Origin of the sequence: Mycolicibacterium vaccae NBRC 14118 = CIP 105934 (assembly GCF_001552715.1) — a bacterium.
Taxonomy (GTDB): Bacteria; Actinomycetota; Actinomycetes; order Mycobacteriales; family Mycobacteriaceae; genus Mycobacterium; species Mycobacterium vaccae.
Genome location: NZ_BCRS01000026.1, coordinates 1 through 45,072 on the forward strand (window position 1 = coordinate 1; position 45,072 = coordinate 45,072).

Sequence of the window (45,072 nt, forward strand, 5' to 3'; positions counted from 1 at the left end):
GCCGCCGCCGCCGTACCAGCCGTACGCGTTGTTCATATCCGCACCCGTGCTGAACACGCCTTCGGCGCCGCGCAGCAGCACGACGGTCAGGTCGTCGTCTTCGGCCACCTGGTCGAGATAGCGGGCCAACTGCTCCCGCATGGCGGCGTCATAGGAGTTTCGCCGGGCCGGATTGTTCAGTGTGATGGTCGCGATCCGCTTGTCGCGGTCGACGTCGAAGAGCACGCGGTCATCGGCGGCGGTGGTCATGTCCAGTCCTGTCCGTTCGAAATCAGTCTTGCCTCAATGGTTCTGCTCGACGCTGCGGCCAGCGTGTCGCGTCGGGCCGCCGCCAGGTGCTGCCCGGCCAGGCGCACCGCACGCGGCGAATCACCCTCGGCGATGGCCTCGAGCAACCGGTTGTGGTCGCGCAGCGCGGCCCGCATGGTGGGCGGTCGCATCGGATCCGCGGGGCTGCACTCGTCGCTCCACACCGCAGACTCGTGCGCCGACCAGATCACCTCGAGCGCGCCGATCACCAGGATCATGGGCTCGTTGCCGCACCGCCGCACGATGGCCTCGTGAAACCTGCGGGCGTTCGGCACATAATGCGACGACGTGTCGAACTGCTCGACCTGAAGATCGACCGCGGCCTGCAGGTACGGCACCACCTCGGTCATCCGGTCCTCACGGGCCGCACACATGCCCGCACAGATCGGCTCGAGATGCAGCAGTGCCTCGCTGACGTCGGCCGGGGTGGCCGCGCGGGTCTGCAGCACCATGCCGATCATCTGCGCGGTGCGTTCGGCGGACGGCAGATGCACCACCGCTCCCCCGACATTGCCCCGGCGCACCGAGATCAGCCCGTCCGATTCCAGGATGTGCATCGCCTCGCGCACCGCCGGCGGGCTCACCCCGAATTGGGCGAACAAGGCTTCCTGCGACGGCAGCACATCACCCTCGGTGAGGCGACCGGTCAGGATGTCGTCGCGCAGCCGGGACGCCACGAGTTCGGCAACCCGTGGCTGGCGGATGCGCGGCGCTGGCAGCTGAGACGACACTGTTCCCGAGACAGCCTTTCCTTGCTAAGTTGTACAGGATAGTAATCGAAGCACTAACTGTATGGCTATCTGTATAGCCGCTCGAAAGGTGGGACGGTGCCGGAGGAAGGCGCGGTGCGACAGACCCGCAACGATTCCGTCCTGCGGATCACCCTGGACCGTCCGGCACGGCGGAATTCGTTGAGCCATAAGATGATCGACGAACTCGTCGGCATTCTGACCGCTGCCGCCTCCGACGATGCGGTGCGCGCGATCCATCTGACCGGCAGCGGCGGGGACTTCTGCGCCGGCGCGGACTGGGTGACCACCAACAACAGCGACCGCAAGCCGCGGCCGGGCAACCTGGTCCGACGCATCCCCCATGCGGCGAACCGCGTCGTGGAACTGCTCGCCACCGTCCAGCTGCCGGTGGTCTGCACGGTGCGCGGCTGGGCCGTCGGGCTCGGCGCCAACCTGGCACTGGCCGCTGATTTCACCCTCGCCACCCCTGACGCGACCCTGTGGGAGCCGTTCGTCGACCGCGGCTTCAGCCCGGACTCCGGCTCGACCTGGTTGCTCCCCCGCCTCGCGGGGGTGGCGCGCGCCAAACGCATGCTGCTGCTCGGCGAGAAGGTGACCGGCGCCGACGCGGCCGACTGGGGGCTGATCCATCAGAGTGTGCCGGACGCCGAGATCGATTCGGCAGCCGACGAATTGGCGACACGCCTGGCTGCGGGACCGACCGTCGCGATCGGTCTGGCCAAACAGGCCATCCACTTCGGACTGCACGCGACCCTGCCCCAGTCGATGGCTCACGAACTATCCAGCTTGGAACTGTCCTGCAGGACCGCTGATTTCAAGGAGGGTCTGGCGGCGTTCCGGGCCCGTCGCGCCCCCGACTTCGAAGGCAGATGAGGAAAGAAGGCACGTGAGCTCCCCCAGCTACGACACGATCGGCTATGAGGTCGACGGTCACAAGGCCACCATCACCTTGAACCGGCCAGAGGCGCTCAACGCGTTGTCGCCGCACATGATCACCGAATTGCGCGCCGCTTATGACGAAGCCGAGAACGACGACGACATCTGGCTGATGATCGTCACCGGCACCGGACGGGCATTCTGCACCGGCGCCGACGTCAAGGAGATCCCCGACGACGGCAAGGTCCTCTACGAACGGCCCTACCTGTCGACCTACGACCAGTGGGAGGCGCCCCAGGAAGGCACTCCGCCGTTCCGCAGGATGGCCAAGCCCATCCTTGCCGCGATCAACGGGATCTGTTGCGGCGCCGGGCTCGACTGGGTGACCACCGGGGACATCGTGATCGCCTCCGACAAGGCCACCTTTTTCGATCCGCACGTCAGCATCGGTCTGGTCGCCGCCCGTGAGATGGTGCGGCTGGCGCGGGTGCTGCCCCGGTCGGTGGCACTGCGCATGGCGTTGACCGGCAAGCACGAACGGATGAGCGCCGACCGGGCGTACGAGCTCGGCATGATCACCGAGGTGGTTCCGCACGACAACCTGCTGGCGCGCGCCCACGAGATCGCCGACATCGTGAACTCCAACGCCCCGCTGGCGGTGCGCGGCACCCGGCTGGCCATTCACAAGACCCTGGATCTGCCCCTGCTGGAGGGCGAGATCCTCGCCGAGACGTTCCGCGAGCGGGTGGTGCGCACCGAGGACGCCCAGGAAGGCCCGCGCGCGTTCGTCGAGAAGCGCACCCCGGACTGGCAGTGCCGATGATGTTCGACACCATCCTGCTCGACCTCGACCACGACATCCGCGTCGCGACGGTGACCTTGAACCGGCCCGAGGCGCTGAACTCCTTCAACCGCACCATGTGTGAGGAGATGCGCACGGTCTGGCAGATCATCAAGGCCGACGAGGACATCAACGCCGTCGTCCTGCGCGCCGCCGGCGAACGGGCCTTCAGCGCGGGACTGGACGTGAAATCGCGGTACGGCCAACCCGATATCGTGTGGAACCACGAAGATCCCGGTGAACTGCTCAGCCCGAAGTGGCAGAAGATGTGGAAACCCGTGGTATGCGCGGTCCAGGGGATGTGCACCGCCGGCGCCCTGTACTTCGTCAACGAGGCCGACATCGTGATCTGCGCGCAGGGCGCGACGTTCTTCGACTCCCATGTCAGCGCGGGACTGGTCTCGGCACTCGAACCGGTCGGGTTGATGCGTCGTGTCGGCCTGGGCGACACACTGCGAATGGCGTTGATGGGTAACGACGAACGCGTCAGCGCCCAGACCGCGCTACAGATCGGACTGGTCACCGAAGTGGTCGCCGAGGCCGAGCTGTGGGACCGGGCACGCGAGATCGCCGCGACTGTCGCCACCAAACCCCCCACCGCCACCCAGGGCACGGTCAAAGCCATCTGGGAGTCACTCGACAAGCCGTACCGGGCCGCGATGGACCAGGGCCTGATCTACACCCGGCTCGGCAACCCGATCGCCAAAGACGAACTCGCGCAGCGCCCCATTCCGAAGACTCCGCCCCGGATCCGGTGATGACCGGCCCACTCTCACAGCGCATCGCTGACGTCTTCGACCTCGACCCTGCCGCGCCCGCACTGCAATTCGAAGGTGAGTGGTTCACCTGGGGACAGCTGGCGACGTCGGCGCGGCAGGTCGGTGCGGCCGGGGGCACCGGCCGGGTCGGCATCATGCTGCGCAACGAGCCGGCCCATGTCGCCGCGTTGCTCGGCGTGCTGGTCGCCGGCGGCACCGTCGTGGTCATCAACCCGGCTCGCGGCGACGAGCGCACCCGCGCCGACATCGCCGCGCTGCAGCTGCCGGTGCTCGTGGGCCTGGCCGACGACCTCGACGCGCTGGCGGCGCAGACCACCGCGACCACCGTGGCGATCAGCGATCTGCACAGGCCGCCGGTGATCACCCCCGGCACGACCGGCACCGATGCCGGCCGGCCGGGCGTGGCGGTGTGGATGCTGACCAGCGGCACCACCGGACCACCCAAACGGGTCGACCTCACCTACGACATGCTCGCGCGCAGCGTGATCGGAGGCGACCCGGAAAAGTCAGCTCCACCGACGGAGTTGCGCCGCGCACCGGCGATCGTCAACTCACCGCTGGTGCACGTGGGCGGGGTGTACCGCATTCTGTTGTGCGTCGTGGAAGCACGACGGTTCGTGCTGCTCCGCCGTTTCGATCTCGACCAGTGGGCCCGGGCGGTGCGTGAACACCGGCCACGCGCGGTGTCGCTGGTGCCCACCGCACTGCGCATGGTGCTGCACTCCGACCTGACCCGCGACGACCTCGCGGGCGTCGTGGCGGTGACGTCGGGGACGGCGCCGCTGTCGGCCGACGACGCCGACGCGTTCACCGAGAAGTTCGGCATCCCGGTGCTGACCTCCTACGCCGCGACGGAGTTCGGCGGCGGGGCGGCCGGCTGGACCCTGGCTGACCACCGCAGACACTGGCACGCGAAGCGGGGCAGCGTGGGCCGCGCCAACCCCGGCGCGCAGCTGCGGGTGGTCGACGATGCCGGACAGCCGCTGGGACCGGACACACCCGGTCTGTTGGAGGTCAAGCCGTCCCAGCTCGGCCCGGGCACCGACTGGATCCGCACCACCGACCTGGCCCGCATCGACGCCGACGGCTTCCTGTGGATCCTCGGCCGCGCCGACCAAGCGATCATCCGAGGGGGTTTCAAGGTGCTGCCCGACGACGTGCGGGCCGCGCTGGAGAGCCACCCCGCGGTGGCCGGGGCCGCCGTGATCGGCGCGCCCGATCCCCGCCTCGGACAGACACCGGTCGCTGTGGTGGAGTTACGCGCCGACGCCGATCCCGGCGAGATCATCGAGTTCCTCGGTTCCCGCCTGGCGCGCTATGAGATCCCGACCGAAATCGTGGTCGTCGACGCGATCCCGCGCACGCCCTCCGGAAAGCCGGACCTGCCCGCGGTCCGCTCGCTCCTCGCACAGGTATGACCGCTCCCACCGTCGTCGACGTGCTGCGCGAGCAGCGCTGCCTCGGTGACAAGCCCCTCCTGGTCTGCGACGACGACCGGCTCACCTACGGCGGCGCCGACGTCCGTTCGTCGCATCTGGCCCGTCGCCTGGTCGACCTCGGCGCGGGCAAGGGCACCCACGTCGGCGTGTTCTACCCCAATGGCAGCGAGTTCGTGGTCGCGATGCTGGCCGCCGCCCGGATCGGAGCGGTCGTCGTGCCGTTCTCGACGTTCGTCAGCACCTCCGAACTGCGCGACCAACTTCGGGCCGCCGCGGTGTCGATCCTGTTGACGGCCCGCCGGTTCCGTGACCACGACTATCCGGCACGGATCGCCGCCGCACTGGAGATCACCGTGTCGGACCTCGACGGCACCGCTGCCTTGTTCGTCACCGCGGCGCCTGTCCTTCGCCGCGTGATCGTCGGGTCCGACCTCGCCGCGCCGGACACCGACGAGCGTCGGCTCACACTTGTCGAGGACGACGTCGACGCCGGCGACCGGCTGGCGATCATCTACACCTCCGGATCCACCGGCCCACCCAAGGGCGCTGTCCACACCCACGGCGGGTTGGTCACGCACCAGCGCAACCTCAACGCCATCCGGGGCCTGCACGCCGGCGACGTGTTGTTCTGCAACTCGCCGTTCTTCTGGATCGGTGGCTTCGCGTTCGGGTTGTTGGCGACGGTGATCGCCGGTGCCACGCTGGTCTGCTCGACCGCCGAGGACGCCGGGTCCACCCTCGACCTGATCGACGCCGAGAAGCCCACCGTGACCAATGGTTTCGCGGCAGCGGTGGCTCACCTCGCCGAGCATCCGAGCTATCCGCGGCGCGTCTTCACCGCGACACGGGGCAACCTCTACCCGATCATGGCCGCACACACCCGACCGGTCGATCCGGCGCTGCGGCACGGCATGCTCGGCATGACCGAGGCCGGCAGCGTGGTCCTGCTCAGCGGCGACGAAACCGATCAACCCGAGCATCGCCGCGGCTCGTTCGGGACACCCGCACCCGGCTTCGAGACGCGCATCGTCGACCCCGACACCGCCGCGCCGGTCGAGGTCGGCCAGATCGGTGAGCTGTGGTTACGCGGGCCGCCTCTGATGGTGCAGTACCACGGGCGCAGCCGCGAGGACTGTTTCGACGCCGACGGCTGGTTCCGTACCGGCGATCTGGTCCGGAGCGACGAGGACGGGTTCGTGTACTTCGTCGCCAGGGCGGGCGCGATGATCAAGACCGCAGGCGCCAACGTCACCCCCGGTGAGGTCGAGGCCGCGCTCACCCGTGTCCTGATCGCGGCGGGCCACCCGGGCGCTGTACACGTCGTCGGGCTGCCTGATCCGCGGCGCGGTGAAATCGTTGCCGCCCTAATGGCTTTCGCCGCCGTCCCGGAGCTGGACGTCGATGCGGTGCGTTCGGCGCTGCGTCAGGAACTCTCGTCCTACAAGATTCCGCGGCGGTTCAAGGTCTGCCGCCGCGACGAAGTCCCACTGATGTCCAGCGGCAAGCCCGACCTGCCCGCGTTGAAGGCGCTCTTCGATGACTGACACGGTCGACGCCGCGCTGCGCCGGCAGGCACGGCACCGCGGCGACACCGCCGCGGTCGTGGACCCCGGCAACCGGGTGACATTCGGCGAACTCGAGCTGTCCACCCGCGCGGTCGTGGCGGGCCTGCTGCAGGCCGGGGTGCACCGGGGCGCCCGGGTCGGGCTGTTGATGCCCAACGGAGTCGACTGGATCCGGCTCGCGTTCGCCGCCACCCGTCTGGGTGCCGTGCTGGTGCCGCTGAGCACGCTGCTCGCCCCGCGCGAACTGCTGGCACAGCTGCGTACCGCGTCGGTGCAGCACCTGATCACCGTCGACGAGTTCCGCGGTCACCGCTACCGGCAGACCGTGGACGCGCTCCGGACGCAGCTCCCGGCGCTGCGCAGTGTGTGGCCCGCAGAGCAGGCGCTGTCTCTGCCCGGGGCCGCGGTCGGCGACGCCGTCGTGGACGCGGTGACCGCCGATGTGCGGCCCGGTGCGGACCTGGTGATCATGTTCACGTCCGGCAGCCGCGGCGCACCGAAAGGCGTGCTGCACAGCCACGGCAGCGCGCTGGGCGCCGTCCGCTCGGGGCTGGCCGCGCGGTGCGTCACCGCCGAGTCCCGGCTCTATCTGCCCATGCCGCTGTTCTGGGTCGGCGGGTTCGGCGCCGGTGCGCTCACGGCGCTGGTCAGCGGCGCCACGCTGGTGACAGAACCGATCCCGACGCCGGAGTCGACGCTGCGGCTGGTGCAGCGCGAGCGGGTCACGTTGTTCCGCGGATGGCCCAGTCAGGCCGAGGCACTGGCCGCTCGGCTGGATGCGGTGGGCGCCGACCTGTCGGCACTGCGGCCCGGAAGCCTGGAGGCGCTGTTGCCCGAGCACCTCCGCAGCCCGAAAGGCGCCCGCGCCAACCTGTTCGGCATGACCGAGTCGTTCGGGCCGTACTGCGGGTTCGCCGCGGACACCGACATGCCGCGCTCGGCGTGGGGCAGTTGCGGAAAACCGTTCCCGGGCATGGAGGTGCGCATCACCGACCCGGACACGGGGGCACCGGTGGCGACCGGCGATGTCGGAGAGATCCAGATCCGCGGACCCCACGTGCTGCGCGGCATCCTGGGCCGGGCCCGCCACGAGGTGTTCACCGCCGACCAGTTCTATCCGACCGGCGATCTGGGACACCTCGACGACGACGGGTTCCTGTTCTACCACGGCAGATCCGACGACATGTTCAAGGTCAGCGGTGCCACGGTCTACCCCGGCGAGGTCGAGGACGCCCTCCGCTGCATCGCCGGCGTGGAGGCCGTCGCCGTCACCGACGTCCCAGGGCCACAGGGACCACAGGTGGGTGCCATGATCGCCGGTGACGTCGGGATCGCAGAGCTGCGGTCGGCGGCGCGGGAGCTGCTGAGCAGCTTCAAGGTCCCCACGGTCTGGGCGGTCGTCGCCGACATCGACGACCTCCCGCGCGGCGCGACCGGGAAGGTGGACGTCGCCGCGCTGCGTGCCAGACTCATGGAGACGGGAAGGTCAGACGATCCCGCGGTCCCGTAGCCCGGTGACCTCGGCGGCGCCGTAGCCGATCTCGGCCAGCACGGCATCGGTGTGCTCTCCGAGCAGCGGCGGCCGGGTCCGGATCTCCCCGGGGGTGGCGGACATGCGGAACGGCGTCTCGATGATCGGGACGTCCTTGGCCGTGCCGGGAAACGGCACCCGCTGCAGGTACCCCATCGCCTGCACGTGCGGATCGTCGAGCACCTCTTGAGTGGAAAGCATCGGCGCCGCGGGCAGTTTCGCTGCCTCAAGCTCGGCGAGCGCATCGGCTTTGGTCCGCTCGGCACACCAGGCGGCCATGATGGCGTTGAGTTCGTCACCGTGTTTCCAGCGCGCATCGTCGTCGGCGAACCGCGGATCGTCGAACAGGTCCGGTCGCCCGACGAGTCGGCACCACCGTTTGAACATCGGCTGTCCGGCGACCTGCAGCAGCACCCAGTCGTCGTCGCTGGTGCGGTACAGATCGCAGGGCGCCACCGACGCGCCCTGGTTACCCATGCGCGGTTTGTCGACGCCCAGCAGGTCACGCTCGATCAGGAAGGCGTTGGACAGCATCATCGCCGTCGGCAACAACGCGCCTTCGACGTGCTGACCCTGGCCGGTCCGCTCACGGTGATACAGCGCCATCATCACCCCGATGGTCAGCGTCAGTGCAGTGCCGAAATCCGCGTACGGCACCATGGTTCGGATCGGCTGCTCGGGCAGACCCTGGCGGGACACCGCACCCGACATCACCTGCCCCGCGCCGTCGAAACCGATCCGTTCGCTGTACGGACCGCCCTCGCCGAAAGCCGTCGCGCTGGCCAGGATGATGTCCGGTTTGATCGCCCGCAGCGTCTCGTAGTCCAGACCGTTGGCCCGCATTCCCGCCGCGGGCATGTTCGCCACCACGATGTCCGCGCGCTCGACGAGCCTGCGGCTGACCTCTTGGCCCTCGGCGGTCGAGGTGTCCAGCGTCAGCGACCGCTTGTTGCGGTTGCACTGCAGGAAGGTCCCGCCCTCGCCGCTGTCGGTCACCGACTGGACCCAGCGGTCCTCCCCGCCCTCGCGCTTCTCGACGCGCACGACGTCCGCACCCATGTCGGCCAGCAGCGCCGCGCACCACGGCGCGGCGATGAACCGGCCGTAGTCGAGCACGCGGACTCCGTCGAGGACCCCCATGCCGTACCTCCCTCTATCGCGAGCAGACCCAAACTCGCACGGTTCAGCGCCAAAGCGTGCGAGTTTGGGTCTGCTCGCGGATCATCCGATCACGCCCCGCCCGGCCAGATGGTCGATCAGGGGCCCGGCGGCGGCGCACAGGTGCTCCGACATCGCCTCGCGGGCGGCGTCACCGTCGCGCTTGCGCAACGCATCGAGAAGCACCCGGTGGTCGCGCATCGAATGCTCGGGCCAGCCTTCGACGGTGGGATAGACCGATTCCAGCGCGAACCGGGTGATCTGGCCCATCAGCTGTGCCAGCTTCGGTGAGCCGGCCGCGACGTTCACCCCGCGGTGGAACGCGTGGTTGAGGCGCACCGCGGCTTCGTGATCGTCGGCGTGGTAGGCCGCTTCGAGCTGGCCCTGCACCCGGTCGAGCTCCGCGAGCTGCTCGTCGGTGATGAGTTCGGCGGCGCGGCTGGCCAATACGCCGCCGATGTGCGCCTGCACATCGGCGACGTCGGCGATGTCCCGCTTGGTGATCGGCAGCACGACGAATCCCCGGCGCGGCTGCTGGGCCAGCAGACCCTCGGCACGCAACCCGAACAGCGCCTCCCGCACCGGGGTGACGCTGATACCCAGTTCGGCGGCCAGCTGTTCGAGCCGGATGTAGCTGCCCGCCGGATAGGTGCCTTCGAAGATGCGCCGCCGCACGAACCGCGCCACGTCTTCGGCCAGCTGCGGCCTGGCCGCGAAATCGGGGATGCTCACCGGTCTAGACCCGGTAGTCGGCCAGCAGCCGCTTGCTGATGATGTTCTTCTGGATCTCGCTGGTGCCCTCACCGATCAGCAGGAACGGCGCGTCGCGCATCAGGCGCTCGATCTCGTATTCCTTGGAGTAGCCGTAGCCGCCGTGGATGCGGAAGCTCTGCTGGGTGACCTCGGCGCACACCTCACTGGCGAAGTACTTCGCCATACCCGCGGCCACGTCGTTGCGCTCGCCGGAGTCCTTGAGCCGGGCGGCGTTGACCATCATCAGGTGGGCGGCCTCGACTTTGGTCGCCATCTCGGCCAATTGGAACGCGATGGCCTGGTGATCGGCGATGGGCTTGCCGAACGTGCTGCGCTGCTGGGCGTAGCGTACGGCGAGCTCGAACGCGCGGATGCCGACACCGCAGGCACGCGCGGAGACGTTGACCCGGCCCACCTCGACACCGTCCATCATCTGGAAGAACCCCTGACCGGGCGCCTCACCGAGGATGTCGGTCGCCTGCGCGCGGTACCCGTCGAAGATCAGCTCGGTGGTGTCGATGCCCTTGTACCCCAGCTTGTCGAGCTTGCCGGGGATGGTCAGCCCGGGCACGACTTCGCCGAAACCCGAGGGCTTCTCGACCAGGAACGCGGTCAGGTTGCGGTGCGGCTTGTCGGCGCCCTCATCGGTGCGCACGAGCGTGGCCACCAGAGTGGAACTGCCACCGTTGGTCAGCCACATCTTCTGCCCGTCGATGGTGTAGGTGCCGTCGCCGTTGTCCTTGGCCCTGGTGCGGATCGCCGCCACGTCACTGCCGAGCTCGGGTTCGGACATCGAGAACGCACCGCGGGTCTCGCCGGTGGCCATCTTCGGCAGGTAGTAGCTCTTCTGCGCGTCGGTGCCGTGCTGGCGGATCATGTACGCGACGATGAAATGGGTGTTGATCACCCCGGACACGCTCATCCAGCCGCGCGCCAGTTCCTCCACGCACAGGGCGTAGGTCAGCAGCGACTCCCCCAGCCCGCCGTACTCCTCGGGGATCATCAGGCCGAACAGGCCCATCTCGCGCATGGCGTCGACGATCGCCTGCGGGTAGGTGTCGGCGTGCTCGAGTTCCTGCGCAGTGGGGATGACTTCCTTGTCGACGAACTGCCTTACCGTCGAGACGATCTCGGTCTGGAACTCGGTCAGGCCGAGTGTCTGGGCGAGTTTGGTCATTGCGCCACCCTTTCGAAGACGGCGGCCAGTCCCTGGCCGCCACCGATGCACATCGTCTCCAGGCCGTAACGACCGTCCCGGCGGTCCAGCTCGCGCGCCAGCGTGGCCAGCATCCGGCCGCCGGTGGCGCCCACCGGATGGCCGAGCGAGATTCCCGAACCGTGCACGTTCGTGCGCTCCAGATCCGCTGCGGTGAACTTCCATTCCCGCATGCAGGCCAGCGCCTGGGCGGCGAAGGCCTCGTTGAGCTCGATCAGATCCATGTCGGCCAGGCTGAGGCCGGCTTTGGCCAGCGCAACCTCGGTGGCCGGAACGGGGCCGATGCCCATCACGTGGGGAGCGACCCCGGCGACGCCCCACGACACCATCCGCACGAGTGGCCGCAGTCCAAGGGCGACGGCCTTCTCGCGGGTGGTCACCAGGCACATCGACGCGGCGTCGTTCTGGCCGCTGGAGTTCCCGGCGGTCACCGTGGCATCCGGATCCGACTTGCCGAGAACCGGTTTGAGCTTGGCCAGCGACTCCACCGAGGTGTCGGCGCGCGGATGCTCGTCGGTGTCGATCACCTCGTCGCCGGACCGGCTGGTGACCGTCACCGGGATGATCGTCTCGGCCAGCAGGCCGTCCTTCTGCGCCGCGACGGCACGCTGATGGGATCGCACCGCCAACTCGTCCTGCTCTTCGCGGGGAATCCCGTACTCGCGACGCAGGTTCTCGGCGGTCTCCAGCATGCCTCCCGGCACCGGGTAGTTCTTACCGCCGGCCGTGGTGCGGCCGCGGGCCAGTGCGTCGTGCACGGTGATGCCGGTGCGCGCCCCGCCCCAGCGCATGTCGGTCGAGTGGAACACCACGTTGCTCATCGACTCGGCACCGCCGGCCACGACGAGATCGTTGTTGCCGCTTGCCACCTGCATGACCGCCTGGATCACGGCCTGCAGCCCGGAGCCGCAGCGGCGGTCGATCTGCATGCCCGGCACCGTCACCGGCAGGCCCGCGTCCAGCGCGATGACCCGACCGATCGCGGGTGCCTCCATGCTCGGGTAGCAGTGCCCGACGATGACGTCCTCGACGGCCTCGGGTGCCACCCCGGTGCGCGCGAGCAGGCCCTGGAGCGCGGCCACCCCGAGTTCGACGGCGGTCAGCGACGTGAACATCCCGTTGTAGCGCCCGATCGGCGTGCGCACGGGTTCACAGATGACGACCTCGCGCATCACAGATGCCGTCCGCCCGTGACCTCCAGGACGGTGCCGGTCATGTACGACGACAGTTTCGAGGCCAGGAACAGCGCGACGTCGGCGACCTCTTCCGGCTCGCCGGCGCGTCCCAGCGGCACCTCGGCCACCTTCGAGTCCCAGATGCGTTGCGGCATGGCCTCGGTCATCGCCGAACGGATGAGCCCCGGCTGGATGGCGTTGACCCGCACCCCGAGGTAGGCGAGCTCCTTCGACGCGGCCTTGGTCATGCCGACGATGCCGGCCTTGGCCGCCGAGTAGTTCGTCTGCCCGATCATGCCGACCTTGCCCGAGATCGACGACATGTTCACGATCGCGCCGCTCTTCTGCTCCCGCATCACCGCAGCGGCCGCCCGCAGACCGTTCCAGGTGCCCTTCAGGTGAACGGCGATCACCTGGTCGAACTGATCCTCGGTCATCTTGCGCATCGTCGCGTCGCGCGTGATGCCCGCGTTGTTGACCATGATGTCGAGCGCGCCGAAGCCGTCGACCGCGGCCGCGACCAGCGCGTCCACCTCGGCCGAATCGGTGACGTCACAACGGACGGCGCGGGCCACGTCCTGGCCGCCGAGTTTATCGGCGGCGGCCCGGGTGGCGTCGATGTTCACGTCGCCGAGCACGACTCGCGCGCCCTGGTCGACGAACCGTTGCGCGATGGCGAAACCCAGCCCCTGCGCCCCGCCGGTGATCACCGCGATTTGACCTGTCAGCAACGACACCTGTTCACCCGTCCTCACGCACGTAGGGAGATCCGACCGGATCATTCAGCGCATCATATTTCATATACGATATTGGCCGATCGGGCCCCCACGCTTCGTGCGGCACCGCCGCGAACCCCATCCAGGAGCATCTGACGATGACCACATCCGAAGTCGGCGACGACGACTTCCAGCAGATCCTGGCGCAGACCCGCCAGTTCGTCCGCACCGCGGTGGTACCGCGTGAGCAGGAGATCCTCACCGAGGACCGGGTGCCCGACGATCTGCGCGAGACCGCGAAATCCATGGGGCTGTTCGGCTATGCGATCCCCCAGGAGTGGGGCGGCCTCGGGCTGGATCTGAGCCAGGACGTCGAGCTCGCCATGGAACTGGGCTACACCTCGCTGGCGCTGCGGTCGATGTTCGGGACGAACAACGGCATCGCCGGCCAGGTACTGGTCGGGTACGGCACCGACGAGCAGAAGTCGACGTGGCTGGAACGGATCGCCTCCGGTGACGTCGTCGCGTCGTTCGCGCTCACCGAACCGGGAGCCGGCTCCAACCCGTCCGGCCTGCGCACCAAGGCCGTGCGCTCCGGAGATGACTGGATCCTCAACGGCGAGAAGCGATTCATCACCAACGCCCCGAATGCGGACCTGTTCGTCACGTTCGCCAGGAGCAGGCCCGCCGACGACAAGGGCGCCGGGATCGCGGTCTTCCTCGTGCCCGCCGGCACTCCCGGCGTGGCGGTCGGCGCCAAGGACAAGAAGATGGGCCAGGAAGGTGCCTGGACCGCCGACGTCAGCTTCACCGACGTGCGGGTGCCGGACACCGCGCTGGTCGGCGGCAGTGAGGACATCGGCTACCGCGCGGCGATGACGTCGCTGGCGCGCGGCCGGGTGCACATCGCCGCGCTGGCCGTGGGAGCGGCGCAGCGCGCACTCGACGAGTCGGTGGCCTACGCGGCGACCGCGACCCAGGGCGGCACCCCTATCGGCGAATTCCAGTTGGTGCAGGCGATGCTCGCCGACCAGCAGACGGGGGTGATGGCCGGTCGCGCGCTGGTGCGCGACACGGCACGACAGTGGGTCACCGGCCAGGACCGCAGACTCGCGCCGTCGGCGGCCAAGCTGTTCTGCACCGAGATGGCCGGCAAGGTCGCCGATCTCGCGGTGCAGATCCACGGCGGCAGCGGCTACATGCGCGAGGTGCCCGTCGAGCGGATCTACCGCGACGTGCGCCTGCTGCGACTCTACGAGGGCACCAGCGAGATCCAGCGGCTGATCATCGGCGGCGGACTCGTGAAAGCAGCCCAGAAGGAGACCGCGCGATGAGCGGCAGACTGGAGGGACGCGTCGCGTTCATCACCGGCGCGGCCCGCGGACAGGGCCGCGCACATGCGGTGCGGATGGCCCGAGAAGGCGCCGACATCATCGCGGTCGACATCGCAGGGCCGCTACCGCCCTGCGTCCCTTACGATCACGCGACCCCCGAAGACCTGGCCGAGACCGTCGGCCTCGTCGAGGCGACCGGGCGGCGCATCCTGGCGACCGCGGTCGACACCCGGGACGGCGAAGCCCTGCGGTCCGCCGTCGAGAAGGGCGTCGCCGAACTGGGCCGGCTAGACGTGATCGTGGCCAACGCCGGCGTGACCGCACCACAGGCGTGGGACCAGATCAGCGCCGAGGACTTCCGCGACGTGATGGACATCAACGTGACCGGCACATGGAACACCGTGATGGCCGGCGCGCAGGCGATCATCGACGGCGGCCGCGGCGGATCGATCATCCTGATCAGCTCCGCGGCCGGGATCAAGTTGCAGCCGTTCATGATTCACTACACCGCCAGCAAGCACGCGGTGACCGGGATGGCCCGCGCGTTCGCCGCCGAACTGGGCAAGCACTCGATCCGGGTCAACAGTGTGCACCCGGGCCCCGTGCTCACCGACATGGGCACCGGCGACATGGTCACCGCACTGGGCAAGGCGATGGAGACCAATCCCCAGCTGTCGAACATGATGACGCCGTTCCTGCCCACCTGGGCCGTGCAGCCGGAGGACATCGCCGACGCGGTGTGCTGGCTGGCCGGCGACGAGTCGAAATTCATCACCGCGAGCGCGATCTCAGTCGACCAGGGCTCCACGCACTACTGAGAACGTCCTGGCCAGGAATGCGGTCTGGTCGGCGACGGTCTTGTCGAACCAGTCGTTGCCGGGCCAGACGTCGAAATGGTCGCACGGGTAGTGGTGCACCTGCGCCCTGCCGGCTTCGGCCGTCGCCGCGACCGCCGAAGCCGGGACGTACTGGTCGAAGTCGGCGATCTGTACCAGCAGCGGGACGCGCAGCTTCTTGGCTGCCGCGGTGGTGCGCACCCCGACCACCTCCAGGCCGACGGCACAGTCGATCTCGTTGCGCCACGTCGGGCCGGCCAGCGCGGTGTAACTCTCGTAGGCGCCGTCGAGCGCGAGCGCGCCGGGCTCACCGACCGGGGACACCAGCGGCATCAGGGTGGGCGCACCGCCCCGGCGTACGGCCAGTCGGCTCTTGACCCCGGTGAGCGTCCAGCGCAGCGACGTCACGAGATCCCGCGACGTCGCGGCGGCACGGCTGACCGCCAGGCCGCTCGTCAGCGGCGTCAACGCGATGACCGCACCGATGTCGTCGCGTTCGGCGGCCACCCGGATCACGTGTCCGCCGGAGAACGAGGCTCCCCACAGCGCGATCCGGGTGGGATCGACCCCCTCGAGGGTCTTGGCGGCCGAGACGGCCGCGTGGTAGTCGTCGATCTGCCGGGTGACCGAAAGAGATTGGCGGGGAACGCCGCCCGATGCGCCGAAGCCCCGGTAGTCGAACGCGAACACGTCGATGCCCGCCGCGGCGAAGTGTCGGGCGAACGGTTCGAGCCCGGAGTCCTTCGTGCCACCGAACCCGTGCGCCATCACCACGACCGGTCGTAGGTCACCGTCGGCCGCGAAGTGCCATGCGCTGCAGGCGTCGGCGCCGCTGGGGAAGCTGATCTCAGATCGGGTCACCGGGCCACCGCCGCGCCGCGCCGCGCACGTGTCATACCGGCCGGGATCTCCCGCTTGAGCAGATCGTGTTCGTAGACGAAGTAGTCGACCTGCTGGGTGTGCCGCGGCCGGTCGGTGCAGTGGCCTGCGTGCAAATGCTGATCGGCGTCGATGGTCCGCTCCATCTCGTCTACCGGCGGCAGCGCGTAGCGTCCGACCGCATAGGCGGCCAGCAGCCGCGCCTGGCACTCGACGAACGGGAACAGCGTGGGGACCGCCTGCGCGAAGCCCATGAAAACGAGGTCCTCGAAGCCCGGCTTGAACATCCGCTTGTAGAGCCGGATGTAGTTGTCCGGAGCACTGACGAACTCGGGATCGAAGAACGGGAACGTGATGTTGTAGCCGGTCGCGTAGATGATGACGTCGAAGTCGGCGCGGGTGCCGTCGACGAAATGGACGGTGTGCCCGTCGAGGCGTGCGACGTTGGGCTTCGGTGTCACGTCGCCCGAGCCGAGCCGCAACGGTAGTTCCACCGACTGCGTCGGATGAGCCTCGAACAACTTGTGGTCGGCCGGCGGCAACCCGTACATCGTCGGGTCGGTGCCCAGCATCGGGGCCACGAGCTGGACGGCCTTGCGCTGCCACGACAACGGGAGATAGGGCGAGGTGCGCCAGAACGTGTCTCCCGGGCGCCCCGCGATGTACTTGGGCACGATCCACGCCGAGGATCTGGTGGACAACGTCACCTCGTTGCGCAGCGCTTTCGATGACAACTCGACGGTGATGTCGGCGGCACTGTTGCCGATTCCGACCACCAGGATCCGCTTGCCCGTGAGCTCCAGCGGCGTGCCGGGATCGATGTAGGAGTGCGAGTGGATCGACTCACCGTCGAAGGTGCCGGGGAACTCGGCCAGCCGCGGATCCCAGTGGTGGCCGTTGGCGACCACGAGCAGGTCGAAACCACGCTCGGCCCCGGCCTGGTCCCGGATCCGCCAGCCACCGTCGCCGTCCCGGGCCGCGTGCACCACCCCGTTGCCGAACTCGATGTTCTCGAGCAGCCCGAACGCCTCGGCGTACGCGTCGAGATACGCCTTCACCTGAGTGTGGTGCGGAAACGACGGATAGTGCTCAGGCATCGGGAAGTCCTTGAAGGACAGCCGGTCCTTGGAGGTGTCGATGTGCAGGGACCGGTAGGCGCTGCTGTGGCCGTTCGGATTGCCGAACGCCCAGTTGCCACCGATGCGGTCGCTGGTCTCGAACGTCGTGTAGTCGACCCCGTAGTCCTTGAGCATCTTGCCTGCGGTCAATCCGCTGATCCCCGCACCGATCACCGCAACCCTGGGGTGTGTCTGGTCCACGTCGCTCCTTCGCGCCACCTGGCAATCTAGGAACGTTTTTGACGAACGTCAATGGTTTCTGACACCCGTCGGGGACGTGGACCCGCGCCGTCAGCCGATGAAGCGCACGATCGACTCGGCGACCGCGGCCGGCTTGTCCGAACCCTCGATCTCCACCGTTGTGCTCACTGTCGCCTGCACCGCGTTCTCCAGCCGGTTCACCGCGGTGATCTCCGCGCGGGCGCGCAGCTTCGCGCCGACCCTGACCGGGGTGATGAAACGGACCTTGTTGTAGCCGTAGTTGATCGCCATCGCGACGTTGTCGACCGAGTACAGCTGGTGGGTGAAGTGCGGCAGCAGCGACAGCGTCAGTAGCCCGTGGGCGATCGTGCCGCCGAACGGGCCCGCGGCGGCCCGCTCGGGATCGACGTGAATCCACTGGTGGTCATCGGTGGCGTCAGCGAACAAGTTAACCCGGTCCTGGGTGATCTCCAGCCACTCGGTCGGCCCGAGCTGGGTGCCCTCGGCAGCGACGAACTCGGCGAGATCTTTGAACTTCTTCACGTTGTCTCCTTTGACCAGGGCGCCGCCGGCAACGACATCCGGTTGTGCCGCATGCGAGTTTGCAGCATTCACAGTGCCACAACCGGCCCGCCACGCCTTGAGTGAGATCGATAGCGACGCCTGAGACCCCTCCTCCGGCGAAGCCACGCCAGCCATTGCACATCATCCGCTCAGCAAATAATTTGCGTTTGCAATGTCATTTCTCGCCGCTCCGATGTCACCGGCCCGTAACTTCGCGGGAATGTGCACCGGCCCGCGCGCCGGCACCGCCGGCGACAGTTAGCTGCGGGATCGCTGGAAACTGACTGCCGCGCAGACTGAACAGTTTGCGCGGCGGCGGCTGTTCACCACGGCGGAATTGTCACGGTGACGCCACCGGGAGGCTCCCGAATTTCTGTTGCCTGAGCGTGGTCGCGGGTATCCGCTATCACGGTTTTTGATGTCCACAATTCGAAAAGGAGAAAATATTCTCCGGCTAGCTAGAAATGGAGTGACCGGCAGCGACATACTTAGTGTCGCCCTATAACGAGTGGCACCGGATCCGAAAGTTGGCAGCCGGTGCCATCGCTTTTCTAAGTTGCCAACGCCCTCGAAAGGAATGACTGTGTCAATTGCTTCGCTCGAATCCCTGCGTGTCGACGATTTCGAACTCACGGGTAACCACAGCTGGTGGGACGCCGATGCGGAATGCACTCTGGTTATGTCGCAGCCGAACCTCGACCCCGACCTGTGGATGAAGTATCTCAGAGGCGCTGAACGCAGCTACCGCAAGCACGGGGTCGAGATGGCGCTCGACGTCGACGAGATCAGCGACGGACACGACACCGCGGTGTTCTGGGCAGCGCTCGACACGTCAGGACAGGTGATCGGCGGCGTGCGCGCCAAGGGCCCGCTCACCGGTGCCGACGACTCGCACGCGGTCGTCGAGTGGGACGGCCAGCCGGGGCTGGCCGCGGTGCGCAAGATGATCGACGACCGCGCGCCGTTCGGCATCCTGGAGATGAAATCGGCGTTCGTGACCGACGATCCGAGCCGCACCAAGGGGGTGACCCGCGCGCTGGCCCGCACTGGCTTCCATGCGATGGCGGCGATGGACCTCCAGTTCTGCATGGCCACCTCGGCGCCGCACGTGCTCGACAAGTGGCGATCCTCGGGCGGGGTGGTCGCGGCCATTCCCGCCACCCCCTACCCGGACCCGCGCTACCGCACCAAGATGATGTGGTGGGACCGCCGGACGTTCATCCAGCATGCCGAGCCCGCCCAGGTGTCGAAGATCTTCAGCGAGATCATGGCGATGGAACGCTCGCGAGTCGTTGCCGGGCAAATTGACGAGCTGCGTGATAATGCGTTGTGAGCTTCGAGCACTCTCGTGCGCATCCAGATGACGCCGCCGGCGCTACGGTCCTCGATCCTGCTGATCCGACCGACCGGGAAACGTTGCGCTCCCTGCGCGAGGACCCGGCGATCACCTTCGTCGACCGAAGCACCGAACAGGCCAAGACGCTGGCCGGGCTACTGCCGGCGCCGCCACCCGAATTGACCGACGAGCCGCGGCGCTGGGCGTACTACCCGTGGCGACGCACCGTCGTCGGCGTCCTCGGTCCGCGCGGCTACGCGCGGGTGCGCTCGGACCGCAACCGCAACCTGATCACCGCGCAGGAACAGGAGGTGCTCGGCGCACTGCGCATCGGGGTGGTCGGCCTCAGCGTCGGCCACGCGGTGGCGCATACGTTGGCGATGCAGGGCATGTGCGGCGAGGTGCGCCTGGCCGACTTCGACGAACTGGAGTTGTCGAACCTGAACCGGGTGCCGGCGACGGTGTTCGACATCGGCGAGAACAAGGCGCACATCGCTGCGCGCAGGATCGCCGAGGTCGATCCGTACATCACCGTGCGAGTGGTGGAATCGGGCCTTACCCCGGACACGATCACCGAGTTCCTCGACGGGCTCGACATCGTGGTCGAGGAATGCGACTCGCTCGACGTCAAAGCGCTCGTCCGCGAGGCGGCGCGGCGACGACGGCAGCCGGTGCTGATGGCCACCAGCGACCGCGGCCTGATCGACGTCGAGAGGTTCGATCTCGAACCCGACCGGCCGATCTTCCACGGCCTGCTCGGTGACGTCGACGCCGCGATGCTCGCCGGTCTGGACAGCAGAGAGAAAATCCCGCACGTGCTGCGGCTCGTCGACGGGGCCAACCTGTCCGCGCGCGGCGCCGCGTCTCTGGTCGAGGTCGGGCAGAGCCTGTCGACATGGCCGCAACTGGTCGGCGACGTGCTCGTCGGCGCCGCGGCGGTTGCCGAGGCGATTCGCAGAATCGGTCTGGGCGAACCACTTTCGTCGGGGCGGGTGCGGATCGACACAGCTGCGGCGCTGGACGGTCTGACCGACCCGTTGCATCTGCCTTCGCCGCCGCAGGAGGAACCGGCGCCGCCCGGGGCCGAACCCGACGCCGATGTCCGGGACGCGGTTCACGCAGTGGCTTTGGCGGCCAACCACGCGCCGTCGGGCGGCAATGTGCAGCCCTGGAGCATCGAGACGGCGCGGGACGCGGTAACCATCCGGCTCGACCCGCAGTACCAGTCCACGATCGACGTCGGCCTGCGCGGCAGCGCGGTGGCGGTCGGCGCGGCGGCGTTCAACGCGCGGGTCGCCGCGGCCGCCCATCAGAGGCTCGGTGCGGTGACGTTCCGGGAGGACGGGCCCGCGCCGCTGACCGCTGTGATCGAACTCACCGAGGGCACCGATGACGCGCTCGCCGCGCTGTATCCGGCGCTGTCGGCGCGCGAGACCAACCGCAGACACGGCACGCCTTCGGCGCTCGACGCTACGGTGATGGACGCGCTGCGCACGGCAGCCGAGCGGGAGGGGTCCCGGCTCAAACTGATCGCCGACCGGGACGTGCTGAGCGGGATCGCCGCGCTGCTGGCCGATACGGACCGCATTCGCTATCTGACGCCACGCCTGCACACCGACATGGCCTCGGAGCTGCGTTGGCCGGGAGACGATTTGCCCGATTTCGGGATCGACGTACGAAGCCTGGAGCTGGGCGCCGCCGAACTGGGGACGCTCGACATCCTGCGCAGACCCGATGTCATGGCGCTGCTCAACGCGTGGGACGCGGGAGCGGTGCTGGGCGCCGACACCCGGGCCCGCATCGCGGGCTGCTCCGCACTCGCTCTGGTGATGACCGACGACCCGTCGCTGACCGGCTATGCGCGGGGCGGTTCGGCGTCCGAGGCCGTCTGGATCGCCGCACAGCAGCACGGCCTGGCGGTGCAGCCGATCTCCCCCGTCTTCCTCTACGCCCGGCATCGCGACGAACTCGACGAGCTCTCACCGCGTTTCGCGACCGAGCTCGGCGATCTGCAATCCCGGTTCCGGCACCTGACAGCCGAGCAACCCGGCGAGGTGACCGCCCTGATCCTGCGACTCACCTCCGCCCCACCGGCGTCGGTGCGCAGTAGACGGCGTCCCGTCACTTTTGCTGACGCCCCCGTATTCTGACTGCACGATGCCTGAAAGCGACACGCTCCGCAGTCTCGACCTGGTGGTCACCTCGGTGGCCACCAAGTTGATGGCGGCCAACGCCGCGACCTCGGTCGAGGTGAGTCAGCGGGTACTGGCAGAACTCGTCGCCTACTTGGGCGTCGACGTCAGCTTCCTGCGCTACAACGACCACAAGATCCGCGCGTCCCGACTCGTCACAGAATGGCCCGTGCGGCCCGGCGTGCCCGATCCCGACCCGCTCGCGCTGGTGTATTTCGCCGACGCCGACCCGGTCTTCGCGCACTCCGAGCACGGCAAGAAGCCGATGGTGTTCCGCCCCGAGCCGGCCACCGACGACTATCAGAAGCGCATCGAGGAGACCCGGGCGGTGCCGGCGACCTCGATGGCCGCCGCTCCCCTGGTCTCCGGGGAGCTGACCACCGGCGTCCTCGGGTTCATCAAGTTCGGCGACCGGGAGTGGACCGCCGAGGAACTCAACGGACTCGAAGCGATCGCGTCGCTGTTCGCCCAGGTGCAGGCGCGGGTCCAGGCCGAGGAACAACTGCGCTATCTGGCCGAGCACGACGACCTGACGGGGCTGTGCAACCGCCGTGCCCTGCTGGCCCATCTCGACGAACGACTGGCCGCCGGGGAGCCCGGGCCGGTCTCGGCGCTGTTCTTCGACCTCGACCGCCTCAAAGCGATCAACGACTACCTCGGGCACACCGCAGGCGATTGGTTCATCCGGGTACTCGCCGAGCGGCTGCGCCGGGGTGCGGACTGCCCCAATCTGATCGCCCGACTCGGCGGTGACGAGTTCGTCCTCGTCCCCGCCGAACCGATGGCCGTCGAGGAGGCCGAGGCACTGGCGCACCGCCTGCGGACGACGCTGTGCGAACGGGTCTCCATCGACGGCGAGTTGCTGACCCGCACGGTCAGCATCGGTGTGGCCCAAGGCATACCGGGTCGTGACACCACCTCGGATCTGCTCCGCCGCGCCGACCAGGCCGTGCTGGGCGCGAAGAGTTCCGGGGGCAACAAGATCGTCACCTTCACCGACGACATGTCGTTGCAGAACGAATTCGACAACGACATCGAACTGCACCTGCAGGGCGTCATCGAGAACGGCGCCCTGGTGCTGCACTATCTCCCTGAGGTCGACATGCGGACCGGCGAGATCCTGGCGTGCGAGGCCCTGGTCCGCTGGCAGCACCCGACCCGCGGGCTGCTGTCCCCCGAGTCGTTCATCGGTGTGGCCGAATCCATCAACCTGGCAGGCGAATTGGGCCGCTGGGTGATGCGAGCCGCGTGCGCCGACTTCGCCGCCTGGCGTTCGCGGGGCATCGGCGCCGACGCGGTGATGCGCATCAACGTCTCCCCGGTGCAGCTGGTCACCGACGGATTCGTCGACGCGGTCGCGGCCATCGTCGAGGAGTTCGGCCTCGAAAAGGGGTCGATCTGCCTGGAGATCACCGAGAGCGTCGTCGTGCAGGACATCGAGACCACCCGCGTCACCCTCAACGGTCTCCAGGAGGCCGGCGTGCGCATCGCCATCGACGACTTCGGCACCGGGTACAGCGCGCTGTCGCATCTGAAGTCACTGCCCGTCGACACCCTCAAGATCGACAAGAGCTTCGTGCGCGAACTCGGATCCGATCCGGGCGATCTGGCGATCGTCCGGGCGATCATCGCGCTGGCCGAGGCCTTCGGTCTGGAGCTGGTGGCCGAGGGCGTCGAAACCGAGGTCGCGGCGTTGACGCTGCTCCGGCACGGGTGTCACCGGGCGCAGGGATTCCTGCTGTCCCGCCCGATCCCCGGCGCCGCGATGGAAGAGCTGCTCGCCAAAGGACGGATTCCGGTCAGCTTCGCCAAGTCGTGACCGTCGCCGCCGAAGGCGACGGGATCGATTGCGCCACTGCCGGGTCCGCCGTCAGCATCTCCAACCGCCCGAATCGACTCGCGTCCTTGCCCACCAGGGCGACCCGCAACGGTGTGCCGTTTGCCAGCGCAGGCCAGGGTGCGCCCCGCCCGGCGGTGTCGTCGCAGACGAGCACGCCGTGGCGGGCCCGGACCGTCAGCGGGCCCTCGTCGGTGGCGAAGACCGCACCGGTCACCCGCCCCTCGTCGAACACCAGCCGATCCAGCCGCCGGACCGGACACGGCGAGAGGCCGCGGTCATCGGCCTCCGCGGTCAGCCAGCGGTGCACCGAACCGGCGGGATCGTCGGGATCGGGTGACATCACGCCGATTTCGGTGATCTCGAACTGTTCCCCGCCCTCGGCGCACATCGTCGTCGACGTCCAGTCGGTGACCTGCGTGTAGAGGTAACCGGTCGGCGACGGGATGCAGACTGCCGCCCACTCCCGTAACCGCCATCCCTCGAACGGCGGCACGCTGCGCCCGCGGATGGGCGCGGTCTCGGGCATCAGACGCACCGGCAGGTCGGGACCGGGCCGGCTGAGGGTGGTCAGGTCGAGGTCCTCGGTCAGCGCCCAGAAGTACTCGCTGGTCGCCTCGTCGCGCTCGTCCTCGTCCTCGTCGGCACCGTCCTCGTCGGCACCGGCGAAATAGCGCCGGAGCCCGTGCAGTCCGCCGGCCAGGTCCGGTCCGGCGGCCTCGGCGAGAAAGACGTCACCGTCGTGTTCCACCGCCGAAATAGCTGTCGCCAAGCCGGCCGAACCGGTGCCGGTGACCACCACGTCGACTTCGTCGTCCCATTCGGGCTCACAGAACAAGGTTATTCGCCTCTTATTTGCCGTGGCCGAGAGAAAGTCGGCCCGGTGAAAGGCTATGGCATCGAGAATATGGACGCCAAACCGATCCGGCGGCGTCGGTTGCCACAGCTGTGATGGTTTCGGAGGGGATTTGCCATCACGAACTGTGGCAACGAGTAAATAGCTACCACCGCGACGGCCGTCACCTGTGCGTTCGCTGGAACAACGCCTGTCGAGACGGGTGATCGGGAGCACACCGGGGCCGGCAGACGGCGCCAGGACACCCCCGCTCCCACCCTACTTAACTAACTAGGTTTACTCTGTCTCTGACGCTCAGCGGAAAGGAGACAGCGATGGACCTCCAGTGGTCGGCGGCCGACCTGGCATTCCGTGACGAGGTGCGGGCCTTCCTCGACGAGAAGCTCACCCCGGAGCTGCGCCGAGCCGGACGCCTGATGACCAGCGTGTACGCGGATCACGACGCGAGCATGCAGTGGCAGCAGATCCTGCACGAGCGCGGTTGGGCCGCACCGGCATGGCCTGTCGCCCATGGCGGATGTGACTGGAGCCTGACCCAGCACTACATCTTCAGTCGTGAATCCACACTCGCCGGCGCCCCGTCGCTGTCACCGATGGGTATCCGGATGGTCGCGCACGCGATCATCAAGTTCGGCACCGACGAGCAAAAGAACTACTTCTTGCCGCGCATTCTTACCGGCGAGGTCTTCTTCTGTCAGGGCTATTCGGAGCCGGAGGCGGGTTCGGACCTGGCGGCGTTGTCGATGACCGCACGCGATGACGGCGACGATCTGGTCTGCACCGGCAGCAAGATCTGGACCACGCATGCCAGGGAAGCCAACTGGATGTTCGCTTTGGTGCGCACCACCCGTTCGGACAAGAAGCAGCGCGGGATCACCTTCGTGCTGATCGACATGTCCACGCCCGGCGTCGAGATCAGGCCGCTGGTGATGACCTCCGGCGAAGAGGTGCAGAACCAGGTGTTCTTCGACGAGGTGCGGGTGCCCAAGGGCAACGTCATCGGAGAGATCGACGACGGTTGGACCGTGGCCAAGTACCTGCTGGAGTTCGAACGCGGCGGCGGTGCCACCGCGCCGGCGCTGCAGGTGATGGTCGAGGAGATCAGCACCGCGGCCGCCGACCAGCCCGGTCCGTCCGGTGGCCGGCTGATCGACGACCCGGCCTTCGCGCGCAAGCTCGCCGAGGTCGGCATCCGCACCGAGGTGTTGGAGATCCTGGAGTATCAGGTGCTCGCCGTGGTCGCCGAAGGGGGCAACCCGGGCGCGAAATCCTCGATGCTCAAGGTACTCAGTACCGAGTTGAGCCAGGCGATCACCGAGCTCGCGATGGAGGCCGCCGGCCCGCGCGGCCGGGCTTACCAGCCGCACGCCACCTGCCCCGGCGGACCCATCGCCGAATTCGAGCCGCCGGCAGGCGGTTACCTCAGCGGAGAGCCGTGGCAGGCGGTGGCACCGCTGCGCTACTTCAACGACCGGGCCGGCTCGATCTATGCCGGCAGCAACGAGATTCAGCGCAACATCCTCGCCAAGGCTGCATTGGGGCTGTAAATGGACTTCACACTGACCGACGAACAAGAACTGCTGCGCGGCGGCCTCACCCGTTTCCTCGCCACCCGCTACGACCTGGAGAAGAGCCGCACCGCAGCCAAGACCGGTCCAGGCTGGCAGCCGGAGATCTGGCGGGCCTTCGCCGAGGAGCTCGGGATCCTCGGTGCCGCACTACCGGAGGAGGCCGGCGGCATCGGCGGCGGTCCGGTGGAGATGATGCTCATCGCCGAGGCACTCGGACACGCACTGGTCATCGAGCCCTACGTGGACACCGCCGTCGTCGCGGCCGGACTGCTGCACCGCGCCGGTGGCGACACCGCGACGGCGCTGGTGGAGAAGATCGTCGCCGGCGATGCCGTCGTCTCCCTCGCGGCCACCGAACCGACCTCCGGTGAGCACTGGCGAGACGTCAGCACGACGGCCCGCCGCGACGGTGACGACTGGCTGCTGTCCGGTGCCAAGATCGTCTCGACGGCCACCCCGTTGGCCGGTCACGTGCTGGTCACCGCGAGAACCGCGGGTGAGCGCGCCGACACCGACGGCATCTCGCTGTTTCTGGTCGAGATCGATTCGGCAGCAGCGGGTATCGAGTTGCACAGCTACCGGACGATCGACGACCGGCGTGCGGCTGACATCGTCTTCGACGACCTGCGGCTACCGTCGGCGGCACTGCTGGGACACGAGGGAGGCGCGTGGCCCTCGATCGCGCGTGCCCGTGACGAAGGCGCCGCCGCGATCTGCGCGGAGGCGGTGGGCTGCATGCGGAAGGCGCTGGCCGACACCGTCGAATACTGCAAGCAACGCCAGCAGTTCGGTCAGCCCATCGGCAGCTTCCAGGTGCTCCAGCACCGCATGGTGGACATGTACATGGAGGTCGAACAGGCTGCGGCCGCAGCTTTGTTGGCGACGCTGAAGCTCGACGGCGACGCCGACGACCGGGCCAGGGCCGTATCGGCGGCCAAGGCCACCGTCGGCCGGGCCGCCCGGTTCGTCGGGCAGCAGGCGGTGCAGCTGCACGGCGGAATGGGCATGACCGAGGAGTTGGCGATCGGCCACTACTTCAAGCGGCTGACCGCGCTGCAGTTCGAGTTCGGGTCCACCGACCACCACCTCACGCGCTACGCCGAGCTGACGAGGCGGTAGGACGCGCCGGGCTTTCGGCGCGGCGGCGGACGCCGAGCAGCATCCTGCGCTCCATCACGAAGTGCACGACGTCGTAGAGGACGTTGCCTGCGTAGCCGCCGTTGCCGCGCGCCAGCAACCGGGTGCCGGAGCCCTCCGGGAGAAGGTGGAAAGACCAACTGCCGGAGGCTTTTTCGCCTTCCTGCACACGCCGGTAGTCGTCGGGTGACATCAACACCAGAGACGACCCCGGTTCGAGGGCGGCGACGACCTGCCTGCCGCGGTCACCGCCCCGCCGGGCCAGCCACACCGTGTCCCCGACCCGCAGCGACTGCCATTCGGGGTGGATCACCGAGGCGTTGTGGATGTCGGCGCCGACGGCCCGTTCCAGCGCGCTGTAACTGTAGAAGCCACCGCGGTCCTCACCGATCTGCGCGAGCCAGGGCCACACGGCCTCCGGTGCCGCCGCGATGCTGACGGCCCTGGTGGTGCGTGGACCACCGGCGACCAGATCGTCGCCGGGCAGCCCGGCCACCGACTCCTCGTGTGTCGCACCCCAGGTGTACATCCACCGACGCATCCGGCCGCGGTAACCGACGACCAGTGCCGCGGACAGCGCGGCCGCCGGCCACCACCGGGAAGGCCGCGGGCTCACGAGGTGCGGGCGACGATCACCGGGCCGCGCGCCGCCTGCGCGACCTGAGAGGCCACCGAGCCGAGCAGCATGCCGGCGAAGCCGCCGCGGCCGTGGCTTCCCACCACCAGCAGCTGGGCGTTGGCCGCCTCTTCCAGTAGCCGGCGGGCCGGCTGGTCGCGGCACACCACCCGACGCACGACGACGTCGGGATAGCGCTCCCGCCATCCGGCCAACCGCTCGGCCAGCAGCAAATCCTCCTCCGGTTGCACCTCCGCCCAGTCGGAACCGGGCAGCTCGTACCCCGCGTCACTCCAGGTGTGCACGGCGACCAGCTCGACCCCGCGGCGCGATGCCTCGTCGAACGCGATCGCGGTGGCACGCTCGGAGGCCGGCGAACCGTCCACGCCGACGACCACCGGGGCCTGCGCCGGATGCGGAATCAGCGGATCCGTGTCGTGAATCACCGCAACGGGACAACGGGCGTGCTGCACGAGCCCGGTACTGACCGATCCGAGGAGCCGGCGTTCCCACTTGCCCTTGCCGCGACTGCCCACCACCAGCATGTCGGCGCCCCTGGCCAGGTCGACGAGCGTGGCCACCGGTTGTCCGGACAGCACCACCTCGTCGACCTCGACGGGGTCGGCGGCGGTGGCCGCCTCGGCGACCGCACGGGCGTCGGCCAGTATTCGGCGCGCCTCCTCCCGCTCGTCCTCCAGGTACGACATCGGCAGGGGGGCCTGGATCCACGACTGCATCGCCGCACCGGGCAGGACGTGCGCGAGCGTCAGCGGAACCCGGCGCATGGCCGCGTCGCGGGCGGCCCAGTCGACCGCGACCCTGGACTCCGCCGAACCGTCGACCGCGACCACGATGCCGTTGGGTGCTGCGCTGGTGGACATATGTGCTCCTCACCTGTGGCCGACGGCACCGGTGCCGTCGGACACCACGACGGTATCGCCACGGCGGCGTTCGGCGTAAGTGGCAGGCCGTCACCACCCGGTGGGACCAAAGTCCCTCGCGTCGGCGCTCAGCTCACCGCCGTCGGGACGTCGGCGATGTCGACCAGCTGCACGCGGGGGCGCTGCGGCACCCGGTCGGCCATGAACCAGCGGAAGGCGAGATTCCCGCGCGGATAGTCGAGAGTGGTCAGCGCGTTGGGGTGACCGGTCATCCCGCGGGACACCACCACGGTCACCGTACCGTCGCTGTTGGGCACCGCAGTGGCGCCGTTGACGGAACTGCGCGCGTCGGCCACGCCCGGCACCGCCATGAACTGATTCCAGACCACCAGGTTCCAGAACCTGCAGTCCGGGGGCAGATGGGTGATCACCAGCGCCTCGTTCTCGGCGAGGTCGAAACTGCCGTAGGAATAGCAGGCGTCGCGTGCCGACCAGCCGAAGTTGGCATCGGGCACCTGGTACGGATCGGCGAAATCATTTGCCGCCATTGCGGTCTGATGACCCAGGCGGTGCTCGTCGGCGTTCCTGACACCCACCGTCAGCGGCAGGATCGCGAACATCGTGCGAAGCCAGGCCGCCCCGGCCCGCAGCGCCGCGGCCGTCTCGGCCTCGCCGTGGCGGAACGGGGCGGGCGGCTCGAGAGCCTCGATCTGCCACGTTGCCGGTCTGCCCACCAGAGGATCGGCCTGGTAGTCGCGCGTCATCAGCACCGCGGCGTCGGGCTCGGGGCCGAATTCGAAGCTGAAGTTGCCCGCGTCGTCGATGTCGAGATCGTCGTCGCGCACCAGCGCCACGATGCGGTCCGACCACGCCCCCGGCGCCGGTTCGTTGTACGCGGTGACCGAGAAGTACACGCTGTCACCGCGATTCCCGCTGATCCGGTATCTGCGGGCGGGATCGACCGGGCACATGTAGTAGATGGCATCGGTGTTGTCCCCGCCCCAGCGCCGGTCGGGCCGCCACGGCGAGTTCAGCTCGATCCACCGCGGTCGGCCGGGATCGGCGAACAGGTAGGTGTCGAAGGCGACCCCGAGGGTGGTGGCCAGCATCCGGTAGCCGTCGGCGACGTGGCGATCGTCGGTGACGGCCTTCGGGCCGGTCATGAACGAGTCGTCGAGGCTGCGCAGGGTGTCGAGCAGCTCGCGCCACGCCGTGGTGGCCTCGTGGGCGTCCGGGGTCATGCACCGATTCCTTTCGTGATCAGAGTCGCGGTCTGCTCGGTCCAGTCGGCGTCGATGTCGGCGCCCCGGGTGAGCAACGCCAACAACGTCATTCCGGCCACGGCTTCGGCGAGTTGGGTCGCGGTGACGTCTGCGCGCACCTCGCCGCGGTCCGCCGCGGATCGCAGGAACTCACTGAGATCGCCGACCAGCACGTCGGCGAACCGCTCCAGCAGGGCGGCGTGCAATGTCGGATCCGAGGCCATCTCCCCCACCAGGCCGGGCAACGCCGCCCGGGCCGCCGGTGCGCTGAACATCGCCAGCGTCGTGGCCAGCATCTCGCGCACATCGCCGTGCAGAGACCCGGTCGCGGGAATTCCGGTGGACGCATCGAGGGGGAAGACCGCCTCGTGCACGAGATGGGCCTTGCCGCGCCAGCGCCGGTAGATGGCCGGCTTACTGGTGCCCGCGCGCGCGGCGATCGCGTCGAGCGACAGTTCCGCATAGGACGATTCGCTGATCAAATCGACCGTCGCGCGCAGGACCGCTTCGTCGATGCCGCGATCCCGGGGCCGTCCAACCTCTGTCGTCATTACGATACTCACAGTAACATATTGAGCTGTGACCGACACCACAGACGATCTCGTCCATCTCGACGACCTCGCCGAGCCGCGCTATACCCCTGCGGCACAACAGCTTCGCGACATGATGGCGACACTGGCGGCGGACTGCCCGCTGGATCCGGAGATCCTGCACGCCCGGGCCCGGGAGGCCACCGGATTGACCGACTTCGGCCCGGACGACTACCGCGAACGTCTGGACCGCTATGTCGCCGAACTGCGCGAGATCGACATGCACGGTCCGGGCATCGTGAACTTCCACGCCCAGCTCGTGCAGTGGCTCAAGAACCGGTTGCTGCTGACCGATCTTCTGGCCCGGCATCCGCAGATCGCCGAGATCGAACTGGCGCCACCGGTGGTCATCGCCGGGCTACCCCGGTCGGGCACTACTCATCTGCACAACATGCTGGCCTCGGCGCCGACCTTCCGCAGCCTGCCCTACTGGGAGAGCGTGGAGCCGTTTCCGCTGCCCGCCGAGGCGGGTGTCGAGCCCGATCCGCGGATCGCCCGGATGGAGGTGGCGGTGCAGACCATGGACCTGCTGATGCCGCACTTCGCGCTGATGCACGAAATGACCCCGGATCATGCACACGAGGAGATCCAGCTACTGGCCAACGACTTTTCGACGATGCTGATGGACACCCTCGCCCACGTGCCACGCTGGACGGAGTACTTCTGGAGCAGCGATCAGACGTCGTCGTACGAATACCTGGTCACCCAGCTCAAGGCCCTGCAGTTCCTGCGCGGTGGGCGCCGGTGGGTGCTCAAGTCACCGCAACACCTGGGTCAGCTGCGCGCGCTCGACGCCGTGATGCCCGGAGTCGTCGTGGTGTTCACGCACCGTGACCCGGTACCGGTCGCGTTGTCGATGATCGCGATGGTGACCTACTCCGAACGGATGCACCGCGACCGGGTCGAGGTGGAGACGGTGGCCCGCGCATGGGTCGACCGGCTGGACCGGTTGCTGTCCACCTGCCTGCGCGACCGTGACGTCATTCCGGCCGCCCGCTCGGTCGACATCGCCTTCGACGACTTCATGGCCGACGAGATGGCCACCGCCGCCACGGTGTACCGCGTTGCGGCAGAACCGTTCACCGAAGACGCCAGCTCGTCGATCGACCGCTATCTGACGGCTCACCGCCGCGGGCGGCACGGCCGGGTGCACACCTCACCACAGATGTTCGGCCTGGATCCCGACGAGCTCAGCGAACGGTTCGCCGGCTACCGCGCGAGATTCCTCGCCTGAGACCGGAAATCATTGGCCGCAAACCACTTTCGGCCTGGCCGCTCGGGGCCGGTCACTTCCGCTGCAGCCGCACCACCAGGGGTCGGTGATCCGAGAGCGGCACCTGCGGGGTCTCGCATGCCGCGGCCGTCAGCCCGGGGTCGTCGGTCAGGACGTGATCGAGCTGGCGGATGGGCCGGTCAGCCGGGAACGTCGGCGCCGACGCCAGCTGCCGCAGACCCGTCCAGCGGCTTGCCGCGCGCTCGGACATGTTGAGGTCACCGGTGACGATCCGCGGCCAGGGCAGGCCGCGCACGTCGCGGGTCAGCCGGCGCAGTTGGACGCGGTTCCATCCGGGGACGAACGACAGATGGGTGTTGACCACGGTCAGGTTGCCCAGCGGGGTGTCGAACTGGCCGATCACGGCCGCGCGGGGTTCCTCGTGGATGATCTGTACCTGGCGCGGTGCGTTGAGATACATCGGGAACCGGAACGGAATCCGCGGCAGCCGCACGACCTGCCAGCTCAGGGCCGGATAGCGCGACAACAACGCGACTCCGTACGCCGCGGTGCCGGGCTGCTCCTCACCCGTGGCCGCCATCCACGTCGCCCCCGGGGTGCCCGCGATCGCCGCGACGAAGCGGTGGCTCTGCGCGCCCATGGCCTCGGCGGCCAGTGCTGTCAGGTCGGCGTGGCCCGACCGCGCCTGGATCGAATCCACCTCTTGCAGCGCCAGGATGTCGGCGTCGAGTCCGGCCACACATTCGGTGAAGCGATCCAGATCCACACCGTCACCGGGAGTACGGCCGTGCAGGATGTTGAACGTCACCAACTTCATGGGTACCCCACTACCCACCCTGCAACGGAAACCAACGGCGGTGTCAGATGTCCCACCATGAGCTGCGTGAGTCGCTGCGCCGGGCCGCGTCGGCGCTGAAGGCCGAGGGCCCGCCGTTCGCGCTGGCCGGCAGCTACGCGCTGTGGGTGCACGGTGGTCCCGAACCGACCCACGATGTCGATTTCGTGGTCGCCGAGGGCGACGCCGAGGCGGCGGCGGCCACGCTGTCCAAGGCCGGCTTCGACATCCGCCGGCCGCCCGAGGACTGGTTGTTCAAGGCCGCCCTCGGGGTGGACGAGCCTGCGCTGGTCGACGTCCTGCACCGGATCAACCGGGTGCCGGTGAACCGGGAGATGATCGACGGGGCCCAGATACGCGAGGTGCTCGCGCTGGCCGTGCCCGTCCTGTCCCCGACGGAAGTGGTGACCCAGAAGCTGCGGGCCCTGCACGAGCACCACTGCGACTTCTCCCGCCTGATCCCGGCGGTGCGCGCGGTGCGTGAGCAACTCGACTGGCCGCAACTGCGCCGCAGTACGTCGGAGAACCCGTTCGCGATTGCCTTCCTGTCGCTGTGCGAGGCTCTGGGAATCGCCATCGACTGATTGAAGTCGTTGCGCCCGTGAGGCTTCCGGAGATTCTGCAGCCGACGAACGGCCGGGCGAAGTCGCGGATATCACGCTCGACCTGGTAGGTTACCCGTGCTCTCAGTCAGGTAACACCTCCGCCGGCTACGCCCGGAGCGGGGGTGGCGAGAGCCAGAAAGGACAGCGTGGACGAAGTTCTGGCCCGGGCCGCCATCTTCCAGGGAGTGGACCCGAGCGCGGTGGCGGCATTGTGCAGCCAGCTCCAGGAGGTCTCTTTTCCGCGAGGCCACCGGGTCTTCAACGAGGGTGAGCTCGGCGACCGGCTCTACATCATCACGGCGGGAACGGTGAAGGTCGGTTGCGCCACCCCCGACGGCCGCGAGAGTCTGCTGACGCTGATGGGGCCTGCCGACATGTTCGGCGAGCTCGCCATTTTCGACCCGGGCCCGAGGACATCGTCGGTCACCACCCTGACCGCCGTGCAGGCGGTCACCATGGACCGTGACGCGTTACGGGTGTGGATCGCCGAACGCCCGGAGATCGCCGACCAGCTGCTGCGCGTCCTGGCCCGCCGACTGCGGCGCACCAACGATGCGTTGTGCGACCTGATCTTCACCGACGTCCCGGGCCGCGTCGCCAAGCAGCTGCTGGACCTCGCCCGCCGCTTCGGCACCCAGCAGGACGGCGCGCTGCGCGTCGAGCACGGGCTCACCCAGGAGGAGATCGCCCAACTGGCCGGCTCATCACGGGAGACGATCAACAAGGCGCTGTCGGATTTCGCGCAGCGCGGCTGGATCGAGCAGCGGGGCAAGACGACCATCATCCGCGATCCCGCCCGGCTGGCCCGACGGGCTCAGCGCTGACACCGCCCGAAGTGATTTGGGCCACGTCGACGGCACGTGGCACCCACGGCGGACAGCCGGTTGGATAACCTTCGCGTCGGTCAGGCAGCCCCCGCGTTGCCCGCGACGCGATCCGTCCGCCACGCTTCAAAGTTCTTTGCGTGCGGGCGGATAGCGGCATTTCAGTTAATTTTTTTCGGATAACTGCGATGCAGGGTAGGGCTTGTTACTTAGGTTAGGCACAGCTAATCTTCAGGTAGCCTTCCCGGCTGATCCCCCTCACATTTTTCAGGAGTCACTGTGCAACTGGCCCGCCGTGCCGAACCGGCTCATCGCTACTGGCCTGAGCTGTCCGCGTCCTCGCCCCGTCCGACCAAGTTGCTGGGTGCAGCTGTGGCAATCGCCGGAGCCTCGGTGATCGCCATCAATCCGGTGGCACCCACCCTCCCGGTCGTGCAGGAGCGCGCCGTCGAACTCTCCGGCTGGATCGATCCGATCGGCGTCGTCGGCGACACGATCACCACGACCGTGCGCAACCTCGGCACCCAGGGTGCAGGCATCCTGACCGAGGGTCTGCCCGCCGCGTGGGAGATCATCACCGCGTCCTCGCTGTACAGCGAGATCGCCACCGCGGTCTTCAATCCGTTCCCGGGATTCGAGCAGTTCTTCGGCAACCTCGCCGGGTACGCCACCACGATCGGCACCGGCCTGAAGGAATCGGCGGCCGGATCCGCCGAGCACTACGGCAAGCTGCCGGAAGCACTGCAGACTGCGTGGGACTTCGTCCTGCAGGGGCAGTTCACCAAGGCGTTCGCCACGATCACCAGCTGGAACATCTTCGGTCTCGGTGAACTGGGCTGGCCGCTGGAGCCGATCTTCAAGATCCCGGGCGAGATCGCCCGCGACTTCGGCCTGAAGTCGGTGGCCGCGGTGCTCGACGTGCTGCTGGTCGCCAACAACGCGACGACCGGCTACGCGTACTCGCTGCTCAGCCCCCCGATCACCGCGGTCTACCAGCTGACCGACATCCTGAACGTCGTCTCCGCCTCGATCTACGACGGCGACTGGGTGACGGCGATCAGCGAGGTGATCAACGCCCCCGCCAAGGTGCTGAACGCGTTCCTGAACGGATACCAGCCGAGCGTGGCAGCCGACTGGGAGTTCTTCCCGGGCGTGTTCAGCAAGGACGGTCCCATCGATGCGTTCTTCGTGCAGCTGCCCAAGGCGATCGCCGCGGCGCTGGCCGGGGTGAAAGCAGGTGACGAGGCCACCGAGACCGGCACGGCGGCAGACGAATTGAGCCTGGTGTCGTCGCCGACTCTGGCCGGTAAGGACAGCCTGGTCACCCTGCCCGTCAGCACCGGCACCGACGAGGACGCCGCCGCGGTGCCCGACGAGGACGGCGGCACCACCGACCCCGCCGAGCCGACCCCCACCGACACGGCCGCACCGGTCGACGGCGAGGAGGCATCCGAGGACGAGACCGTCGCCGACCCGGCCGAGGACGCCACCGAGGAGGAGTCCGACGGTGTCACCGAAGACGACGCCACCGAAGACGACGCCACCGAAGACGAGGCGACCGACGACGACGTGACCGACGAGGACACGACCGACGACGACACCGAGGAGTCGACCGACTCGACTGACTCGGCCGATGACGACGCGACCGACAGCAAGGACGCCGCCGATTCGTCGGATGCCGGCGACAGCGGCAAGTCGGACAGCGGCAAGTCGGACAGCGGCGAGTAACAAGATCCAGGCAACGGAACGGCCCCCTCGGCACGAGGGGGCCGTTTCCGTCAGCCGAGCCGCTCGGCGTCAGCCGAGCCGCTCGGCGTCAGCCGAGCCGCTCGGCGAGACCGGGCTGTTCGCGCAGGGCGATGGTCAGCTGCACGCGCGACCGGACGTCGAGCTTGCGGAAGACCGATCGCAGATGTGTGTTCACGGTGTTCGGTGAGACACCCAGTTCCGAGGCAGCCGAACGATTCGTGTGCCCCGCACCGATCAGAGCCACGACACGCATCTCGGTCGGGGTCAGCGCAGCCCATCCGGTGCTCGGCCGGGATACAGCCGAGGTGATCCGGACGTCGCTGACGCCGTGCCTGCGCAGAAGACCTGCCACAGAACGGCTTCCCGACACCGCACCGACCCGCCGATAGATCTCCGCCGCTTCCGTCAGCGCGCGCACACCATCCTCGGGCCGCGCCTGTACCAGTTGCAGCGATCCGAGATCCCGGAGCGCGTCGGCGAGCAGCATGGGGCGAGGGGAATCGCGCAATACCTGCACCGCCCCGGCGACGGTGCCGACGTCGCCGTCCAGCAGGCCCCGAACCTGCGCAGCGGCGCCCTGCAGGCTCGCCACTCCTGGGTTGCGTTGCGCGGCAAGCTCAGCGATTCGAGCCGCCCGCGCTGCGAACACGGGGTCGCCTGCGCTGAGTCCGATTCCGGCCAGGATCCGCATCCACGGCGGCGACCACGGCCACGGATCCCGAAACTCCCCCGCCGCATCGAGCAGAGGCACCAGCAATGTCAGGGCGCCGTCGTGGTCACCGGTGGCAGCCTTGAGCCATCCCTGCATCAGGCGCAGCCGCGGCGACCGCTGTCTCCGGGTCCGCCCAGTGTCACCGGCGGGGTCCAACAGCTCTGCGGCCCTGCCGGTTTCGCCTCGGTGGACGGACACCGCGGCCAGCACCGTGCGTGCGTTGAGCCGGTAGGCATGGTTGCCTGTCTCGTCGGCCAGACGCAACAACGTCCGCGCGCCCGCCTCGGCGGCGTCGAACTGGGCGAGGCTGAGGTCCTGCCACATCTGCGCGTAGAGCATGGAAGGCAGTTGGCGGTCAACGTCATCGGCCGCGTCGCGGATCTTGGCCAGCATCGCCTCGGCCTCGTCGAACCGGTCCAGGTGCTGCAGCGTGCGGATCTCCTCGGCCAGGTAGGCATCATCGGACACCTGTCGCAGCTCGGTGAACCTCTCCAGCGCCAGCCGGTGCCGCCCCTCGTTGCGTGCCGCCTCGATCGAGGCCACCACCGCCAGCCGCTGGGCTTCGATGTCACCGAGTCGCTTCGCCTCGCCCAGTGCCCGGCGCGCCATGACCTCGACATCGGCACCGGCCTGCCTGCGGGAGGCCGCCAGCGCCTGAGCGGACGCCAGTCGCGCCCGGAGCGCCTGGGACACGTCGCCGAGCGTCAGCGCCGCGGTCGCGCGCCGTTCCATCTCCACGCAGTCACCGGCGCACCACAGCGCCCGGCAGGCCAGCAGTTCGAGGCCGGCGACGATCTCCGGCTCGACCGCCCGGGCGCGCAGCCGGTTCACCAGCGTCAGCGCCTCGCCCTCGCGCTGGGCACGCAACAGCGCCCCGACGGTGTGCTCGCCGGTCAGAAACCACAGCGGATGACCCTCCGACGTCAGCGCAAACGCGTGCGCGGCGATCTCGGCGGCCTGGTCGGGCAGCGACTCGCTGTCGCGTGCGGCCTGATCCAGCGCCAGGATGGCCTCCCGGTCGCCGCGAACGGCGCTGGCACGGAAATGGCCTGCCGCCGACAGCACAGAGCCGCCGCCGCCGACGAGGTGAAGGGCGCAGGCCCGGTGCAGGGACCGCCGGTCCTCCGATGTGATGTCGGCATAGACCGCAGCCCGGAACAGGTCGTGCGGGAAGTACACCTCGTGACCATCGCCGGCCAGCAGTCCGTGATCCTCGGCTTCCCTTGCCAGCGCTGCGATCTGGGCCTCCGACGTGTCCCCCAGTATCGTGGCGGCATCCGCCGCGCTCAGCGGCCGCCCCCAGACCGCGGCCAGCTGCACCAGCGCCGCGGCGCCACCGGTGAGCTGACGCAACCGGTCCCGTACGCGCAGGCCGAGTTCGGCATAGAGATCCGTAGCCTCCTGCTGTCGGCCGGCCCGGCGCGTGAGACCCTCGATCACCTGCACCGCCCAGAACGGATTCCCTCCGGTCTCGTCGAGCAGCGCGAGCAGACGCGCGGAGGGGCGGTGGTTCAACCGGTCCGCCGCCAGTTCCGCGAGATCGACGGCGCTCAACGGCCCGAGCGCGATCCGGGTGAGATGGGTGACGTCGTCGGCGCCGTCGACTATGTCCTCCAGCGCCCGTCCGACTCCGCGGCGGCCCGCCACCACCCACACGACCGGCGATCCGGACAGACGCGCGGCCAGCGCGCGCAGCGCGAACCGGGTCAACCGGTCGGCCCACTGCACGTCGTCGACGGAGATCAGCACGGGCGAGTGTTCGGCCAGTTCCTCCAGCAGCGCCCCGACGCGGTCGATCAGCCACAGCGGCTTGTCGTACAGCGCGGCCAGACTCTCGAAGGCCTCGCCGCTGAACAGCGGTTGCGGCCCAGACCGCAGCGCTACCAGAAGCGGTGCGCCGGAGGCGATCTGATCGCCCTCATCGGCCTTGCCGCCGCCCACCCGGAATCCTGCCCGCGCGGCCTGCTCGGCGATCTCGCGCAGCAGGGCGGACTTGCCGATGCCCGGTTCGCCGCTGATGACCAGCACGGCGCCCTGCCCCGTCCGGTTCGTGTGGCGCAGCGCGGTGAGTGCGCGGGACATCGCCTCGCCGCGTCCCCGGAGCACGATCCGCGTCATCTGCTCGTCCGTTCTTCTCAGCCGGATCGAGACCGCCGCGTGGCGGGTCGACGCAGTAGCCAACGCAGAGGCACGTGCGGATATTCGCATTGTGACCTGAGTCACACCCAGCGCTACTGTGAACGCGTGAGACCCGGTGCCCGGTACTCACGCTCAGGTGCGCCCCGACCGGCGGTATGCCGGCCCGCGCGCCGATTCCGCGCCGCTCCACTGAGCGACACCCCCGTCGATCTGCGAGCAGTCCGATCACACGCTGATCGGAAAATTTCACGTGTTCGTGCGATGGGCGGCGGGCGCGGACGGTGGTTGAGTCATGCCGGCGTGACATTACTCACCGGTAAGTTCCCGCCGCTGTCAGCCTCACCTCAGCCAGGAGTTCCCCATGCCCTCAGCCGTTCGCCACCCCCTCACCGCGGGCGCCGCCTTCCTCGGCGCCGGCGCGATCGCCGCGTCCACCCTGGTCGCCGTGCCCGACATGCCCGTGACATCCCTGCACCCGCCGGCCGCGTACTCGGCCGCGGTGAACTTGCTGGCATCCGGCGACGCGCTCGCCGCCTACCAGGGTCTTTTCCAGGGCGTCACGGCCAATATCGGCACGTTGGTCGACAACGCCGATCCCGGCGCGCTGCTGCGCCAGTTCCTGCTCAACCAGCTCGACAGCCTCGCCACCCTGGCCGGCGGCCTCGGCGACACAGCCTCCGGCATCGCAGGCGCGGTGTTCACCGAGGTGCCGCAGTTGGTGCAGACGGCGATCAATCAGCTTGCCGCAGGCCAGATCTCGGACGCCGTCGGCAGTCTGATCAAGGTGCCGCTGGCCGTGGTGCTTCCGGTGGGCGAGCTGCTGCCCGCGCTGCAGGAGGTGCTGACCAAGCCGCTGCGGAATCTCGCGAACATCATCGACTCGTTCACCGTGGACCCGCTGGCCACCACGCTGCTGCTCAGCGGTTTCATCGCACCGCTGATCAGCACTCCCGGGGCGATCGCGGCCGCGGTGCAGGATGTCTTCGACGCGTTCGGCAAGTCCCCGGCGGCGGTACTGGACGCGCTGATCAAGGCACCGGCCACGATCATCGACGGCTTCCTCAACGGCGGGTACGGCCCCGACCTGGGTCCATTGGTCCAGCCGGGCGTGACCGTGAAGGCCGGCGGTCTGCTGAGCTCGCCGGGGTTGGTGCTACAGCCCGACGGCACCCTCTTGCTCACCACCGGCGGCCCGCTGTCCACACTGCAGCAGCTGATCAAGCAGATCACCGCCGCGATCACCCCCACAGCCCCGACGCCGGCCGCGGCGGCGGTGTCGACGGCAGCGGTGACCACCGTGCCGGACGGCGCGCAAACCGTCACCCTGACCACCGGCGACACACCGGCTCCGGCAACCGGACCCGCGACGGAGTCGGCACCAGGCCCCGCAGAGTCCGACGATGCACAGGGCGCCGCCGAGGGTTCGGCACCCGTGGGATCCGAGGTCGCGGACGGGCCGACCGGCAGTCCGGCGCAGACTCCGGTGTCTGCCGACGACGAAGCAGCCGCCGAAGAAACCGAAGCCGCCGACGAGACAGATGTCGACGACACGGATGCCGCCGAAACCGATGCGGACGCGACCGAAACGAATGCAGGAGAACAGGAGTCAGCGGACAACGACGGCGACCAGGGTCCGACCGGTCACGATTCGACCGCGGGATCGAGCGCGGGATCGAGCGCCGGGGCGCATGCGAGCTCCCCGGCGGATTCGGGATCGGACTCGGCGTCGACCAAGAGTGACGCCGGCGCATCGAAGACCGACACAGCCGCCTGAGTGGCCCGGGGGCGCCGTCTCTTCAGCAGGCGGCGCCCCCACGGGCGTTTTCGGCGCCGGTTCGCGGGTAAGCCCCCGCCATGTCGAGATCCATGACCCATGAGCCATCGGTCCTCCCGCAGAAACCCAGCATCGCGCCGGCCCTGCTTCTCGGGCTCGGTCTGGGCGGCTTCATCGACGGCATCGTGTTGCACGAGATTCTGCAGTGGCATCACATGGTCAGCCACGTGGACGAGTACCCGACGGACACCCTGGCGGGACTCGAAGTCAACGTCCTCGCCGACGGCTTCTTCCACGTCGGGACCTGGATCCTGGTGTGGGTGGGCACGCTGCTCACCGTGGTGGCCTGGCGTAAGGGCCGGCTGGCGCCCACGTGGTCCTTCCACTTCGGGCTCCTACTGGCAGGGTGGGGCATCTTCAACGTCGTCGAGGGGCTGATCAACCATCAGATTCTCGGCATCCATCACGTGCGCGACGACCTCGGCGCCCCACTGTCCTGGGACATCGGGTTCCTGATCTTCGGCGCGCTCCTCATCGCCGGAGGCTGGGCCCTCTACCGGCGGGGCGCCCGCACACTGGACGCGCAGACCGCCGGCGCCGAGGGAGTGCAGCAGTGACCGGGCCTGACGAAGGCACCTTTGACGTGGTGGTCGGCGGCGTTCACGACCGTGACGAACAGACGATCTCTCGTGACACCACGCTCGCCGAGGCCGAGGCGGACTTCGAGGAGCACGCCAGGCTGGTGCCCACGCAGCACCGCTACGTGCAGGTGCGGCACAGCGGCGAGGACGGCGCGATTGTCAAGACCTATCCGGCCACCGGCTAGAGGTGCCGCTGGGGCCTCGATTTTCAGTCGTCCGTGGTCCGCCGTCGCGAGGTTCACGTTGCAGTGAGGGACCGGACGACCAACGGTGGGCAGCGACAGGCGTTCCTGCAGAGGGTGGTTCATCCGCCGTGTCCGTGCCGTCGGCCGTAACGCTGTGCCCCGCGATGGCTGTCTCGGTCGTACCTGAGCCGGACGTGCGCGTTGCGTCAACGCTGTGGCGAGAAACGACGCTCGGCCGCTCCGGCGCGTCAAACGAATCCCGGCCAAGGTGCCGAGGTTCGGGCGGCTGCGAGGTGGGCTCCACACGTTCGGAGCCGATGACCGGCGGTGAAGCACCGCCGACTGCGGTGTCCTTACTCGGGACGTCGTCCGCTGCCAGGGACTCGCCCGGCTGCGGCACTCCGGTCGACTCCGGCCCTCCTTCTGCCGCAGAAGCCATGGCGTCCAGCCCAGTTCGCAGAGAGGTGCCTTCCGCCTCATCGCGCGCCGATTCACTCCGTGGCGGATCGGACTTCCCGAGCCCGACGCCCGACACCACAGGTTCGGCGCCGGCGGTTCGCTCCATTCCCGTCCCGACATCGTCAGCGCGGGTTGCCGGACGGGGCGGCTCGGGAATCTTCAGCAGTGGCGGCAGGCCTACGACAGCCAGGGCGTTGTTGATGCCCTGACCGACGGCGTTCACCAGATCGACGATCAGCTTGGCCGGGTCGACTTTCGGAATCAGCCGCGCAACAGTGGGTTCCCACGGCGGAATGCTGCGGTCATAGCCCAGTTCCACGAGCACCCGGAAGAACGGCTCGACCACGTCGATCAGTGGCTCGGGCACGCCGAGTGTGCGCAGCGGACCGAACAACGGGAGATCAGGATTGTCGAACACGTAGTAGCTCGTATCCCCGAATGTGCCGCGGTAGGCGGGCGACGTCGTGGGGTCCTTGGCGGGCAGGCTGACGTCGAAGGAGTACATGTGGACGTAGACGAGGCCCAGTATCGCGTTCAGGTCGGCGAGCAGATTGAGCGGATACAGCGGAAATCGGTGAACCCGTCGTACTGCCGCGCGATTTCGACTGTGTCGAACGGGGTGTCGGTCGCCGCGGGGCCGTTGAGGAGAAGATCGAGGATCGGAATGTGGACGCCGGCGAACCGGGACGCCAGCCCGCCGTTCGGCAGATTGGGGTCACCGCTGAGCACGAAGTCGATGTCGGGGACGGAGCCTTCGGTCCCCGCCGGGTACTGCTCAGCGAGCCGGCGCTTCACCACGTTCGCGACCCCGGCGCCCTGTGAGATGCCGTAGATCACCCGGTGGTCATTCTCGTTCGCCGCTACCGCCGCCTCCAGGCTGTCCGCACCCTTCTGTAGCGATCGATTGGCGGTCAGATCGAAGAGCCCCGTGAGCTTCCACCATGGCTCGTCCGGCCATGCAGGCCCACCGAGACCGAAGAGCCTCGGGTCCCCGAGCGCGAGCCCAAGGAGACGGAATATCCCGGTGATGGGCCAGAACTCCTCGGGCGTGGTCACCGGGACGTAGTCGATGTCCCCCGGGTGGGTCGGGGCGATGTACTGGTTCTTGACGATGTCGATGGTGATGTCGTCGGGCGTCGGGCACGTGGTGCCGCACACGATCAGTGCGGTGGTGTCGGCGGACAGGTTCATCGCGGGGGTCTCGCTCTGTACCGGTGTCAGCGTGCCGGCGGTCAGCACGAGGCCGGCGGTCGCCATTGCCACCGTCACCCGACTTGTGACCGGACGAAGCCTGCGTGCCCCTGTGGTGGACAACAGCGTGCGGCGCCCACCGGATTTCGTTCCATTTCTCATCACAGCCCCCCGTGCCATCCCGTGGAGCCAGCCCCACATCTGGTCAACGGATCATCACTCATCGGCGGGCGAGACCGCTCAGTAGTGCGATACTGAGACGTCGTCCGATGAGCGAGCGGCACATCTGCGGCCTTGGAAGCTTGTCACCATGGTGTTCGAGGCTGCTGATCGGTTCGCTCATCAGCGTTGCCCCGCTGCCGACGGAAAAATGTCAGAAAATACGCCTGCATCACCGCGAACATGAACGCCGTGCTGATGCCGAACAGCAGGACGCCGTTCACCGCCTCCAGCGTGCTGATCAAACGCAACCGCTCCGGCAACACCAGACCGGGTACGTCGAGCGAGACCATGGTGCTCAGGGAATAGACCGAGGCGTCCGTGAAAGAGTCGAACGCGCCGAGCCATCGGTATGCAGACGCCCAGAGCACACCCTCCAGACCGTGTAGAACCGCGAGCGTCAATGCCACGAGTCCGATGCTGCTGCTCACGATCGAAATCGCCCGCCTCGAACCGAACGTGCGCATCCCGAATCGGCGCCTGATCCGCGCTTCCATATGGAATGCCATGACGACTACCCCGACCGTGTGGATCGCGATCGTCAGCACGATGAGCGACAAACCCACGATCCAACTCGCCAGGTCCACGCTCCCCTCCATCAGCTGACGTCAGAACAATTGTGTGGCAAGCACTTGCAGATGACGGCGATCACTTCTCGGCAGGTACGGCCACCGGGTGAGTCGCCGTGCGAAACCTCCGGAACATCCGGGTCAGCGGTCGGCGTGACATCACCCTGCCCCATCGAATCACCACGCTATTTACAGCGGTCCAGAAAGTCGACCGCAGGTTTTCTGATGGCCTCCAGTTCGGCCCGCACTTGTGGGTTGGCGTCCATGTACTCCTGCATCCGGGTGCGCATCTCTTCCTTGGACTGGCCCTTGAGAGTAGCGAAGAAATCGTTGACAGGCGGATGGGTGAAGAGATAGACCGAGACCGAGGCAGCGACCCCCGCTCTTACCCCTGCCCAATCCGCGGGCGAACAATTCGGCGGGGCGGGCGGAGGGGGCGCCGGCGGCTGAGCAGCGGCTACGGACCCGCCCAGGACCGTTGCACAGACCAGCATCGCAGAGCTGACGGTTCCGAACGCTATCCGGCGCCCAAACCGGTTTAACCGCAATGTCATCGCCGATCCTCCTTCAGTGAACGAGTGGATTGCCATCACCCGAAACCGGTGGGCTGCACCGAGACAGCGGTATCGCGTCATCGACGCGATACGGAGAGCCGACGGGTCATTCACGAGATGGGGACGCCGAAGCGCGACTGACGCGGACATCGAGATCGCTGGGACAGCGCCGCCTGGGCTGATCCCGGCCTCATGTAGCACTGAAGTCATCGCACGGCTACTTCCGCGATTCAGAGGTGGCGAGGCTCCGCGCACCCTATGGGTTCACGATAGGTCGACCGACCTCAGCGTGCGGGCATATTCGTCATTGCAGATCTATTTGAATAGTCACACAAGGGATTTCGCGACACCGTCATCGTCGCCTCTGCTGCCCTGCCTGCCGGAGGCCGCGTTTCGGCTTCTGCGCCGATTCGGACACTCTGGGCAGCGCTGGCTCCTTAGAATCTCTTCGAGGCTAGCGAGAGAAGACGTCCATGAAGCCTTGGGTACAACGCGTCGCCGTGTCCGCCGTCGTTCTGACAACATTGCCACTGATCGAACTGTCCGCGTCACCCGTCGCCCGCGCTCAGCCACCACCGCCACCGTGTCCGCCGGGCATGTACTGGAACTTCACCACGCTGATTTGTGAGTATCCGCCGCCGCCTCCGTTGTACGTCGATCCGTGGTTGCCCGTCTATGTCCCAGACCTTGTCGATGTAGATCTCGATCTAGATATCCCGGTCCCCGGACCTCCAGGGCCGCCTGGAGTCGGGGGTCCGGGACCGCCTGGCGTCGGGGCCCCTGGACGACCGGGAGCCGGGCCTCCGAGACCGGGCGCCGGACGGCCCGGACCCGCACCGCGGCCTCCCGCGCCCAGGCGCGGCGGTGGTGGACGACGTCGCTGACATCGCTTCCCCGCGAAGCGTTCTGGCGCCCGTGCGAGCCTGATCGGCAGCGAGTCAGCGTGCCTCCAGCGGCAGCCGCTCACGAATTCTCTTGTGCGAGAGACAGAACATCGCTTCCTGTGGCCGTCGCCGATGTCCTCAGTCTGGGATGCCCACATCTGTCGGTGGTCGAATGTAT

39 protein-coding genes and 1 pseudogene are annotated in these 45,072 nt (G+C 68.3%); 20 read left to right on the forward strand and 20 right to left on the reverse strand.

All coding sequences use genetic code 11. The features are described from left to right. Positions 1–249: enoyl-CoA hydratase/isomerase family protein (locus tag MVA01S_RS07520; protein WP_169801745.1), on the reverse strand; the 249-nt coding region annotated here is incomplete at its 3' end. After that, positions 246–1,028 (reverse strand): FadR/GntR family transcriptional regulator, encoded by a 783-nt coding sequence (locus MVA01S_RS07525; protein WP_040540215.1) that lies wholly within the window; start codon positions 1,026–1,028, stop codon positions 246–248. The genes MVA01S_RS07525 and MVA01S_RS07520, both read right to left, overlap by 4 nt. A gap of 108 nt (positions 1,029–1,136) precedes the next feature. Here MVA01S_RS07525 and MVA01S_RS07530 point away from each other — a divergent pair, with 108 nt between their 5' ends. The 6 genes from MVA01S_RS07530 to MVA01S_RS07555 are packed head-to-tail and all read left to right on the forward strand — an operon-like array spanning position 1,137 to position 8,071. Beyond that, entirely contained in the window at positions 1,137–1,934 is a 798-nt protein-coding gene (locus MVA01S_RS07530; protein WP_086006010.1) for an enoyl-CoA hydratase/isomerase family protein, read from the forward strand. Between the two features lie 13 nt (positions 1,935–1,947). After that, on the forward strand, positions 1,948–2,760 hold the full coding sequence (locus MVA01S_RS07535; RefSeq protein WP_003928818.1) for an enoyl-CoA hydratase/isomerase family protein: 813 nt from the start codon (positions 1,948–1,950) through the stop codon (positions 2,758–2,760). After that, positions 2,757–3,536 (forward strand): enoyl-CoA hydratase/isomerase family protein, encoded by a 780-nt coding sequence (locus tag MVA01S_RS07540; protein ID WP_003928819.1) that lies wholly within the window; start codon positions 2,757–2,759, stop codon positions 3,534–3,536. Before MVA01S_RS07535 ends, MVA01S_RS07540 begins: the two co-directional genes overlap by 4 nt. Then, positions 3,536–4,975 (forward strand): class I adenylate-forming enzyme family protein, encoded by a 1,440-nt coding sequence (locus MVA01S_RS07545; RefSeq protein ID WP_003928820.1) that lies wholly within the window; start codon positions 3,536–3,538, stop codon positions 4,973–4,975. The genes MVA01S_RS07540 and MVA01S_RS07545 overlap by 1 nt, the downstream gene beginning before the upstream one ends. Beyond that, entirely contained in the window at positions 4,972–6,540 is a 1,569-nt protein-coding gene (locus tag MVA01S_RS07550; RefSeq protein WP_003928821.1) for a class I adenylate-forming enzyme family protein, read from the forward strand. The genes MVA01S_RS07545 and MVA01S_RS07550 overlap by 4 nt, the downstream gene beginning before the upstream one ends. Then, positions 6,533–8,071 carry a class I adenylate-forming enzyme family protein gene (locus MVA01S_RS07555; protein ID WP_003928822.1) on the forward strand — a complete coding sequence of 513 codons (1,539 nt, stop codon included), beginning with the start codon at positions 6,533–6,535 and terminating at the stop codon, positions 8,069–8,071. Before MVA01S_RS07550 ends, MVA01S_RS07555 begins: the two co-directional genes overlap by 8 nt. Here the strand turns inward: MVA01S_RS07555 and MVA01S_RS07560 are convergent. From MVA01S_RS07560 to fabG, 5 genes are all read right to left on the reverse strand, one after another. Further along, entirely contained in the window at positions 8,048–9,232 is a 1,185-nt protein-coding gene (locus MVA01S_RS07560; RefSeq protein ID WP_003928823.1) for a CaiB/BaiF CoA transferase family protein, read from the reverse strand. The genes MVA01S_RS07555 and MVA01S_RS07560 overlap by 24 nt on opposite strands. Positions 9,233–9,313: 81 nt before the next feature. Beyond that, entirely contained in the window at positions 9,314–9,982 is a 669-nt protein-coding gene (locus MVA01S_RS07565) for a GntR family transcriptional regulator (RefSeq protein WP_003928824.1), read from the reverse strand. Positions 9,983–9,986: 4 nt separating this feature from the next. After that, a complete protein-coding gene (locus MVA01S_RS07570) occupies positions 9,987–11,180 on the reverse strand; it encodes an acyl-CoA dehydrogenase family protein (protein ID WP_003928825.1) in 1,194 nt (397 codons plus the stop codon). Beyond that, positions 11,177–12,391 carry an acetyl-CoA C-acetyltransferase gene (locus tag MVA01S_RS07575; protein WP_003928826.1) on the reverse strand — a complete coding sequence of 405 codons (1,215 nt, stop codon included), beginning with the start codon at positions 12,389–12,391 and terminating at the stop codon, positions 11,177–11,179. Before MVA01S_RS07575 ends, MVA01S_RS07570 begins: the two co-directional genes overlap by 4 nt. Continuing rightward, positions 12,391–13,131 (reverse strand): 3-oxoacyl-ACP reductase FabG, encoded by a 741-nt coding sequence (fabG, locus tag MVA01S_RS07580; protein ID WP_003928827.1) that lies wholly within the window; start codon positions 13,129–13,131, stop codon positions 12,391–12,393. The genes MVA01S_RS07575 and fabG overlap by 1 nt, the downstream gene beginning before the upstream one ends. Before the next feature lie 137 nt (positions 13,132–13,268). Between fabG and MVA01S_RS07585 the strand changes: the two genes are divergently transcribed. Together MVA01S_RS07585 and MVA01S_RS07590 are read left to right on the forward strand one after the other, a co-directional pair. Further along, complete coding sequence (locus MVA01S_RS07585) at positions 13,269–14,444, forward strand: acyl-CoA dehydrogenase family protein (RefSeq protein ID WP_003928828.1); 1,176 nt, start codon at positions 13,269–13,271, stop codon at positions 14,442–14,444. Continuing rightward, positions 14,441–15,262 (forward strand): mycofactocin-coupled SDR family oxidoreductase, encoded by an 822-nt coding sequence (locus MVA01S_RS07590; RefSeq protein WP_003928829.1) that lies wholly within the window; start codon positions 14,441–14,443, stop codon positions 15,260–15,262. The genes MVA01S_RS07585 and MVA01S_RS07590 overlap by 4 nt, the downstream gene beginning before the upstream one ends. On the opposite strand, the gene MVA01S_RS07595 is transcribed toward MVA01S_RS07590, so the two are convergent. The 3 genes from MVA01S_RS07595 to MVA01S_RS07605 all read right to left on the reverse strand — a co-directional run bounded on the left by MVA01S_RS07595 (position 15,233) and on the right by MVA01S_RS07605 (position 18,021). Beyond that, positions 15,233–16,141, reverse strand: coding sequence for an alpha/beta hydrolase (locus MVA01S_RS07595; RefSeq protein ID WP_003928830.1), 909 nt, complete (start codon positions 16,139–16,141; stop codon positions 15,233–15,235). The genes MVA01S_RS07590 and MVA01S_RS07595 overlap by 30 nt on opposite strands. Further along, positions 16,138–17,478 (reverse strand): flavin-containing monooxygenase, encoded by a 1,341-nt coding sequence (locus MVA01S_RS07600; RefSeq protein ID WP_003928831.1) that lies wholly within the window; start codon positions 17,476–17,478, stop codon positions 16,138–16,140. Before MVA01S_RS07600 ends, MVA01S_RS07595 begins: the two co-directional genes overlap by 4 nt. Positions 17,479–17,568: 90 nt before the next feature. Further along, positions 17,569–18,021, reverse strand: a complete 453-nt coding sequence (locus MVA01S_RS07605) for a MaoC family dehydratase (RefSeq protein WP_003928832.1) — start codon at positions 18,019–18,021, stop codon at positions 17,569–17,571. A gap of 604 nt (positions 18,022–18,625) precedes the next feature. On the opposite strand from MVA01S_RS07605, the gene MVA01S_RS07610 reads away from it, so the two are divergent. Genes MVA01S_RS07610 through MVA01S_RS07620 form a run of 3 tightly spaced genes read left to right on the forward strand, consistent with a single transcriptional unit; the run spans position 18,626 to position 23,389 of the window. Continuing rightward, positions 18,626–19,375 carry a hypothetical protein gene (locus MVA01S_RS07610; RefSeq protein WP_003928833.1) on the forward strand — a complete coding sequence of 250 codons (750 nt, stop codon included), beginning with the start codon at positions 18,626–18,628 and terminating at the stop codon, positions 19,373–19,375. After that, entirely contained in the window at positions 19,372–21,528 is a 2,157-nt protein-coding gene (locus MVA01S_RS07615; protein ID WP_003928834.1) for an Rv1355c family protein, read from the forward strand. The genes MVA01S_RS07610 and MVA01S_RS07615 overlap by 4 nt, the downstream gene beginning before the upstream one ends. A 7-nt stretch (positions 21,529–21,535) precedes the next feature. Beyond that, positions 21,536–23,389, forward strand: coding sequence for a putative bifunctional diguanylate cyclase/phosphodiesterase (locus MVA01S_RS07620; RefSeq protein ID WP_060941566.1), 1,854 nt, complete (start codon positions 21,536–21,538; stop codon positions 23,387–23,389). Here MVA01S_RS07620 and MVA01S_RS07625 read toward each other — a convergent pair. Next, positions 23,370–24,245 (reverse strand): hypothetical protein, encoded by an 876-nt coding sequence (locus MVA01S_RS07625; RefSeq protein ID WP_003928836.1) that lies wholly within the window; start codon positions 24,243–24,245, stop codon positions 23,370–23,372. The two genes, MVA01S_RS07620 and MVA01S_RS07625, sit on opposite strands and share 20 nt — an antisense overlap. A 332-nt stretch (positions 24,246–24,577) precedes the next feature. Between MVA01S_RS07625 and MVA01S_RS07630 the strand changes: the two genes are divergently transcribed. Both MVA01S_RS07630 and MVA01S_RS07635 read left to right on the forward strand, forming a co-directional pair. Continuing rightward, positions 24,578–25,810, forward strand: coding sequence for an acyl-CoA dehydrogenase family protein (locus MVA01S_RS07630; RefSeq protein ID WP_003928837.1), 1,233 nt, complete (start codon positions 24,578–24,580; stop codon positions 25,808–25,810). Continuing rightward, positions 25,811–26,953: an acyl-CoA dehydrogenase family protein gene (locus MVA01S_RS07635; protein ID WP_003928838.1), complete on the forward strand. Its 1,143-nt coding sequence runs from the start codon at positions 25,811–25,813 to the stop codon at positions 26,951–26,953. Here the strand turns inward: MVA01S_RS07635 and MVA01S_RS07640 are convergent. The 4 genes from MVA01S_RS07640 to MVA01S_RS07655 all read right to left on the reverse strand — a co-directional run bounded on the left by MVA01S_RS07640 (position 26,922) and on the right by MVA01S_RS07655 (position 30,281). Then, positions 26,922–27,587: a hypothetical protein gene (locus tag MVA01S_RS07640; protein ID WP_003928839.1), complete on the reverse strand. Its 666-nt coding sequence runs from the start codon at positions 27,585–27,587 to the stop codon at positions 26,922–26,924. The two genes, MVA01S_RS07635 and MVA01S_RS07640, sit on opposite strands and share 32 nt — an antisense overlap. Beyond that, entirely contained in the window at positions 27,584–28,468 is an 885-nt protein-coding gene (locus MVA01S_RS07645) for a universal stress protein (protein ID WP_003928840.1), read from the reverse strand. The genes MVA01S_RS07640 and MVA01S_RS07645 overlap by 4 nt, the downstream gene beginning before the upstream one ends. Positions 28,469–28,596: 128 nt before the next feature. Then, entirely contained in the window at positions 28,597–29,709 is a 1,113-nt protein-coding gene (locus MVA01S_RS07650; RefSeq protein ID WP_003928841.1) for a DUF1214 domain-containing protein, read from the reverse strand. Next, positions 29,706–30,281, reverse strand: a complete 576-nt coding sequence (locus MVA01S_RS07655; protein ID WP_003928842.1) for a TetR/AcrR family transcriptional regulator — start codon at positions 30,279–30,281, stop codon at positions 29,706–29,708. The genes MVA01S_RS07650 and MVA01S_RS07655 overlap by 4 nt, the downstream gene beginning before the upstream one ends. 28 nt (positions 30,282–30,309) lie before the next feature. Here MVA01S_RS07655 and MVA01S_RS07660 point away from each other — a divergent pair, with 28 nt between their 5' ends. After that, a complete protein-coding gene (locus MVA01S_RS07660) occupies positions 30,310–31,554 on the forward strand; it encodes a sulfotransferase family protein (RefSeq protein ID WP_003928843.1) in 1,245 nt (414 codons plus the stop codon). Positions 31,555–31,606: 52 nt separating this feature from the next. Here MVA01S_RS07660 and MVA01S_RS07665 read toward each other — a convergent pair whose 3' ends face one another. Next, entirely contained in the window at positions 31,607–32,371 is a 765-nt protein-coding gene (locus tag MVA01S_RS07665; RefSeq protein WP_060941567.1) for an endonuclease/exonuclease/phosphatase family protein, read from the reverse strand. 47 nt (positions 32,372–32,418) lie between these two features. On the opposite strand from MVA01S_RS07665, the gene MVA01S_RS07670 reads away from it, so the two are divergent. From MVA01S_RS07670 to MVA01S_RS07680, 3 genes are all read left to right on the forward strand, one after another. Continuing rightward, on the forward strand, positions 32,419–32,973 hold the full coding sequence (locus MVA01S_RS07670; RefSeq protein WP_003928846.1) for a hypothetical protein: 555 nt from the start codon (positions 32,419–32,421) through the stop codon (positions 32,971–32,973). Positions 32,974–33,140: 167 nt separating this feature from the next. Further along, positions 33,141–33,818 (forward strand): Crp/Fnr family transcriptional regulator, encoded by a 678-nt coding sequence (locus MVA01S_RS07675; RefSeq protein WP_003928847.1) that lies wholly within the window; start codon positions 33,141–33,143, stop codon positions 33,816–33,818. Between the two features lie 372 nt (positions 33,819–34,190). Beyond that, positions 34,191–35,546: a hypothetical protein gene (locus MVA01S_RS07680; protein ID WP_204249584.1), complete on the forward strand. Its 1,356-nt coding sequence runs from the start codon at positions 34,191–34,193 to the stop codon at positions 35,544–35,546. Between the two features lie 88 nt (positions 35,547–35,634). Here the strand turns inward: MVA01S_RS07680 and MVA01S_RS07685 are convergent, their stop codons facing one another. Then, entirely contained in the window at positions 35,635–38,397 is a 2,763-nt protein-coding gene (locus tag MVA01S_RS07685) for a helix-turn-helix transcriptional regulator (RefSeq protein ID WP_003928849.1), read from the reverse strand. 382 nt (positions 38,398–38,779) lie between these two features. Between MVA01S_RS07685 and MVA01S_RS07690 the strand changes: the two genes are divergently transcribed. The 3 genes from MVA01S_RS07690 to MVA01S_RS07700 all read left to right on the forward strand — a co-directional run bounded on the left by MVA01S_RS07690 (position 38,780) and on the right by MVA01S_RS07700 (position 41,018). Then, positions 38,780–40,192: a RodZ family helix-turn-helix domain-containing protein gene (locus MVA01S_RS07690; RefSeq protein WP_003928850.1), complete on the forward strand. Its 1,413-nt coding sequence runs from the start codon at positions 38,780–38,782 to the stop codon at positions 40,190–40,192. Positions 40,193–40,272: 80 nt separating this feature from the next. Beyond that, positions 40,273–40,809: a DUF2243 domain-containing protein gene (locus MVA01S_RS07695; protein ID WP_110765557.1), complete on the forward strand. Its 537-nt coding sequence runs from the start codon at positions 40,273–40,275 to the stop codon at positions 40,807–40,809. Further along, complete coding sequence (locus tag MVA01S_RS07700) at positions 40,806–41,018, forward strand: hypothetical protein (protein WP_003928852.1); 213 nt, start codon at positions 40,806–40,808, stop codon at positions 41,016–41,018. Before MVA01S_RS07695 ends, MVA01S_RS07700 begins: the two co-directional genes overlap by 4 nt. Here the strand turns inward: MVA01S_RS07700 and MVA01S_RS32345 are convergent. From MVA01S_RS32345 to MVA01S_RS32415, 3 genes and pseudogenes are all read right to left on the reverse strand, one after another. Next, a pseudogene (locus tag MVA01S_RS32345) lies at positions 40,993–42,869 on the reverse strand (PE-PPE domain-containing protein). The gene MVA01S_RS07700 and the pseudogene MVA01S_RS32345 overlap by 26 nt on opposite strands. Positions 42,870–42,973: 104 nt before the next feature. Further along, positions 42,974–43,474, reverse strand: coding sequence for a hypothetical protein (locus MVA01S_RS07710; protein ID WP_237024360.1), 501 nt, complete (start codon positions 43,472–43,474; stop codon positions 42,974–42,976). 167 nt (positions 43,475–43,641) lie between these two features. Beyond that, positions 43,642–44,220 (reverse strand): heme-binding protein, encoded by a 579-nt coding sequence (locus MVA01S_RS32415; protein ID WP_390176129.1) that lies wholly within the window; start codon positions 44,218–44,220, stop codon positions 43,642–43,644. Positions 44,221–45,072 lie beyond the last annotated feature (852 nt).

Coding starts and splice junctions, on each gene's coding strand:
- MVA01S_RS07695 (WP_110765557.1), top strand. CDS start 40,273: ATGTCGAGATCCATGACCCATGAGCCATCGGTCCTCCCGCAGAAACCC.
- MVA01S_RS07635 (WP_003928838.1), top strand. CDS start 25,811: ATGGACTTCACACTGACCGACGAACAAGAACTGCTGCGCGGCGGCCTC.
- MVA01S_RS07550 (WP_003928821.1), top strand. CDS start 4,972: ATGACCGCTCCCACCGTCGTCGACGTGCTGCGCGAGCAGCGCTGCCTC.
- MVA01S_RS07665 (WP_060941567.1), bottom strand. CDS start 32,371: ATGAAGTTGGTGACGTTCAACATCCTGCACGGCCGTACTCCCGGTGAC.
- MVA01S_RS07645 (WP_003928840.1), bottom strand. CDS start 28,468: ATGTCCACCAGCGCAGCACCCAACGGCATCGTGGTCGCGGTCGACGGT.
- MVA01S_RS07560 (WP_003928823.1), bottom strand. CDS start 9,232: ATGGGGGTCCTCGACGGAGTCCGCGTGCTCGACTACGGCCGGTTCATC.
- MVA01S_RS07555 (WP_003928822.1), top strand. CDS start 6,533: ATGACTGACACGGTCGACGCCGCGCTGCGCCGGCAGGCACGGCACCGC.
- MVA01S_RS07575 (WP_003928826.1), bottom strand. CDS start 12,391: ATGCGCGAGGTCGTCATCTGTGAACCCGTGCGCACGCCGATCGGGCGC.
- MVA01S_RS07655 (WP_003928842.1), bottom strand. CDS start 30,281: ATGACGACAGAGGTTGGACGGCCCCGGGATCGCGGCATCGACGAAGCG.
- MVA01S_RS07590 (WP_003928829.1), top strand. CDS start 14,441: ATGAGCGGCAGACTGGAGGGACGCGTCGCGTTCATCACCGGCGCGGCC.
- MVA01S_RS07690 (WP_003928850.1), top strand. CDS start 38,780: ATGCCCTCAGCCGTTCGCCACCCCCTCACCGCGGGCGCCGCCTTCCTC.
- MVA01S_RS07670 (WP_003928846.1), top strand. CDS start 32,419: ATGTCCCACCATGAGCTGCGTGAGTCGCTGCGCCGGGCCGCGTCGGCG.
- MVA01S_RS07650 (WP_003928841.1), bottom strand. CDS start 29,709: ATGACCCCGGACGCCCACGAGGCCACCACGGCGTGGCGCGAGCTGCTC.
- MVA01S_RS07630 (WP_003928837.1), top strand. CDS start 24,578: ATGGACCTCCAGTGGTCGGCGGCCGACCTGGCATTCCGTGACGAGGTG.
- MVA01S_RS07570 (WP_003928825.1), bottom strand. CDS start 11,180: ATGACCAAACTCGCCCAGACACTCGGCCTGACCGAGTTCCAGACCGAG.
- MVA01S_RS07540 (WP_003928819.1), top strand. CDS start 2,757: ATGATGTTCGACACCATCCTGCTCGACCTCGACCACGACATCCGCGTC.
- MVA01S_RS32415 (WP_390176129.1), bottom strand. CDS start 44,220: ATGACTTCAGTGCTACATGAGGCCGGGATCAGCCCAGGCGGCGCTGTC.
- MVA01S_RS07585 (WP_003928828.1), top strand. CDS start 13,269: ATGACCACATCCGAAGTCGGCGACGACGACTTCCAGCAGATCCTGGCG.
- MVA01S_RS07685 (WP_003928849.1), bottom strand. CDS start 38,397: ATGACGCGGATCGTGCTCCGGGGACGCGGCGAGGCGATGTCCCGCGCA.
- MVA01S_RS07620 (WP_060941566.1), top strand. CDS start 21,536: ATGCCTGAAAGCGACACGCTCCGCAGTCTCGACCTGGTGGTCACCTCG.
- MVA01S_RS07545 (WP_003928820.1), top strand. CDS start 3,536: ATGACCGGCCCACTCTCACAGCGCATCGCTGACGTCTTCGACCTCGAC.